The sequence below is a fragment of the uncultured Helicobacter sp. genome (assembly GCF_937893305.1).
Classification (GTDB): Bacteria; Campylobacterota; Campylobacteria; order Campylobacterales; family Helicobacteraceae; genus Helicobacter_D.
In genome coordinates this window covers 1-57,671 of the sequence record NZ_CALBGN010000018.1, presented here as the reverse complement: position 1 = coordinate 57,671, position 57,671 = coordinate 1, and the positions used below count along the sequence as shown (strand labels likewise).

Genomic DNA, 57,671 nt, shown 5'->3' with positions numbered 1-57,671 from the left:
AATAAAAATTTAAAAATTCTCACAAATCAAGTTTTGGTTATAATGCTAGTTAAAAATTTAGAAAGTTGTAAAAATGGCAAAGACAAAACAACCACAAAAGCTAGAAGCCGCACTTTTTAGTGCTGCTGATAAACTTCGTAAAAACATAGACGCCGCAGAGTATAAACACATCGTGCTTGGACTTGTGTTTTTGAAATACATTAGCGATAGTTTTGAATCTCTACACAAAGAGTTACTTGCACGCAATGAAGATGCAGAAGATAAAGATGAATATATCGCAAAAAATATCTTTTTTGTGCCACAAGATTCTAGATGGAGCTTTCTTTTAAGCAAGGCAAAAAGCCCACAAATAGGCAAAGACCTAGATTATGCCCTAGATTTGATAGAAAAGCAAAATCCACAATTAAAAGGTGTGCTGCCAAAAGTCTATGCCAAAGAAAACCTAGATAGTGCGACTTTGGGCGATTTGATGAATTTAATAGATTCTATTGTATTGAATCAAGCAAACACAAGCGATATTTTAGGGCATATTTTTGAATATTTTTTGGGTGAATTTGCCTTGAGTGAAGGCAAAAAGGGCGGGCAGTTCTACACACCAAAAAGCGTTGTAGAGCTTTTGGTTGCTATGCTAGAGCCTTATAAGGGCAGGGTATTTGATCCTTGCTGTGGAAGTGGAGGAATGTTTGTCCAAAGTGAGCAGTTCGTCAAAGAACATCAAGGTAAAATCAGCGATATTTCAATCTATGGGCAAGAGAGTAATCAAACTACTTGGCGATTAGCAAAGATGAATCTTGCCTTGCGAAAAATAGATTCTAGCTCTGTAAAGTGGAATAGCGAGGGGAGCTTTCTTAATGACGCACACAAGGACTTAAAAGCAGATTTCATTATTGCAAATCCACCTTTTAATGCCACAGATTGGGGCAGCCAAGCCTTAGAAAATGATGTGCGTTGGAACTATGGCACACCCCCTAGCACGAATGCGAATTATGCGTGGATAAGCCACTTTATCCACCATTTAGCCCCAAAGGGTAGGGCGGGATTTGTCCTTGCTAAAGGTTCTCTTACGAGCAACACAAGCACAGAGGGGCAAATCCGCAAAAACTTAATAGAATCTAACCTTATAGAATGTATTGTTAATCTCCCCGCAAAACTCTTTTTAAACACACAAATCCCTGCGTGTCTTTGGTTTATCAAACGCAACAAAGCTCATAACAACACACTTTTTATTGACGCACGAAATCTAGGCGAACTCATCAATCGCAAAAACAGGATTCTAACTCAAAGCGATATTGCTACAATCGCACAGACTTATCATAAATGGCAAAAAGCACAAGAGCAACAAGGCACAGATTACAGCGACATTCTAGGCTTTTGTAAAAGTGTAGATAAAGATGAGATAGCAAAGCTTGATTATGTCTTAACACCGGGTCGCTATGTGGGCTTGGCAGAAGATGAAGAAGACTTTGACTTTGAAAGGGAATTTACACGCCTAAAAGCCGAGCTAGAATCTCAAATCAAAGAAGAGAAAGATTTAAGCCAAAAGATTCTAAAACATTTAGAGCTTATAGGCGGGAAATGATTGTGAATCTAAAAGAACAGCATTGTGAGAATTTCCTACAATCTCTCCATAAAGAACAATGGCAGAAAGTAAGGCTTGGGGAAGTGGCGGAGATAAATCCAAAAGAGTCTCTAAAAAAACATTGTTTGTATAAAAAGGTTTCTATGGATAGTTTAGAGCCATACACTAAGAAAATTTATTCTTTCAGCATAGAATCTTTTAGTGGTGGGGCTAAATTTAGAAACGGCGATACTTTGCTTGCAAGAATTACACCTTGTTTGGAAAATGGAAAAACAGCGTTTGTGGATTTTTTACAAGATGATGAAATAGCTTTTGGTTCTACTGAATTTATAGTTTTAAGAAAAAAGACAGGAACAAGCAATCAAGATTTTTTGTATTATTTGGCACGAAGCAAACATCTTAGAGAAGTTGCTATTCAGTCTATGACAGGTAGTTCTGGTAGAGAAAGGGTGCAAATAGAAGTTTTGCGTGATTTTACTTTTCAACTCCCACCACTTGCAATACAACAAAAAATCGCAGAGATTCTAAGTAGCTTTGATGATAAGATAGACTTACTCCATAGACAAAACAAAACTTTAGAATCTCTAGCCCTTACTCTTTTTCGCCATTATTTTATAGACAATCCAAAGCGTGATGAATGGGAGCTAGGCAAACTTGGCGATTATGTAAAAATAGTTTATGGTAAAAACTTGCCAACTAAAAATTTACTACCACAAGGCTATGCCGTGTTTGGCGGAAATGGAAAAATAGGGTATTTTGACCAATATCTTTATGATGAACCGCAGGTGTTGATTTCTTGCAGGGGTGAAGCTTCTGGCAAGGTGAATATTTCGGAAAGAAAATCATTTATAACTAACAATTCCTTAGTGTTAGAAAGAACAAAAGATAAAGAGATAACATTTGAATATTTGAAATATTATTGCTTGTCATATAATTTTGATACATTTGTTTCAGGTTCAGCTCAACCGCAAATTACTATCGATGGATTGCATAATGCTGAATTTATAAAGGCAAATCAAAATGACATACTTAAATTTAGCGGAATTATTTCAAATTTTGAAAATAAGATTGAAAATAATTCAAAACAGATTCAGAATCTCCGAGCAATGCGTGATGTGCTATTAAAGGCAATATTTGCTTAAGTGTTTTTGTGGGCTAAGGTAAAATAAAATAAATCAACAAAAAGGGAATAAATGCAGAGGCTAAAGCAAAGATTTTCGCATTTTCAAAAGGCATTTTTAAATCTTAAAGAGATTAAAGACAATCAAAACAGAATCTTTTCAACTTTAGAGAAAGAGGGAATTATACAAAGATTTGAAGTGTTAATTGAACTTAGCTGGAAAATTATAAAAGACTTCTTAGAAACAGAGGGTTTTATGATAAAAAGTCCCAAAGATAGCATAAGAAAGGCATTTGAATATGGGCTTTTAAATGAATGTGAAAAGTGGCTTCAAGCCTTAGAAATCCGCAATATTACAAGGCATACATACACAGACCAAGGGCTAGATGATAATCTCGCATATATTCTCAATGATTTTTATCCCTTGGTATGCGGAGTGTATGAGAAATTGGAGAATCTTATATGTGCGGATTAAGTGATAATCAAATCTCTATCATACAAGCAATACTATAAGAAAGGACTAAACAATGTCAAAATTTAACGAAGAAAGCATAGAGAAGCTATTTTTAGAGACTTTGGGGAATCTTGGCTATGAATGCAAAAATGCAAAAGAAGTCGCAAGGAAAAAAGATGAATGGATTTTAAAAGAGATATTTTTAGATTCTATTACGCGTATAAACTTTGAATCTAAAAGTAATTATGACTTTTTAAGTGCGGAGCAAAAAGAGTATTTAGCCCTTGAAGCGTATAAGAAGATTCTAGCTTTAAGTGATGAAGAAGATTTGATGAGTGCTAATGCTAAAATGCACGCATATTTAATAGGTGGTATTACCCTAGAAGCCTTAGTCAATAACGAGCAAAGGGGTATTAATCTAGAGTTATTAGACTTTGACAATGTAGAAAATAATGCCCTTTTAGCACTCAATCAATTTGTCTTTAGCACACAAGATTCTGTGCGATGCGATATTATGGTATTTGTTAATGGGTTACCTTTGGTGCTATGTGAGCTAAAAAACCCACTTGGTGTAAATGCAGATTTGCATAAGGCGTATTTGCAGATAGAAACCTATAAAGAGATAGCAAAAGAGCTTTTTATCCCTAATGCGTTGTGTATTATAAGCGATGGGGTAGATTCTAAACTTGGCAGTTTGAATGCTGATTTTACACGCTTTTTAAAATGGCAAGGACAAGAAAGTGCGTCAAACAAAGATATGCTTGTTTTAGAGATTTGCGAAGTATTAAAGCCTTGCGTTTTGCTTGATTTTTTACGCTATTTTATCATTTACGAGCAAAGCTATATACAAGACGCACAAGGCTATAAAGAATCTAAACTCAATAAAAAAATCGCCGCATATCATCAATACTATGCTGTTAATAAAGCAATGCAGAGTGTCAAAAAGGCTATGCAAAGTAATGAAACAAACAAAAAAGGCGGTGTAGTATGGCACACTCAAGGCAGCGGTAAAAGTCTATCAATGGTATTTTTCTGTGCTAAAGCCTTAAAAGAACTCAATAACCCTACGCTACTATTACTCACAGATAGGACGGATTTGGACAATCAGTTGTTTAATACCTTTATAAAGTCAAGCGCGCTTTTGCAAACCACGCCCTTGCAATGTGAAAGCACAAAGGATTTAAAAGAAATCTTTAAGCAAAGAAAAGGTGGCATAATCTTTAGCACAATGCAAAAATTTAGAGATGAAAATGAACGCTTTGAGCTTTTAAGTCAAAGGGAAGATATTATTGTCATTGCTGATGAAGCCCACCGCACACAATATGGCTTTAGTGCAAGGCTACGCGGCGAAGATCTTGCCTATGGTTATGCACAAAATGTGCGTGATGCTCTGCCTAATGCTACTTATGTGGGCTTTAGTGGCACACCCATAGAAAAAGATAATGCAAATACGCGAAATGTATTTGGAGATTATATTGATATTTATGATTTTCAAAAAGCCGTAGATGATGGTGCAACCTTGCCTTTATACTATGAAAGCCGTTTAGCAAAACTGCATCTAAGCGAAGAGGGCAAAAAGCTTATAGAATCTGTTGATAAAGACAACACGCAAGGCGATCTTTTAAAACTGCAAGGCATTATCGGTGCAAAAGAGCGATTAAAAAACATTGCCAAAGACATTTTAGAACATTTCAACGCTAGAAAAGAAAAGCTTAAAGGCAAGGCGATGATAGCGTGTTCTAGTAGAGAAATTGCCGTGGATTTGTATAATGAGCTAGTAGAGCTTGATCCAAGTTTGCATAGTGATGATTACACAACAGGCAGGGCAAAAGTTATCATCGCTTCAGGTGCAAGTGATGGTGCAAAGCTTACTAGATTCCACACAAGCAAAGAAGAGCAAAGATATATCGCAAATCGGGCAAATGATATTAATGATTGCTTAGAGTTTATTATCGTGTGTGATAAGTGGCTAACAGGCTTTGACGCACCGCCCTTGCATACACTCTACATTGACAAACCTATGAAAGGACATACTCTTATGCAAGCAATCGCAAGGGTAAATCGCGTATATAAAGATAAGCCTTCCGGTTTAATTGTAGATTATATAGGTATTATGGCTGAACTCCAAAAAGCCCTGCAGTTTTACACACAGGGTAAATCTCAAAACTTCCTTGTAGATAAACAAAAGCTAGTAGAAGTCGTCTATGAGAAGCACGAAGTATTAAAGCAAATGTTACACGGCTTTGAGTATATGGAGTATTTTCAAGCAGACACAAGGGGCAAGCTTGAATTGCTTTCACAAATCACAGACAAGATTCTAAGTGATGAAGAGTTAAAAAAGCGATTTTTAGATGAGGTAGCACGGCTTGTTAAAGCCTATATTATGGTGCTGCCAAATGATGAGATACAAAAACTCTCAAAAGAAATCGCCTTTTTTGAATTGCTTAAAAACCGCATTAAAAAGAGTGAATACTCCAAAGCCCAAGCTGATAATGCGCTCAAACAAAGCCTTATTAAACAAATCATTGATAAAGAGCTAGTAAGTGAGGGTATGATAGATATCCTAGACAAAAGCCAAATCAAAGCAGAAAATATCTCTATCCTTTCAAATGAGTTTTTGGAGGGTATGAGACATTATAAATATCCACATATTGCACTAGAGACTTTACGCAAACTCTTAAATGATGAATTGCAAATGCGACTCCCAAAAGAGCTAAAAATCAAGGGCTTGTATGAAAAGCTCCGCCAGATTCTAATACAATATCAAAATAGACTCATAGACGCTGCACAGGTGATTGAAGAGCTTATAGAATTAAGCCAAGAACTCATCGCAAGTGATAAGAAGAGGCTAGATTTAGATTTGAGTGATTATGAATATGCCTTTTATGAAGCATTGAGCGAGTTTAAAGAAGTAGAAGAGATTATGGGTGTAGAGAAGCTGCGTGAGCTAAGCAAAGCAGTGTTTTTTACGATTAAAGAGAATGCCACACTTGACTGGACTTTGCGTGAGAGTGTGAGAGCAGAGCTTAGACTTGCGGTGAAAAAGGTGCTAAAGAAATACGGCTATCCGCCAAATAGCATACAACTAGGCGTGGATAATGCCATCAAACAAGCCGAGCTTATCGCACAAGAGATTAGTCAAGCAAAGGATAAGTTATAATTACTTACAACAATAAAGGACATAAAAGACGCTATTTAAGGGCTTTTTTTGAAGTTATTTGAAGTTTTAAAAAGTCGTTAATGGTGGAGCTGTGGGGAATCAAACCCCAGTCCAAAACTCAAATCCACAATAACCGATTTACATGCTTGCTTGGGTTTTAAATCTTTCTTCGTTTAAAAAACTCCCAAAAACTCTAAACAAAGGCAACCGAAATCTTAACTCTATGCTTGGTAACACAAAGCGCATCTAGCTTTGATGATGCTCTTAGAAAATAGCTAGAATCTTAACTAAGAACAGCTCCAAAAGGAGATAAACCTACGCAGCTTTAGCGTAAGCTGGAGCGTAATTCGCGTTGTTTGCGTTTATATTTAAGAGCCAGTTTTGCGACTTAGCACAAGTCGGCATGCAGTTAGAGCTATTTAAATCTTGTCGAAATTCTAATCAGCCCCAAAAGTAAGAGCGAAATTATACCGCAAAAAATGAAAATGTAGTAAAATTAGCCAAAAAATTTTATGGAAGCAAAAATGAGCATGCAAATTCAGAAAAAATCCATTACAACAACAGAGATTTTACGCAAAAAAAACAAAGAAAAAATCACAATGTTAACGGCTTATGACGCTCTTTTCTCAAAGATTTTTGATGGAGAAGTGGATATGATTTTAGTGGGTGATAGCCTAAATATGAGCTTTTTTGGTGAGAGTGATACGCTAAGTGCGACGCTAGATCAAATGATTTATCACACAAAAGCGGTTTGCAATGGAGCAAAAACAAGTCTTGTAGTATGTGATATGCCATTTGGTAGCACGATTTCGCCACAAATTACTCTAGATTCTGCAATGCGTGTTTTTAAAGAGACTAAAGCACAGGCAGTTAAAATTGAAGGCGGAGCAGAAATTAAAGACACAATTAAGCTTTTAGTGCAAAATGGAATCGCAGTTGTGGGGCATATTGGTTTAAAGCCACAATTAGTGCGTTTAGAGGGCGGTTATAAGGTAAAGGGCAAGCAAGAAAGTGAGTTAGAATCGCTTTTAAAAGATGCAAAAGCATTAGAAGATGCGGGGGTGTTTTGCTTTGTGTTAGAAGGGGTTTGCGCAGAAGTGGCAGAGCAAATCACGCAAAGTGTTCAAATCCCTGTTATTGGGATTGGCAGTGGTGCAAGTGTTGATGGACAAGTGCTTGTATGGAGTGATGCCTTTGGATTTTTTGAAGAGTTTAAGCCAAAGTTTGTGCGTCAGTATTTGCAAGGAGCAAAGATTATAAGAGAAACAATGCAAAAATATATTAAAGATGTGAAAAATGGGGATTTTCCAAGTGTAAATGAAAGTTATTAAGGGGTGTTATGGAACGCATTGTAGAGATTGAAAAAATGTCGCTTGATGGAGAAGAAGAAATCAAGCTTCGCCCATCGTGTTGGGACGATTATATTGGACAAGAGAAACTAAAAAAGAATTTACAAGTTTTCATTGAAGCGGCAAAAAAGCGTGCAGATGTATTGGATCATTTGCTGCTTTTTGGACCTCCGGGGCTTGGTAAGACAACATTAGCGCATATTATCAGCGCAGAAATGCAAACTTCTATTAAAGTAACTGCTGCACCGATGATTGAAAAAGCTGGAGATTTAGCGGCGATTTTGACAAATTTAAATGAAGGAGAGATTTTATTTATTGATGAAATCCATCGCTTAAGCCCTGCTATTGAAGAGATTTTATATCCTGCAATGGAAGATTTTAGGTTAGATATTATTATTGGAAGTGGTCCTGCTGCACAAAGTGTAAAGATTGATTTACCGCGCTTTACGCTAATTGGAGCAACAACAAGAGCTGGAATGATTAGCAATCCCTTGCGCGATCGCTTTGGGATGCAGTTTAGAATGCAGTTTTATGAAAACGATGAGCTTGCGCGAATTGTAACTCTAGCTTCTATTAAATTACAAAAAGAATGTAAAAAAGAAGGTGCATTAGAGATTGCTAAACGATCACGAGGCACGCCACGCATTGCATTGCGTTTGCTAAAGCGCGTTAGAGATTTTGCAGAAGTTGCAGAAGAAGCGATGATCACAAAGGAACGCACACAATATGCACTCAATGAACTAGGAGTAAATGAACACGGCTTTGATGAACTGGATTTGCGCTTTTTAAAGATTATTTGTGAGAGCAGGGGGCGACCTATTGGACTTAGCACGCTTGCTGCTGCAATGAGCGAAGATGAAGGAACGATTGAAGATGTGATTGAACCTTATTTGCTAGTGAATGGATTTTTAGAGCGCACAGCAAGGGGGAGAATCGCTACGCAAAAAACTTATGAACTTTTTTCTTTTAGAGATTCTGGGAGTTTATTTTAATGGAATCTCTCCCTTTACAATCCTTTCTACAATCTCTCCATAAAGAGCAATGGCAGGAAGTAAGGCTTGGGGAAATAGTTGATGTTAAACACGGATACGCTTTTGCAGGAAAAAATATAACCACAGAGCATACACCAAATGTTTTGGTTACACCGGGAAATTTTCACATAGGGGGTGGTTTTAAAAGTCAAAAATTCAAATATTTTAACGGAGAAATTCCAAAAAGTTTTATCTTTAGCACAGGCGATATAATTGTAACTATGACAGATTTAAGCAAAGATGGAGATACGCTGGGATATTCCGCAAAAATCCCTAAGGATTCAGAACATATTTATTTGCATAACCAAAGAATTGGATTACTTCTATTTTTGAGAAGTGATATTTGTAAAGATTTTATTTATTGGTTGCTAAGAACTAAAAATTATCAAGCTTTCATAGTCAATTCTGCAACAGGAACTTCCGTAAAGCATACCTCTCCAAAATTAATTGGAGAATACAGATTTCCGCTCCCACCACTTACAATACAACAAAAAATAGCAGAGATTCTAAGTAGCTTTGATGATAAGATAGATTTACTCCATAGACAAAACAAAACTTTAGAATCTCTAGCCCTTACCCTTTTTCGCCATTATTTTATAGACAATCCAAGAAACCCAAAAAGCGTTGTCGGGGTGGGGGAGAGTTTGAGAGGGGGAGGGAGCGACTTCGCAATTCAAGCCCCTCCATCCTCTCATCAAAAAAGTGGAAAATGGGAAATGGGAAAATTGGGGGATTATGTGAGGATAGAACTAGGTGGCACCCCAAATACTGCAAAAAGTGAATATTGGGGAGGCGATATTGCTTGGATTAATTCTGGAGAAATCAATAAATTTAGAATCGTTAAGCCAACAAAAACTATTACAAAATTAGGATTTGAAAAATCAAGCACAAAGCTTTTACCTAAAGGGAGCGTTGTGATAGCAATAACAGGTGCTACATTGGGACAAGTAAGTTTGCTAGAAATTGATTCTTGTGCAAATCAATCTGTTGTGGGTGTTATACCAAATGATGATTTTTCTAGTGAATTTTTGTATTTATGGATAAAGTTTAATATTGATGAAATTATTTTAAATCAAACAGGTGGAGCACAGCAACATATTAATAAAAACGATATAGCTAATTACCATATAATCAAACCTGATAAAGAATCTTTAGCAAGTGTAAATCTAAAAACATATTTTGAGAAAATATCTCACAACACAAAGCAGATTCAGAATCTCCAAGCAATGCGTGATATGCTATTTAAAGCGATATTTGCTTAACACAGCATTTGTGCAAGTTTTCGCGCTTGCCCACGCAAATGCAAGGTTGTAGCCCCCGCGATTACCTACAATATCTAGCATTTCACCGATGATGTAAAGGTTTTTGTGCTTTTTAGATTCCATTGTGTTTGGGTTGATTTCCTTTCCACTTACGCCCCCACCACAGACTTCTGCACTTTCAAAGTCCTTTAACTTTGGATTTTTACAAGGGAAATTTTTAAGGGTAAATAGGAATTGTTTAAGTTGCTTTGTGTTATTCGGGTTAAAGTTAAAATGTGTGGCAAAGGCTTTGGCAATTTTTGGGTGTAAGAAGCCATTAAGCAAGGTTTCTAATGGGATTTTAGGGTTATTTTTCAGCGTGTTTTGTAGGGAGTTTTCTAGTGTTTTTGGCGTGAGATTTGGCAAAAAATCAAGCATTAAGGTGAGATTTTGGCGTGTTTGAAAAAAGCTTGAGAGATCAAGCACGCCAAAGCCTGAAATTCCATAGTTTGTAAAAAGCACATCATCTAGTGTTTGGGCTAGGATTTGTTCATTGTTTTTTAAAGTAAGTTTGGCTTGGATTTTAACGCCACTTAGGGAGCTAAGAAAGGTGGAATCCAAATTTAATGGCACAAGGGCGGGATAGGCTTGGTGATATTTTAAGTTAAGTTGCTTTGCTAGAATTTCGCCCTTGTTGCTACCGCCTAGTTTTGGGGCAGCTTGGCTACCACAAGCTAGAATTAATGTGCTAAAACTTTCGGTGTGGTTGTGGCTATGGAGTAAAAAGTTAGAATCGCTTTTTGTAATAGTGGTAATCTCGGTGTTTAAGTGGATTTGTAAGTTTGGATTCTTGTTTAAAGCGTGGGTAAAAACTTCTAAAACGGATTTCGCGGAGTTTGATAGGGGATAGACTTTACCATTTTCTTGTGTGTGAAGATGAAGTCCTAGAGATTGACAGGTCTTTACAAAGGCGTTAAATGGGTAGTTTTGCAAAATATGTTGCAAGTCTTTTTGTAAAAAACTTGTGCTTTGAAAAGAACTAGAATCTGTGCTTGTGTTATGGATATTGCAACGACCATTACCTGTGGCTAGGAGTTTTTTGCCTAGAATTTTGTTTTTTTCAAACAAAACAATAGGGATATTATGTAAAGAAAGCAAAACTGCACAAAAGATTCCGCTTGCGCCTCCGCCGATGATTGCGACTTCTTGCATTGTGTTTGGATCTTTAATTTATGCTTGAAAACTTCCGTAATTCATCAGTTTATTAAAGCGTTTGTCTAAATAATCGGGATCTTGGCGGATAGAATCTAGGGATTCTAAAAAGTATGTTTTAATTGCTTGTGCTGCGCCTTCTTTGTCTCTATGCGCGCCAATTCCGGGTTCTTTAATAATTGCGTCAATTAAATTTGCTTCTTTTAAATCTTCTGGTGTGATTTTTAAGGCTTGTGTTGCGTTCTCAATCTTTGCAGGATCATTCCATAAAATCGCCGCACAACCCTCTGGGGAGATGACACTAAAAACAGAATATTCCATCATTGCAAGTTTGTCTGCTACACCAATAGCAAGTGCGCCACCACTTCCACCCTCGCCAATTACAATAGAGATAGTTGGAATCTTAAGTGTGCTAAATTCTTGCAAGTTTTTAGCAATCGCTTCACTCTGTCCGCGTTCTTCTGCACCAATTCCGGGATATGCACCCGGGGTGTCAATAAACATTAAAAGTGGGATTCCAAATTTTTCTGCCATTTTTGCTACACGCAATGCCTTGCGATAACCTTCTGGATTTGGCATTCCAAAGTTGCGATATAGCTTGTTTTTTGTCCCTCTGCCTTTTTCTTCGCCAATAACTATTACCTTTTCGCCTGCGATTTTGCCAAGGTAACATACAATGGCGCGATCATCACTAAAATGTCTATCTCCGTGAATTTCTAAAGGCTCTTCTAAAAGCAGAGTGATGTAATCTAACGCATAAGGACGATCAGGATGTCTTGCAAGCTGTAATTTTTGATAATCAGAGAGATTGGAATAGACTTTTGTAACTTCTTTGTCTAAATCTTTTTGTAAAATCTCAATGGCGTGCGCATCGTTTTTTAATCTTGCTGTTGCGATATTTTCTTGGAGTGTTTTAATCTTTATTTCAAAGTCTAAATAAGTTGCCACGATTTACACTTTTTTAAAGATTACAACGCCATTAGTTCCCCCAAAACCAAAGGAATTGCTCATTACTGCATTAATCTTTGCTTCTCTTGGAGTGTTTGGTATGTAGTCTAAATCACATTCTGGATCTTTTTGGATTTGATTGATTGTTGGTGGCAAGATTCCTTTTTGCATAGATAGGATAGAAATTACTGCTTCAATTCCACCTGCTGCGCCCAAGCAATGTCCAATTTGTCCTTTGGTGGAGCTAACAGGAGGGACATTACCATTAAAGACTTTTTTAAGAGCAAGTGTTTCATAAAGATCGTTGTATTTCGTGCTAGTTCCGTGTGCATTGACATAATCAATTTGTATATTTGCCATAGTTAGTGCTGCTTTCATTGCACGATATGCGCCTTCTCCTTCTGGTGCTGGTGTAGTAATGTGATTTGCATCGCCACTTTCTCCAAAACCTACTAATTCTGCATAAATTGTCGCTCCCCTTGCTTTTGCCGCTTCATATTCTTCAAGCACTAAAGCTGCTGCACCTTCTCCCATTACAAAGCCATTGCGCTCATTATCAAAAGGACGACTTGCGTGTTGCGGATCATCATTTCTATCAGATAGTGCTTTCATTGCAGCAAAGCCACCGATTCCTACGCCACAAATTGCAGATTCAGCAGCAACAACAAGCATTCTATCAGCGCAGTTTAGCATTATGGTTTTCCCTGCTTCACTAATGCCGTGTGTCCCTGCAGCACAAGCTGTAACGCTTGCTAGGTTTGGTCCTTTAATAGAATAATCAATAGAGATAAATCCACCAAGCATATTCACAAGTGCTGATGGGATAAAAAAAGGTGAAATGCGCTTTGGTCCGCGTTCAAAATTCACCACAGAGTTTTTTTCAATATTTCCTAAACCACCAATCCCAGAAGCAGAGCTAATACCAAAGCGTTCAGGATTAATAGAATCTTGCAATTTACCATCAGCATTTAATAAACCGCTATCTTCCATAGCTTCTTTTGCAGCTTTGATTCCTAATTGAATAAAGCGGTCGGCTTTTTTAATTTCTTTTGCGTCCATTACGCTATTTGGGTCAAAATCTGTAATTTCAGCGGCAATTTTCACAGGAAATTCTGAAATGTCAAAAGAGGAGATTGTTTTAACTCCACATCTTCCTTCTATAATAGCTTTAAAAGAATCCTCTCTGTTTAATCCAAGAGCATTAATCATTCCTAGTCCAGTTACCACTACGCGTCTCATATTTCTCCCTTGATTATAAAAATATAAAGTATGCCCTATAAGGCATACTAAAAAGAGTATAAATTAAGCTTTTGCCTTTTCAATATAAGCAACAACATCTCCAACGGTTTGAATTTTTTCCGCTTCTTCATCTGGGATTTCAATTTCAAATTTTTCTTCTAATGCCATTACAAGCTCAACAACATCTAAAGAATCTGCACCTAAATCATCTACAAATTTAGATTCTGGCTTCACTTCACCTTCATTTACATTAAGCTGTTCTACAACAACTGCCTTTACATCATCAAATATTGCCATTGCAACTTCTCCTTAAAAAATTTCAATAAGGCTGTATTGTAGCTAAGTTTTTCTTAAAAAACTTTATTTGCTACATATAAAGCCCGCCATTTACCTTTAAGACTTCCCCGGTTATGTAATTTGCGCCATTTGAAAGCAAAAACGCAACAGCTTCAGCAACTTCTTCTCCACTTCCAAAGCGACCTAGAGGGATATTTTTTGCATATTCTGCTTTAATTTCATCTTTTAAGCTTTTTGTCATATCGCTTTCAATAAAGCCCGGTGTTATGCAGTTAAATCGGATTCCTTTACTTCCACCTTCTTTGGCAAAAGATTTTGTCATCGCAATCATTCCGCCTTTGCTTGCTGCATAATTACATTGTCCAAGGTTTCCAATTTCTCCAATGATTGAGGCGATATTAACTACCGCACCATAGCCTTGTTTGCGCATAATCTTTAAGGCTTCGCGACAACCAATAAAGCTTGAAGTTAAATTTGCATTAAGCACAGAAGTAAAATCTTGTGTTTGCATACGCATTGAAAGTTTATCGTTTGTAATGCCTGCATTATTTACTAAAAATGCTAAAGCACCATCACTGCTTGTAATTGCATTAAGTCCTGCAATAAACGCTTCTTCATCTGTTGCATCAAAACATACAACTGCTGCACTTCCGCCATTTGCTTCAATCTCTGCTTTTAAAGAGTCTGCAAGCTCTGGCTTTGAGCGGTAGTTGATCCATACTTTTAAGCCCTTTTTTGCTAAAACTTTAGCAATCTCAGCACCAATACCTTTAGATGCACCTGTAATTAAAACATTGTTACCGCAAAAATTCATAATATCCCTTTGTTATAACCTTAAAATCAAAGCGCAATTATACTAAAAATTTAAGAAATCGTGTAAGTTAGGAGTGTTTGAGTGATATTTGCTTGGTGCGTGGTGCTTGTGTTTGTTAGGGTGAGTCCTGCAATGTCTGTTTTAAGGAGCGTTTCTAAGTCTAACACCTTGTATTTTGCGCAAGTTTGCAAAAGGATTCCACGATAGAATTTTGCATAATGGCTTAAGGTTTTGCCATTTTTTAGAAAGTTTGGCGTTAAAATGTGAAGATTTTTTGCTTTTAAAGAAGTTGGGATCTTGTTAAAAGAAAAACATTTTTGATAGAAACCTGCACGCAAATCCAAAAATTCTAAAGTCTTTGTGGAATCCAAAAAATCCCAAATTTTTGCGTGATGATTTGCATAGAGGTTTTTTGTAGAAAATGTGGTGTTTTCATAGCAAAAACCCTCGCCTTGTTTTAAGTCGTAATAAGGGATCTTATCTGTTGTTCTAAGCACTCCAAAAAGGTTTGAAAAAATTAAAAGATGTTTCTTTAGATAATTCTTAGCGTTGTTGTCCAAGCTTTCATAATTTAGTGCATTAAAAGCTACTCCATCATAGCGTTTAATGGAATCTATAAGAGGTGCTGTAAGAAGATTTTGTGCTAAGGAGAGTTCATTAAGATTAAGCGTTTTTACTCCAAAAAGTTTTTGAAGCTGTGTATCGCTAGCGTGTTGTAGGTATTGTGTGTAGGCGTGTAGGATTTCTTGTAAGTTTTCACAGACGAAGTTTTGATAAAATGTTGGATTGCCTTTTGTGGCGTCTTTATGTGTTAGATGTTTTTTCTCGCTAGGTGAAAATAAAATCCACATTTTTATCCTTTAAAATAAGAAATTATAGCCTAGATAAAAGCCTAAACTAGAAGTTTCGCTAAGATCTAAGTTTGCAGAACTTGGGTTATTATTTAGTGTTAAACTTCCGCTTTCTTCGCCAAAATCTAAGCGTCTTGCTTGCAGACCAAACTCTAGCTCTCCGCTGTGAAATGTGCGGATAAATCCGCCTTTGACACCATAGGTTAATCCTGTGTAGGAGAGTTTATCTAAAGCACTATCATTGATGACAAAACTGCCACTTTCAAATTTTCCTAGCGCAAGTCCAGCATTTACGCCTAAGATTAAACGCCATTGTGTGCTGTTTGGGAGTTTTGGGGTGAAAGCATAACCTAGAGTTAGAAGTTGATAAGAAAAGCCATTTTGTTTAAAGTGATGTTCAAAGCTTGCTAAGAGTCTATTATTAGAATCAAGCAAATATCCAAATACGATTCCAATTCCAAATTGTTTTTCACTAAGATTATGATTTTGCGTTTCAAAGCCGCTAATGCTAAGTTTAGCATCAGATTTTGCTTTATTATAAGTGCTATAAACACCTAATAAACGATTTTTACGCTCTGTGTAAAGGGGATGTTCATCACTTTGTGAGTGGTATGGGTTTGGCTGCCACGCAAAGGTTAGAGTGGAGAGAAACACAAACCCAGCAAATATCCTTAAAAAAGCCTGCATAAGCTATCCTTTTCTTGTTTTGAAAGCAGATAGCAAAAAGGATTCCAACTTTACACAGAGATGTTTAAATGTGTGATTGTGCCATTTTCGTTTGTTTGTATAGAATCATCTTGTTTGGCGGATTCTTGCTTAGATTCTTGCTTAGATTCTTGCTTAGATTCTTGCTTAGATTCTTCCTCATCTTTTTCTTGTTTGCCATTACCTTCTCTTTCGTCTTTAACTTCAAGTGTTTCTTCTGTGGGACGCACTTCTTGGATTTCGTCTTGTTGGTCTTGCATATTTTGGAGATTTACCATTGCTTGAAAATCAAGTTTAACTTGCGTGTTTGCTTGTTGAACAGAACCTACTTGAGCGTTTTGATTAATGTAAGTCATATTGCCAACAGGAGTTACAGCCATTTTTAATCCTTTTTTAGTTGGAGCGTTTGCTCTTTTGCATACACGACATTTGCGCCTTGTGTGATTTTGACAAATTTACGCTTTGTATAATCTATATCATAATTTCCACCAAAACTTTTTGTAAATCCAATTAAAATCTTTGCGGCTTTGTATAAGATTATATCGGAAACTTTTGATTTTCCGCAATGGATAATACAATGAGAACTTGGGAGATTGCGGATATGCATCCAAAGATCTTCTGCGCGTGCTTCTTTTAAGAGCGCAATGTTTTCACGCCCACTTTTGCCAATAGAAACCTTAATGCCTTCAATAAAAAAGCTTTCAAATTGCTTGTTTTCTTTCTTGCGTTTGGAGTCTTTTGGCGTAGAGTCTTTTTGGAAATTAGAATTTAAAATTTGTAAATCGTTAATGTTTGTTACATTTTGTATCATTTCAAGTAGATTTTCATAAAAATTTAGTTTTTCTTGTAGGATTTGTGCTTGGAGATGAATATTTTTTGCTTTTTTGGCAAGTTTTTTTGAGTTTTCAAAGAATATCTGTGCTGCGTGGCTTAGAGAATGGGCTTTAGTAGGGAGTGTGATTTGTGTAGCATTAAGAGTGATAGAAGTGCCTTTAAAGTTCGGATATAAATAGAGATTTTCTACAAGAAGTTGTCCAAAATGTGCTTCTTTTTTTGCGTTAGATTCTAGGAGATTTTTATCTTCTAGTGCGTTGATAAAATGCTTGATTTGGGAGATTTTTTGTAGAAGTGTGTTTGTGGATTTTTGGATTTTTTGTTCAAGTTCTTTTTTTTGTAGGGTTTTAAAATTATGTCTTAAAACACTAAAAAGTTCTCCTTCATCGTGTATTTTTGGTGGAGTTGTGGGCTGGGGTAGTGGTAAGAGTTGTTTTTGGATTCTAACTTCTCTAAAAGATTGTTCTTTTGTGATGTGGCGCAAGGCATCTAAGATGATATTGTTAGAATCTAAAAGGATAAGGTTTGTATTGCGTCCTGTAAATTCAATTTGTAGAGTGGTTTGCAAGGTTTTATAGCTATTTTGTGTTTGTAAAAAGATCTGTAAGATTCTATTGTTGCCATCAAGTTTTGCCTTTAAAATCCTAGCATTAAAGCAATGTTTTTCTAGGCTTTTATCAAAAGGTGCTTGGTAGATTTTTGGTGCGATTAAGGATTCATCTGTGATAAAAATTGTGGATTTTTGACGGGTTAAATCTATAAAAAAAAGTGAGCCATCAATATCAAGCTTAAAGAGATTGTCCCCGATTCTTCTTATTAATCGGAGTTTTAAAGGTGGAGTTTTTGTAAGATAATCTGCAAATTTTTGAAGTGTATTTAGGTTCATTGATATGTGCTTAATTGTTTGGTGGCAAATTCTAGGGCTTCTTTTGTGATAGAATCGCCACTTATCATTCTTGCTATTTCTTGGATTCTGCCTTGTTTGTCAAGCTCTGTAATGCTTGAAGTTTGAGATTGTTTTTGGATGAGAAAATGTGTATTTGCAAGGCTTGGTATGTGCGGTTGATGAGAGATTGCAAAGACTTGATGTGTTTGAGAGAGTGTTTTTAGCACATTTGCGACACTTTGAGATTCTTGTCCGCTTAAATTGGCGTCTAATTCATCAAGAAGAATTAGGGAACTTTCTTTGCTTTTTTGTGTGAGCAATAAGGCAAGACGGAAGCGATTAAATTCACCAGAACTTAGGTTTTTTAGTGTAGTGTTTAGTGTGATTTCAAGATTTTGCGCACCTAAGATTGTGTAGGATTCTACTTCTAAAATAGGTTTTAGAATAACTTTTGAGTTTTGCATTTTTAGGGAAGTTAATGCAGAATTTAGTGTATTTTCAAAATCACTTAAATGTTTTTCTCTTACTTGTGTTAGAGCTTTTGCACTTGTTTGCAATGTGGTTTTGGCTAATTGATAAGAGTTTTGTGCGTCTTTTAAGATGGAATCTAAATTTTCATATTTGTGCAATTCTTGCTTTTTGTTTTCCAAATATTCTAAAGCCTCATCAACTCCGCCATAGCGGTGCTTAAGAGAGCTTAAGGCTTCAATGCGGTTTAAAATCTCTTCTGGATTGCTCATTTCTAGGGCTTCTAAGTGTTCATTTGCTTGATCACATAAGCTTTCAAGAGTGTTTAATGCGCTTAAGATAGAATCGCTTTCATCGCTATTTATTAGGTTTAAAAACTGCGTAACCTTGTGGCTTTGACTTAAAAACTCACGCACGCCTTGTAAGCTTTGGCTGATTTTTTCTTTTTTAGAAATTTCTTTTTTAAGTTCTAACAATTCTTCATATTCGCCTTTTTTTGGGTTTAGCGTTTCTAGTTTTTGGATTTCAAAACGCACAAACTCTTTAAGCTCGGCAACTTTTAGTGCTTCATCTTGTAGGGTTTTTAGTGTATTTTTAGCTGCATTAAATTGCAAAAAGGATTCTTTATAATCTTGTAAGATTTGCTGATATTCTTTATTTTTGGATTCTATAAAACCATCAAGCACAAAAAACAGATTTTGCTCACTTGTGGCATCATAGGATTTGGTGCTAAGATGCTTTAAAAAGGGTGTGAAAAGCTCTTGGATTTTCTTTTTTGGGATATTTTGGGCGTTTATAAAATAGCGGACTTTGTCTTTTTTGCTAAGTGTTAGCACAACTTCTCCCTCATCAATTAAGCCCTCAAAGTCTTTTGAAATCCCCTGAAGTTCAAGTGTGGCTTCAAGGAGTATAGCGTTTGTTTCTCTTAAACCAAAAAGGGCTAAAATGGATTCCATAAGCACAGACTTTCCAGCTCCGCTTGCGCCACTAAAGACATTAAAATATGGGCTTGGAGAAAAGCTAGCTTGCTTAAAAGTTGGAGAATCTTTAATTGTGATTTTATGGATACAAAGTTTTTGCATTATTCAAAATCTCCCCAGTGAAATTTCTCTTTTAAAATCTTAAAATAATCCCAGTGTGGGCTATGGATTAGACGCACACCTTCTTTTTTGGCACAAATTGTGATACTTTCACCAAATTTTAATGGCTTACTCTCTTGTCCATCAATAACAATATTACAACGCCCAGTTTCGCCTAATTGAATTGTGATTTCAAAGAAATCTGGTAAGATTAGTGGGCGTTGCGTAAGAGAATGCGCACAAATAGGAGTCAAAAGAATATTTTTAGAAAAAGGATAGACCACTGCACCACCTGCACTAATATTATAAGCAGTAGAGCCTGTGGGTGTGGCTATAATTAAGCCATCACCATAATAAGCATTAAAATACTCTCCATCAATATAGGCTTTTAAATGAATCATTCCTGCATCATTTAAGCGTGTTAAAATAATATCATTTAGAGCAAAAAAACTTGTGTTGTTTTGGATTTTGCCTTCTAGCATTATGTGGTGAGCTATGGTGTAGTTGCCACTTTTTAATTTAGGCAAAAAGTCTTCTACTTCGTGTTTTTGTAAATCTGTAAGAAATCCTAAACGCCCCATATTAATTCCTAAAATCGGCTTTTTATAGGCAAAAGAACGCCTAGCAGTGGAGATTAGCGTGCCATCGCCCCCAATAGAGATTAGCACATCGCTTTCTAAGCAGAGTTCTTCAAAATTTAAGCCACGCATTCCTATCATTCCAGCACTAATAGAATCTAAAATTACACGGAATCCTAATTGTGTAGCCTTAGCTTGAAATTCTAAAAAATAATCTTTAAGTTCCGGTGTAGATGGACGCAAAAAAACACCTAGAGTTTGTATGTCTTGTGTTGTATTATCTTGGGCTGTTTTGGAGTTATTGTTCATAACAAGCGGCATAAATTTCCTTAAAAATTGTAAAAGTCTTTAATTTTAAACTATTATTGCTCAAAAATAAATTATTTAGAGAATTTGTAATTTTATTTTTAAAAAATTTTATATTATAATGATTCACATTTTAAATTTAAGGATTGACAATGAAAAACATCATTTTGGCTATATTTGGCACTTTAGCGTTATCAAGTGCGCTTTTTGGGGCTGGACTTGATAAAACAAGTCTTCAAATTGGATTTGAAGGATATAAAACTTCTACAATGGCAGGAACAAAAGGAGTTTTTAGCACAGCGAAATTTAATTTCAAAAAGGACGATTCTACACTTTCTAAGCAGCTTGTTGGGGCAAGTGTGATTCTTTCTCCAAAAGATATTGATATGGGTGGTGAAGAAAACCAAGTTATCACAGATAATGTGATTAATGCGTTTTTTGGCACATTAAATAATAAAAATGATATTAAAGTAGAAATTGTTAATGTGATTGAAGGAGAATACAAAGGGACAATTAGCGCAAAAGTTATCATTAATCGTCAAAGCACAATTGTGCCATTAAATTATGAGATTTTAGGTAATAAAGACTTCCAAGCACAAGGAAGATTGGATCTTTTCGCTTTTTCCAATGCTCCAAAAGCTTTAAAGGCTCTTAGTGATGTAGCGGCAGGGCATTTAGGATTAAGCTGGAATATTGTAGATATTACAGTTAAAGGAAAGCTTCAATAATTTTAGATTCCTTTGTGGAATCTAAAGCATTTACATTTTCTACAAACTTAATTTGAAATCAATCGTATTTTTGCTTACGGATTAATTTTTTGTTTCTTTGGGAGAGATGAATGACTTTAAAGACAAAAGTAACTTTAGTTGTTAGTTTAGTGAGTATTGTTGGATTTTCTATTTTTGGGGTTTGGCAATATTTAAATATTAAAGAAGCTGAGCTTGCAACAAGCTATAAAAATTATCAGCGCAAAGTAGATTCCGCATTATTAGTGTTAGATTCTTATTTGCTAGAGAAACAACATATTGTAAATATGTTAGGCAAGCAAATCACTAAGTATTTGCACGATGAAGAAAGAATTACAAATGCATTAGAGTTAAGTGAAGCTGTGGGTGGATTTAATCTAATGTATTTTGGAGTGGAATCTAATGGAAGAATGCTAAGAAGCAATCGTAATAATGTTTATCCAAGCTCTGGTTATGATCCAAGAAAGCGCAGTTGGTTTTCTATTGCTAAAGAAAAACAACAAAATATTATTTTAAGTGATGCATGGATGCAAGCTAGTAAAAAGATTCCTGTTTTTGGATTTAGTGCTCCGATTTTTGTGGATAATGTTTTTTATGGTGTTGTCAGTGGTGATATTGCATTAAAGCCACTTAATGCTTATATTAAAAAATTATTTGAAAACGAAACTGCTCTTGCCTATGCGATGGATAGTAAGCAAAATATTGTTGTTTCACCAAATGAAAATGAAGTTTTTTCTCAAAATGAAATTTCAAAATTTCTCATTGAACAAAAAGATTCTAATCAATTTTTTACATTTCGAGATAAATTAGGTGTTTGTAAGATTGATACACAAACAAATTGGAAATTTTGTCTTTTAGAAGATGAAGAAGTAATCTATCAACCTATTAATGCAATGATTTTTTCTTTAATTATTAAAATGTTGATTTTTGCCGTATTTTTAATTTTTGTGATTAATGTTGTAATGTCAAAACTTTTAAGAGGAGTGCAACCAATTAAAAATTCTATTTTAGAATTTTTTGATTATCTTAATGGGAAAACACAAACCATTAATTCTTGTGAAATCAAAACAAATGATGAGCTAGGAACGCTTGCAAAGGCACTTAATGAAAATATTTTAACAACTAAGAAGAATTTAGAGTTTGAGCGTGCTTGTGTAGAAGGCTCTATTGTGGTCTTAGAGAATATGCAAAGTGGAGATTTTTCAAGTATCAATGAAAAGGAAACAAACAACGCACAGCTTAATACATTAAAAAACTATACAAACTCTACAATGCTAGCCATTAAAGAATCTTTAGAGACAATTACAAAAACCTTAGAGATTTTTCAAGAAAATGATTTTACACACAAGGCAGATTTGCAAAACAAGCAAGGTGCGTTTTTGCAAACACTTAATGGGATCAATAATCTAGGCTCTTATATCCAAGAAATGTTAAAAGAGCAGAGCATTACTGCAGAAAAACTCAATATTTCTTATCAATCTTTACAAAATATTGTTACACAAATCAAAGAAAGCTCACAATCACAATCCCTATCCGCAAAACAATCTGCTGAAGCAATTTCTATAATGACAGATTCTATCCAAAATACTGCTTCTAGATCTGAAGAAATTGCACAACAAGCTAATAATATTCGTGGAGTTGTTGGGACAATTAAAGATATTGCTGATCAAACAAACTTATTAGCATTAAATGCAGCTATTGAAGCAGCAAGAGCAGGAGAACACGGAAGAGGCTTTGCTGTTGTTGCAGATGAAGTTAGAAAACTAGCTGAAAGCACGCAAAAAAGTCTAGGGGAAATTGAAGCAAATATTAACTTATTGGCACAATCAATGAATGAGATTTCTTCTGCAATCCAAGAGCAAAATGACGGAATCACAAAAATTAATGATTCTATCCAGCTCTTAGAAGATAAGATTCAAGAGAGTAATTACATTATTGATTCTTGTGAGCAAATCTCATTAGAAGTTGGGAGCTTTGCAGATCATATTAAAACGCAACTTCAAAGCAAAAAATTTTAAAATGCAGTTAGACTTTAGCGATTGCATAGAGTTGCACAATGCCTATGCAATCTGTGTTGTGCATCACAGCTAATTCTTTAATATTGTGTTTTAGCATTAAGGATTCCGCTTCTGTTGCCATTGCATTTGAATCAATGGTTTTTGGATTGCTTGTCATAATTTCATAGGCTTTAGCGTTAAATTTATCTGCATTCAAAGCGCGGCGCAAATCACCATCTGTAATAATCCCTAAGAGTTTTGTATCTTCACACACTAGGCACATTCCAAGTTTTTTGGAAGTCATTTCAGCAATTAAGGATTTAAAGTTTAAATCTGGTGTTACAATGGGCAGATTTTCTTTTATCATTATATCTTTAACACGCGTTAAAAGCTTGCGTCCCAAACTCCCTCCCGGATGAAAAAGTGCAAAATCTTCTAGCTTAAAGTTTTTTGCGCGCATTAGTGCAACAGCAATGGCATCTCCCATTGCTAGAGTTGCTGTTGTAGAACTTGTGGGGGCAAGTTGTAAAGGGCAAGCCTCTTTTTCTACCTTGATGCTTAAAAAATAATCACTTTGTTTGGCTAATGTGGAATCACTTTTGCCACTTAATCCAATTAATGGGATTTTGCGTGCTTTAATAGATGGGATTAAGCGCAAAATTTCTTCACTCTCACCAGAATTTGAGATAGCAAGCAGAGCATCTTCTTCTCTTAGCATTCCTAAATCCCCGTGTAATGCTTCAGCTGGGTGCATAAAAAAGCTAGGTGTGCCTGTGCTAGCTAAAGTTGCGGCAATTTTTGCTCCAATATGTCCAGATTTTCCCATGCCGCTTATAATTAATCTCCCCTTTAGTCCCAAAATACAAGTAATGACTGCATTAAAATTAGAATTGATTTGTTCTTTTAAATCTAAAATTGATTGTGCTTCTAGGTCAAAAACTTCTTTAGCAATCCCTATAAAATCACGCATAAAAATTCCTTATAATAAAATTGCACCCATTGTGCCACCGATGATTAGTGGGATATTATACATTAAAAATGTTGGCACGCAAGTATCCCAAATATGATTATGTTGTTTATCTGCGTTTAATCCTGCTGTTGGTCCAAGTGTGCTATCGCTTGCTGGACTTCCTGCATCTCCTAATGCTCCAGCAATTCCAACAAGCAAAATAATTGCTGCTGGTGAGAATCCTAAGGCTAGTGCTAGTGGGCAATAAATTGCTGCAATAATAGGGATTGTCCCAAAAGAAGTTCCAATTCCAAGCGTGATAAAAAGTCCAACAAGTAGCATCATAAATGCACTTAGCATTTTTCCATTTGAAAATGTTGCAACATAATCCACAAGCGTAGTAATTGCCCCTGTTTCTTTAAGCACTGCACCAAAACCTGCCGCTACAAGCATTACAAAAGCAATAAATGCCATCATTTTGAAGCCTTCTTCCATTACGCTATCAATTTCACTCCATTTAATTCCACCAAGCGCAATCATTACAATAAGCCCACATAGCCCACCAAGTGGCAAGGACTTTAGCCATAGTTGCACCACAAATGCGACTATGGCTCCAAGAAGCACTGCAATATCTTTTTGGCGCATTTTTGGTTTATCTAAAGATTCCATTATTTCTTGTGAAAGATAAGTGTTTTGATATTCTCTAGGCTTCCTATAAAATACAAAAATCCCAAAGAACAAACCTACAAGCATACAAGCTCCGCCTATCCACATTACGCTTGCAATATCATCTAAGCTTACTTGCACGCCATTTTGACTAAGTTGATCGCGCAAAATTGTGTGAAAAATAAGCCCAAATCCTGCTCCAAAACTCACATAAGGGGCTTTTAGTCCAAAAGTAAGCGCACAAGCAACAGCGCGTCTATCAATCTTTAAACGATTCATTAAAGGCAGTAAAGGTGGGATTAAAATAGGGATAAAGGCAATATGCACAGGGATTAGATTCTGCGAGAAACAGGCAAAAAAAGCAAGAGATAAACAAAACATTAAGCGGCGATTTTGCACAAATTTTGCAATGTAGTGGATTAAAATTGTTGTGAGATTTGTCTGTGCGATCGCACTTGCAAGAGCGCCTAGTAAAATATAGCTAAGAGCGGTTTCTAAGTTTCCAGCCATTCCAGAGATTAGCAAACTAATGCTTTTTTCAACTCCAAGTCCTCCCAAAGCTCCAGCAACAAGCGCTGAAATTAAAATTGCTAGTAAAACATTTAGGCGCGCTAGACACAAAGCTCCCATTACTAAAATTGATACAATAACTGGATTTGTAAGCATCTTTTGCCTTTTTTATAAAATGAAGCTATGATTGTATCTTAAGTTTGCTTTTATGGGAATAAGAAATCCGCCAAAAAGGCGTGATTTGTAAATTTTATTTGAGAGAATTAAAGATAATTTACTAATGAGAGTTGAGTGATTTTTCCAACACTAGAAAGCATTGCTTGATAACCCATAGAAAGTGTAGAAAATTGCAAATATGCTTCTGCAAAATCTGTATCAATAGTATCAGAACGCAATGTTTTTGCTTGCACAATTAGCACTTCTGTGCGCTCAATGGAGTATTCAAATGCGTTACCTTGAGAACCATTTTTTGTATGCACTTTATTGACATGATCTGCTAAATGATCAAATGCTAAAATTGCATTTTGCACACCCGGATTACGCATTATATCTCCATAAGTGCTTGTGCCACCGGGTCTATAAGAACCTGCTTCTAGAGCTTCTATCATTTTGTCAATTTGCTGAAAGAAATTAACATGTGGATCATCAGCAATCACTGCACTATTTGCTTGAAAAGTTAAAGCAGGCTTGCTGCCATCAATTCTCCCTTCTGCATTTAATGTGTAATTATCACTCGTGCTATCATAGAGTGAAAATTCCATTCTCGTGGGAGTTCTGTGCAAGTCTTTAATTTGTAATGCTCCATTGACATCAAGCGTTACATTGACATTATGCTTTGCATTACCTAACATTGCTTCATAGGCTGCTTTGTTTGCAGGATCGTTAAAGTCAGCATTAGGGTCAAAGACATTTGTTAAATCTCCCGGATTAGAATTGCTTAGGTTTAAGACCATTCCTAATGTATCTGCTAATTGTTGATAGGTAACATCATTTGCTCCTGTTGGATCTCCAGAGACTTGTGGAGGATTTCCATTTGCTTGTAAAATCGGCACTTCAACCCCTGCAATATTTACACCATTGATTTGCGCTGGAGAGTCAATAACCATAACACTCCCAGCATCTCTAAACTCAATGCGTCCTTTAATAGGCGTCCCATTGACATCTTTAACTTCAAAGTTGTAAGTATGCCCATCTAGGCTTGTGCCTGCAACTTCAGAAAGTTTTGTTTCAAGCTTGGCATATTCGTTGCTTCCGCGGATCACTTGTGAGATATTAGAGCTTAGTGTTGCGCCATTGCGTGAAAAATCTACCCGATCATATTCTACGCTATAATCATTGCGGAATCCATTTGTGGGCTGCCCCCCAGCTTGTGCTGTTAGCGTGATTGATAAAGAGCTTTCTCCTGTGAAAGGTAGAGTATTTGGATCTTGATCTGGTGGAGTTTTTTTAGAAACATTATTATCTACAACAATAATCTTGCCATCAGAGAATTGCACATCTACATCACCACCACCTGCGCTATAAGTGTTTTTGATTTGATCCATTAAATCTTGGATAGTTGTATTTGGACCAATCGGAAAATTCACAGGACCTACTGCACCACCTGCAACATCAGGCGCAGTATTTGCTGCTGTCCCTCCTAAACTAATAGAATCTACACCTTCTGGGAAAATATCACTAAGAAGTGTCGTAGTTTTTGCAATTTCATTGGTATGTGTTCTAAAGGTTGTTGGGATTGTATGAATTCTGTGATCGTTATAGTCTTCTACTGAAGTGATTGCATTACTTGAGAAGGAGCCTAAAAATGGGCTTTGCACATAGCTATTAACCTTTGCTCCGCTATTTAAAAGTTCATCAATGTCTAAAACTCCAATCCCATCTGTTGGCGGATTTGCATTTGGATTTGCATTTTGGTTATTTGGGGATTTATAAGAGCTTGAAACCATAGAAAATTCTATGTTTGAACGCCCACCTGTTAAGTCTTTAATCTCAATTTGTCCCCACTCATTGAGTGTAACATCTACAACTTTGCTTGTTTCTGTGTTTCCAAACTCACGTCCGATTTTATCTAGCAAATCTTGCACTTTTGGGGCTTGTCCTTTATCCGTGTAAGAAACTTCCATTTCAAACTTAGATTTAAATGCTGTCCCATCAGGTTTTCTACCTGTGATATAAAAGACTTCTGGATCATTATTGTTAGTATCTGAATCATTATCTCCTACTAAATCTCTTAAAGGATCATCAGCTTTAATATAAACTTCCTGCCCTTGTCCTGTTGGATGTAAGGGATCCATAATTTCTGGGTGTAATTTGCTTTGATTAAACTTTGGTACATTTGTGGAAATGACACGGTTTGTATCTCTATCTGATCCAAAAAACAACTCTGAACCTGTAATGTTATAAGGAAGAGAATTATTAGATCCAAGAAGTGCGCTTAAAACATCCCCATTTCCATTATAGCTCCCATTTGCATTAAAAGGAGGCTTTGTTGTGGCAGTCCCTCCAAAAATATATTCTCCACCAATAGAAGTATTTGCAATGGATAAAAAGTGATCTCTAATTGCTCTTAAATCCTTTGCAATAGCGAGCCTTGAAGTTTCATTGTGGATATCATTTGCGCCTTGCACAAGTTTGGTTTTAAAATTATCCATACTTTTTGCAAGCTCACTTAGTGCAGTGTCTGTGTGCTTTGTAAAAGTTAAAGCATTATTGGCAAGCTCTTTGCTTTGAGTTAGAGTGTTGATATTAAAATCAAGGGATAGTGTTTTATTGAAAATTGAAGAATTTTGATAGCCATATTGGATTTTTAAACCATTCATTTGCGCTAAAACACTATTTAAGCCATTCATTGTTTTGTTTTGATGATATTGCATCATTGTGTATCTAGAGTGAGTCCCTATACGCATTTTTTATCCTTAAGAAAAATTCTTTCACAGGTAAAAGCAATTTTTATTCCAAAATTATGGAATTTAAAAGCATTTTGGATTCCAACTTAAACTTTACAAAAACTTTACATTTCGCACTTTTTGTCTTTACAATCTTTTCTTATACTTTCACATCTTTAAAATTTTTAGGAGAATCGTATGAAGAAATACGCATTAGGTTTATTGGCAGGATTATTATTAGGCACAAGTGCAATGGCGGAAAATATTTTTCCAATTTCTAGAGAAATGGGTTCTGGAACGCGTGGAGCATTTGTAGAAATTTTTGAAATCCAAAAGAAAATCAACAACAAAAAAGTTGATGCAACAACACAAAAAGCAGAAGTTACAAACTCAACAGGAGTTATGCTAACAACCGTTGCAAACTCTAAAAGTGCCATTGGTTATATCTCTCTTGGTTCTTTAAATGATAGTGTAAAGGCATTAAAAATTGATGGTGTTGCACCAAGTGTAGAAAACATCAATAATAAAAGTTATAAAATTTCTCGTCCTTTCAATGTTGTTACAAAAACAACAAATCCACTTATTGAAGATTTCTTAAAATATAGCACTTCAACAGAAGCAAAAGGAATCGTAGAAAAAGCTGGTTATATCGCAACTGCAAGGGCAAGTTTTAAAAGCAAACAACCTAAAGGAAAACTTGTTGTAGCAGGTTCAAGCTCCGTAACGCCTTTAATGGAAAAACTTGCAGAATCTTATAAATCTGTTAATCCAAATGCAACAATTGAAATTCAACAAAGTGATTCTACAACAGGTGTAAATAGTGTAGTTGAGGGTATTGCTGATATTGGTATGGTAAGTCGCGAAGTTAAAGATAGCGAGATTAAAAAGGGTGTAACACCGCTTGTATTAGCTATTGATGGATTAGCAGTTATCGTTAATAAAGAAAATGGTGTAGAAAATCTTAAAAAAGATTCCGTAAAGAAAATCTTTATGGGTGAAATTACACAATGGCAGGATGCTAAATAAATTAAAATTTTAAAAGAAAGCTTGACTTATGCAAGAAAAAATTTTTAAGGGCATTTTTGCCCTTTGCGCACTTCTCTCAATTTTCGCTGTTTTAATGATTTGTTTCTTTTTATTTGTTAATGCGATTCCAACAATCACTCAAATAGGTTTTTTTGATTTTATTTTTGGAATGGATTGGTATCCTACTGAAGAAATCTTTGGAATCTTTCCTATGATTGTAGGCAGTATTTATGTAACTGCTCTTGCGATTTTTATAGGTGTTCCACTTGGTGTTTTAAGTGCAATCTATCTCTCTCGTTTTGCTAGCAAACAAGAAAAAAAGTATATTCTGCCAGCAATTGAACTTTTAGGAGCGATTCCATCTGTTGTGTATGGGTTTTTTGGACTTGTTGTGATTGTCCCATTGCTTGCAACAACTTTTAGTGGAATCCCGGGAAAAAGCGTGTTGGCAGCTGCACTGATTTTGAGTATTATGATTTTGCCTACAATTATTTTAGTTTCAAAAGCATCTATTGATGCCTTGCCAGAGAGTTATTATGAAGGTGCATTAGCACTTGGAGCAAGCAAGGAAAGAAGCGTATTTTTTGCGTTAATCCCTGCTGCAAAAAGTGGAATCTTGGCTTCTATAATACTTGGTGTTGGGCGTGCTATTGGTGAGGCAATGGCGGTAATTATGGTTGCGGGCAATCAAGTCTTAATCCCAACAAGTGTTTTAGAAGGGGTTAGAACACTAACAACAAATATTGTCCTTGAAATGGGATATGCACAAGATTTACACAGAGAAGTGTTGATTGCAAATGCAGTTGTGCTATTTGTCTTTATTTTGTTCATTAACACCTGTTTTAATGCACTTAAAAAGGAGGCAAAATGAAACGCGTAAAAACAGATAACTTAACTCTTAGTTTAGCCTTTTTAATGCGTGCTTCTATGGTTTGTGTGCTGCTTGTTTTTTTGATTTTGATTGGATTTATTTTTATAAAAGGAATTGCACATTTAAATTTGGAAATGTTTGCTTGGGAATATAATAGTCAAAATATTTCTATGACACCAGCTATCATAAATACCTTAAATATGGTTCTTTTTGCGCTTGTACTTGCAATGCCACTTGGGATTTTTGGGGCAATTTATTTAAGTGAGTATGGGAGCAAAAAAAGTCAAATTTTAAACGCAGTAAGAATCGCATCTGAAACATTGGTTGGTATCCCAAGTATTGTTTATGGCTTGTTTGGATATTTAGCTTTTGTGATTTATTTTGGATTTAAGACTAGCTTTGTTGCTGGAGGTTTAACTCTAGCTGTTATGGTTTTGCCTTTAGTTTTAAGAAGTGCCGAAGAAGCCTTAAAATCCGTCCCGCTTAGTTTTAGGGAAGCAAGTTTTGCGCTTGGTGCTGGGAAATTACGCACGATTTTTGTCATCATCTTGCCTTCTGCAATACCCGGGATTTTAGCAGGAGTAATTTTAAGTATTGGTAGAATTGTTGGAGAATCTGCGGCTTTGCTTTATACTTCAGGGAGTGTGGCAAAAGTTGCTGGACTTATGGATTCAGGGAGAACTTTAAGTGTGCATATGTATGCAATTTCAAGTGAAGGACAGCATATTAATGAAGCATATAGCACAGCGACGATTCTTATTGTAATTGTCTTTTTAATTAACCTTGGTTCAAATTATATTGCGAAAAAATTTGTTAAAGCATAGGAAATCAAATGAAAAATTGTTTTGAAATTAAAAAAATGTCTTTAAACTATGGAGAATTTCTTGCTCTAAAAGATATTAATATGGATATTAAAAAGGGCAAGGTTACAGCGTTTATTGGACCTAGCGGTTGTGGAAAATCCACTTTTATTAAGAGTTTAAATCGTATGAATGATTTAGTGGAAAATTGCAAGATTAAGGGCAAGATTCTCTTTGATGGCAAAAACATTTATAAAGATTATGATGTCAATGTTTTGCGTAAGAAAGTTGGAATGGTGTTTCAAAAGCCAAATCCTTTTCCTATGAGTATTTATGATAATATTACTTTTGGACCAAAGACGCACGGCATTAAGAAAAAATCTAAATTAGATGAAATTGTGGAATCCTCCTTAAAAGATGCAGCTTTATGGGACGATTTAAAAGATAGACTTGATAAATCTGCGCTTGGATTAAGTGGGGGGCAGCAACAAAGGCTATGTATTGCAAGAACGCTTGCAGTCAATCCTGAAGTGATTTTGATGGATGAACCTACAAGTGCGCTTGATCCGATTTCTACACTTAAGATTGAAGAGCTTATTTTGCGTCTTAAAAAAGAATATACCATTGTAATTGTTACACATAATATGCAGCAAGCGGCTAGAATTTCTGATCAAACCGCCTTTTTCTTGCTTGGAGAAGTGATTGAGTTTGATGATACAGAAAAAATCTTTAACAATCCAAAAGACAAAAAAACACAAGATTATGTTAATGGGAGATTTGGTTAAAATATCCTTTTCATTTGTAAAGGAATCTTATGGTTTTTGTCTTAGAAGATGATCCAAACATATTAGAGCTTGTGCTGTATGCTTTAAAAAGTCAAAATATACAAGCACAAGGTTTTTTGGAAATTAAAACTTTTAAAGAGGCGTTAAAAACTACACTCCCACAAATCTTAGTTCTTGATGTGATGCTGCCAAATGCTAGTGGATTTGAGATTTTAAAAGACATTAAAACAAATTCTTCTACGCAAGAACTTCCTGTTTTAATGCTTACTGCTTTAAATAATGAGTTTGATAAAGTTAAAGGGCTAGATTTAGGTGCTGATGATTATATTACAAAGCCTTTTAGTGTTATGGAGTTTTTAGCAAGAGTGCGTGCAATTTTAAGGCGTAATAAGGAATCTGATACAATTTGTTATGGGATTTTGGAGCTTTCTTATACCACGCGTAATGTGAAAGTTTCTGAAAAATCTGTTGCATTAACTTTAAAAGAGTTTGAACTTTTAGGATTTTTATTAAAAAACCAAAATAGGGCTTTTAGTCGTGATGAACTCTTAGAGATTCTTTGGGGGTATAGTTATAGTAGTGAGAGTCGCACAATTGATATTCATATTAAAACTTTGCGTAAAAAACTAGGAGTTGCTGGAAAATATATTAAAACAATTCGTGGTGTTGGCTATAAAATTTCTAAAGACTTTTAAATGCAAAAAAATTTTTTTTTAACAATTTTCAGTGTGATTGTAGGTTTGGTGGCTTTAATTAGCGCGCCTTTGTTTTTAAAGTTGGAATCCTTTTTTAAAGAGCAGGCAACTTTTTGGATTTTTTCTTATGGAGCAATTTGTCTTTGTTTGATTGCATTGTGTAGCATTTTGCTAGCAAAACTCCTAACACAGATTTTTTTAAAGCCGCTTCAAAAAATAAACTTTGAGAGTTTAGACAACTTCCCATACCCTGAACTTGGAGAATTTATTGAAAGAATAAAATCCCAAAACAAAGCCGTGAAAACCCAATTTAAACATTTAAAGAAAAAGAAGCAAGAATTGCAGTCTTTAACGCAAAATATGAGTGATGGATTAATCTTCATCAATCGCACGGGAAAAATTTTGAGTGAGAATACAAGTGCGGAGAAATATTTTTCTAATCTTAAAAGTATTAATAATATTTTAGAACTTGATAATGCGCAGTTTTTAAAGTTACTTTTGCAATATCTTAAGGATTTTAAAAAAGAAAAGCTAAAAAGTGATGTTAGGGAAAATTTCACCTTTCATTACCCTAATAACTTAGAATGTGAAGTGGTATTTTCTCCGATTTTTTCACAAAAATCTAAGTTTAAAGGAATGTTAATTGTGCTTTGTGATATTACAGAGCTAAAAAAGACGCAAAATTTACGCAAAGAGTTTAGTGCAAATGTAACACATGAGCTAAAAACTCCTTTAACTTCTATAATGGCAAGTTCTGAAATGATTAAAAATGGGCTTGTCGCACAAGAAGATTTACCAAATTTTGTGGATAAAATTTTTTTAGAATCCAAACGACTTTTGGAAATGATTAATGAAATTTTAAAAATTTCTTTTTTAGACGAAACGCAGGTTCTCCCACTTAATACTCTTAATCTAAAAGAGATTGTGCAACGCGTTTATCGGCGTTTAGAAATGTTTGCAAATAAGCATTCTGTAACTTTTGAACTAGATTTAGAAGATGCCTATATTTTAGGAGTAGATGAACTTTTAGAAAATTTAGTTTTTAATCTTTGTGATAATGCGATTAAATATAATTATAAGGGAGGTTTTGTAAAAATCAAGCTAAAAACAAACAGTGAGTTTGTAGAGCTTTCCATAAAAGATAGCGGTATTGGAATTCCAAAAGAGTTGCAAGAGAGAGTGTTTGAACGCTTTTTTTGTGTAGATAAAAGTCGCAGCAAAAAAATTGGTGGTAGCGGTCTTGGACTTTCCATTGTTAAATCCGCTTTAAAACTCCATAACGCCACCATAAATCTAAAAAGTGATTTAGGTAGGGGCAGCGAATTTAATGTGCGCTTTGCCTTGGCGAAAACCAAACGCAAAGTTATTAAGGATTAATTAGCATTGCATCGCGAATAGGAGGATTGAGTAAAAACAAAACATCTAAATCTACAGAAAAAAGACTATCCACATCGCAAGGGCGGATTCCAATACCCCTACCTCTAGGGAGCTGGGGGTTGTTAAACACGGTCATACACTCATTTTTATCTAGCACAAAGGAGCGGATCTGTACAGCAGGCGTGGTTGTAGGGATAATGGTATAAAGCGTTTCATATTTTTTAGAATCTAAATCTTCATTGCAATTCTTGCGTGTGAAAAGCCCATCTTCACCCAAAGCTAGGCAAACATCTTGCGTGCCTAGCTGCACAAACTGCACCGCCCCTAGACCAAAGCTCTTAAAAGGATCATTTTTAAGCATATCTTCAGTTAGAGGAATATCGCGTATCGTCCAATTTCTATCCTTACCAAATCCCACAATATCTCCAGAAAATGCACTTCGTATAGAAACAGGCGTAGTAAAATCTACAAAATCTGGTAATTCTGGATCATCGGCATACACATTAATCCCAAGCAGTAAAATCATCAATAATTTTTTCATACTCTTCCTTTCTACTTAAAGTTTCCAAAACGCACAGGAACATGATCGGATGATAGGTGAGATCGCACACTAGCGGCTATTAAAAGTGCTGTGATAGCAGGCAAGGCTAATGTTCTTCTCTCACTAGAGCTTCGCCCCACCACCGCATAATCTAAAATCCTATTTGCAGCCCCCCTGCTAAAATGCGTGGCAGAATTTTGCGTAACAATGCGTATGTGATTAGTAATCCTTGTATCAAGCCCGGATTGCAGGCTTGCAGGATCGCGATTAAAGTCCCCAGCAATGATCCAGCTTAGATCTGTGCGTGTGAGAAATGTATCATGCACGGCTGTAACTAAAGCTGCTGCATCTCCACCCCCACTTGCTAAAGCGTGAATATTGAAAAACACATCATCACCAATTCTAATGCCAATTGCAGGACGAGAAATTTGAGGAGCAATTGTCATTTGACGGACTACAAAGACTTCATCGGCTTGTCTGGCACTTACAATGGCAAGATTCACTCTTCTAGCTCCTACATCAATATTTGCATAGTAGATAAATACAGAATTTGGTCGTGATCGTGTGCCTAGATCCCATGTGTATTCTTCAATGGGCGTGCCACCGGGTTGGATTACTCTGCCAGTGGGTCTAGCAGTAGCAGGTACACGTCCTGCTTCTTGCACCATTAGGATATTTACAGGATTATCCCCAGTGATTAGCTGCCTAACGCTGACATTCCATTTGTTTTCCGTGCTTGCTGAAGATCCTTGTAGATTCCAAGTTCCCACAACATAATCTTCAATTTTTCCAAAAAGTAAACCAAAGCTTATGAGTGTTAATAAAAGAATTTTCATTGCTATTCCTTACTTAAATTTGTGCTAAAAACTACACCTGCATTTAAAGGTGGAGCAGTGATAAACCACTGCTGATCGCTATTTGGCTTGCCCCCCTGCACACAATCTGTTAGAAAAATGCTAAAAAATCTCGTGGCTTGATTGCTTGGGGTTTGCAAGCACTGCTTTGTAGCGACATTTTGGATCTGCACAGCTTGATTGTCAAAGAGATTAAATCGCCATAGCTGCGTGGGATCTTCCATATTGCAGTAAGTGTGAATCGCACCATTTCTATACGCGCTTAGGCAGGTGCCTTCTTTGGCGTTTTGAATCGCTGAGGTGCCATCAGCCTTGGTAAAAATCCGCCAAATCCTAGCTCCACCAAAATCTTTACTATCAATGAGCGAATATCCCCATACCCAATTTCCAACATTTAATGCCCAAAGTGTTAAAACACCCCCTTCAGGACTCATAATGGATAGTAAATCAGATACATTATCTTTAGAAGCTCCAACGTTTGTTGCTAGCAAAAGCAATTCAGTGTGTTTTGTGGGGGTGTGATGTCCTTTTGTGTTTGTGTTAGGGCGCACAAGCTTTTGAGATAAATTGGGTCCTTCCACTAATGTAACTTGTTTCTTAGAGTCAGCAGGAGGAGTTGGGAATTTTCCAATTCCTAATTCATCGCTCTTAGAAGCACAACCCATAATAAATAAAAATGGTATTAAGAAAGTAAAAATTCTACGCATAATAACTCCAAAGTTTTAGCTTAAAAGTAGAATTTTAAAAAAAATTAAATTAATTAAAAGTAAAAATAATTTTTACTTGATAATTTAAAACATTTTTAACTTTTTTGTCTTAAAATAGCGCATCGCGAACTCAAGGACTCTCTGTTTGAAAAGCTACACTCTGCTTGTTGTTATGTTAAGTGCAATTGTTACAATTTCTAGTATTTATGTTACTCAACCTATTCATCCGCTTTTTGTAGAGATTTTTGAGATTTCAATTTCTCAAGTGACGCTTTTTACTTCTGTTACACTTTTGGCACTTGCATTTTCGCCAATTGTGTATGGATATTTATTGGAAAAATTTGATGTGCGTATTATTTTGATATTTGCACTAACTTGCATTGGAATCCTTCAATGTCTGCTTTGCTTAAGCCAAGATTATAACACTTTTTTAATATTGCGTATTTTAGAATCCTTAATGATTCCAGCGTCCTTAACAGCGTCTCTTACGATACTTACACGCTTAGATTCTAAAAATATTCAAAAATATGTTAGCATTTATGTTGCATCTACTGTTTTTGGTGGAGCTATTTCACGCATTGGAAGTGGAGTAATCACCTCTTTATTTTCTTGGCAGGTTACCTTTATGCTTTTAGGAATTACAACTTTAAGTGTTGCATTAATGTCTTATCGTATTCCCAAAAGCAATAAGATTAATAGTTCAAAAATTACACCAAAAATATTTTTAGATTTTCTTGGAGATAAACGTTATGCTCTTTTATATATAGGTGCATTTTTGGTATTATTTTGCTTTCAGGGCGCGCTAAATTTAATGCCTTTTGAAATCAAAGCTATTTATCCAAATATTTCTAGTGCTGAAATTGGATTTTTATATACGGGTTATGTTATTGGAATTATTACCGCACTTCTTGCAAATTTTATTATAAAAATTTCCAAAGGTGCATTAAATGCAATTATTTTTGGTTTCATAATTTTTGGAATAGCACCACTTTTAATGTTGATTCGGGATTTTTGGTGGATGTTTTTTTCTGTATTTGTTATTTGTATTGGTATGTTTATTGTGCATTCCGTCCTTTCAGGCTTCATCAATAGTTTGCAAAAAGATAAAAAAGGCATTACAAATGGGCTGTATTTGACATTTTATTATGCAGGAGGAACTTGTGGAACGACTTTGCCTAGTTATTTTTATAATGCTTTTGGATGGGAAGTTTTATGTTTTGTGTTAAGTGGAGTTTTATTTGGCAGTGCGTGGCTATTTTATATGTATCGTAAAATTTTTAAAGGAATTTAATGGAGCAAAATCTTTTGCAAAATCAACTACAAGAGTTTTTTCAAAAAAATTTTCAAGAATACTTTAAGGAAGTTGTTTCATTGGGGAATTTGCATCTCTTAGACCATAGCAATGCAAGCGAAATTTTAGCAATTTTTTTTAGTCTTGATGCGCAAGGTTTTAATGCATTTTGGCAGAGTGAAACGCTTCAGAAGCTATGTAAAATATATTGTAAAACTCTAAGTTTTAAGGGTATTATGCAAGTGCAATATACTTTGCTTTTAAACTTGCAAAATGCTTTTTTAGATGATCCTAAAGCTACACAAGAACTCCTAAAAAACACACTTTTAAATCTTGAGATTTTAAAGCGTGAGAATTTAACCAAAAGCGTGCTTTTAGATTCTATTTTTTCTTATTTTAATTTACTTATTCATACTAAAATTACTTCTAATTCTATACAAAAAACACAAAAAAATGATTCTAATTTTATAGCTTCCAAAGCACTTTTAGAGGATTTTTTAGAAGAGGGTCTAAAGCTTTTAAAAGCACAACAGATAGCCATAAAAGAACGCATTGAACAGCATTTTACACATCTGCTCTCAAATCTTGAACCTTTAGAGTTGCTTTTGCAAAAAGCGCAAAATCAGCATTTTTCAATCGGAGTTACAGGGGTTTTAAGTTCAGGGAAAAGCACACTTTTAAATGCACTTTTAGGGCAACAAATTTTAGGAACTTCTACAATACCAGAAACAGCAAGCCTAACACTCCTTGAATATGCAAAAACTCCAAGTGCGCGCGTAAGTTTTTGGAACACAAAAGAGTGGCAGGATTTAAAGTCTATTATAGAAGAAACTTCACTTAATGCCCTTTTTAGCAATGCAGAGTTTAGTAAGAGTTTTGAAGCTTTTGTAAAAGATTCCACACAAAGCCTTGATGTTAGTATTGAAGAACTTCCTAAATACACTTCAGCAAATCATTCTAGCAAGATTTGCAATCTCACTAAAGAAACAACACTTTTTACTCCGCTAGAATTTTTACAAAATCATGTAGAAATTGTAGATACTCCTGGGCTTGATGATCCTATAATTCAGCGTGAAGAAATTACTAAAGATTATTTAGCAAAATGCGATTTGCTAATTCACGCAATGAATGCTTTACAAAGTGCTACACAAATTGATAGGGATTTTATTGTAGAAGCATTGCAAAGTGCGAATTTATGCAGAATCCTAATTGTGCTAACTCACGCAGATTTATTAGAAAAAAGTGAATTAGAAGCTGCGCTTGCTTACACAAAAGAGAGTATAAAAGAAAGCATAAAATCTTCTTTGCAAAATACACAAAACAAAGAGATAGAGCTACTTTTTGAACGCCTTGATTTTATTGCTATTGCAAGCTATCCTGCCTTAATTTGTCAAATTAATCCTAGTCAAGCAGAGGAGTTAGGTTATAACCTAAAAGATTCTAATTTTGAAGCGTTAATAGAGTATCTTAACCAAACACTTTTAGGAAACAATAGCACTAAGGCAAAGGATATCGTTTATCTTTGCGCACAAGGCTTTAAGCGTGTGCATCAAAGTATTTTGGATTCCATTATGCTAGAGCAAAGATTGTTGTTTGCTAAAGAAGATGAAATTAAAATGCAAATTACAAAAGCCAAAGAAAAGAGAGAAAGCAGTCAAAGTGCGTTAGAATCTGCAAAAAATGCGCTAAATTCTGTCATAATGCAACTCAAAGACTTTTCTACTACATTACAAAACCAACTCCATCAAAAGCTTTTAAATGCACAAAATATTTTAAGTGAGCGTATATTTGCAGATATTATTTATGATTATGAAAAGGGTAAAACTCCTAGCAAGCAACGCTTAGAATACCTACTAGATTTAGGGTTAAAGGATTTATTAAGTGAGATTCTACGCTTTAGTAAGCAGAGTTTAGAGAAAAAAATCTCTCAACTCTCTTTGCAATTCCAAACATATTTAGAAGATATTGCATTAAATAATGAAGGTGCAGCCTTGCAGAATCAAAACCCAAATCTTTGCTTTAATCCGACTTTATTACAAAAAACTAAACTTAAGATTCTAACTAGAGTGTTAAAAAGTGCTAAAACTTTCAGTAAAAACAAAAAAGATTCCTTAAAAACTTCTCTTGAAGAAGATTTTAAAGAGGGATTTTTGGAGTTTATTAGTGCATTAATTGATCAAAGTAATGCTATTGAGGACCAACATATTGCATATTTTACAGATCTTTTGGATTCTATTAAAACGCAATTAGAGCTAGATTTACAATCTAAAGAAAATATTTTACAAAATGCTTTAAAAAATCTTCATGCAAATGCAAGTCAAAAAGAGCAAAAGGAGAATACTTTAAGGGAGATTTTAGAACTTTTAAAAGCACAAATTAAAGAATGTGAAATGTTACAATACTATGCAACAAGGGGAGATAATGCTTAAATCCTATATCCAAGATTGTCTTGCATTACAAGAAAAATTTAACCAAAGAACTCCCACGCAAAAGCTTATAACACATTGTCAAAATATGCTAAATCCAAGCGATTATTCACTAAGCTTTTTTGAGCATCTTGAACAAAAAAGTGCTGAACCTATGCAAGTTGCAATTATTGGGCAATTTTCAAGCGGTAAAAGTACCTTTTTAAACGCACTTTTAGGACAAGATATTTTGCCAACAGGTGTTACGCCGATTACTTCAAGGGTGTGTAAGATTTGCTATGGAGAGGATTATATTTTAGAGATTCTGTATAAAGATGGGAGCAAAGTGCTACAAAATGTGGAGTTTCTCCATAAACTAACGCGTGAAAACTCCAAAAATATTGATCATTTTTGTTTGTATGCTCCTATCTTATTGTTAAAAGAAATTAATTTTTTAGATACGCCCGGTTTTAACTCTCAAAACTCTGATGACACACACGCTACGCTAAAGGTACTAGAGCAAATAGATGGGATTATATGGCTAACTCTTATTGATAATGCAGGGAAAAACAGTGAAAAAACACTTTTAAGAGAGTTTAGCACTCATTTTGCTCAAAAAAGTTTATGTGTGTTAAATCAAAAAGATCGTCTAAAAGATGAAAAAGAAATCCAAACAAGCGTAGAATATGCAAAAACAGCATTTGAAGGGATTTTTGCAGATGTGATTCCAATCTCTGCAAGACTTGCTTTAAAAGCAAGATTAAATACCACAGAAAAATTCTTAGAAAACACGCTTTTGAGTCTAGCGCATAATATTCAAGATATCGCTTTAAAACGCAATAAATCTTATTCAGATTCTAACTTTGAAGAAGATTATTCTAAAGAATATATTCAAAAACTCAATGAACTTTTTATAAAAACTAAAGATAAAATCAACTCAAAAAATGCCAATCAAAACAATTTTAAGGATCTAATGCAAGAATCTAATATGCCTTTGATTTTTGATTTTTTAAACCAAACTATTAAACCAAAAGCAAATCTTGCAAAATCTCACAGCACGCTAAAACGCTTAAAAGAAATGCATATCCGCCTACACTTACAATATCATAAAATTGACCAAAGTTATAAAAAACTCCAAATGATTTTAAATCAAAGTCGCATAGATTTTTCAAAAAATTGTTCTATTTCTAAAGAAAAAGAACAAAAGATTTTTAATGCACTTTATTTGAGCTTAGATGTGTTGCTTGATAGTCTGGCGCAAAAAATTTTTAATTCCCTAGAAAAGCAACACATTGTCTTTCATACAAATACAAAAACTTTTTTGGGAATGAAGTCTAAAATGCAAGAAAAGGAAGTTACGATTCTGCCTTTAGAAAAAATCAAAATTGCCTTGCAAAACCAAGATTCCCAGCTTGTTAAAGATTATAAAGTAATGAGCGTAAAGATTAAAAATTTTTTAGATTTATTTGTGGAATCCATTTTTCAAAACACCAATGCGCTTGCGCAAAAAATCTTTTTATGGCAGGACTCTGTGCCAAAGTTCTTAGAGATTTATCTTTGCGCTCCGCAAAGTCAAGCTTTGCAGGATTTACATCATTTTGTTCAACATTGTTATGAGAATATTTTGTCAGATTTTAACAAAAACGCTCTTGTTGCTACTTCTTTTTTGCAAAGTGAGCTAAATGTTCTTAGTAATTTTTTGTCGTTAAATTATAATAATGCTATTGATTTAACACTTGCACGCCTTGATTTAAAAATTAAAAACGCAATCGCAAAACACAAAGAAGATCAAGAGGAGTTTGCACTTTTTAATCCAACACTTGAAAATGTGCGTGAAGCTTTAAATGAAGCCTTTTGTTTTGAACAGTTTCAAGCACGACTTTTTGGACCAATGAACTCTTTAAATAAAGCATATTCTCAATTTTTAGAATGCACAGAACAAACCATAGAATCTAAAACCAAATTAATAATAGAAACTTCTTTTGCGCTTAAGAAAGAAATGGATAAAATTACACAAAATTTACAGCAAATCCGCACACAAATCCTAGCACTTTAAAAAATGGAACTAAAATTGCTTTAAAGTCTTTTTAGAAAGCACCAAAGTGCGAAAGATAGGATTTTAGAATAAAGGAAAGCAATGCAAAGGAAGGCAAGATGAAAGTAGAGCTCCTAGAGCCATACATTCAAATTAGCATTGAAAGAGAATCGCAGTTTTTAAAGCGTGCTGTGGATTTTGCTTATAAACATTTTTCTAAGGCTTATCGTCTTTCAAGTTCTGTGCTTATTTTAGACGATGGCGAACGCTACAAAAAGGATTATTTTCTAAATTGGGCATATCATGTTGCAATGCAAGATGAAGCAAAAAGGGGAAACCCAGATTTTCAAAGCATTATTGATAGCAGCTATCTCCCCATTCGTATAAAAATGGTAGAAAATCGTGCAATGTTAGAACATATCATTGTTTCTTTGCAGATTATTCAAAGTTCTTTTGGAAATGCGCAAGTTTGCTTAAAATTAAATCGTCCGAATCGACTTGCTAGACGCTATTTAAGCTCTCTTTTTCAGGAATTTTTGTTAAGTTATACTAAACAAGAAATCTTTTTGGATTCTTCTAGCCCTTATTTTTGGGAGAAATTAATTAGTATGTTGTCGCAAAAAATTATCCATAATATTGTCTTAGATTTTGATTATGAAACCTTTAGGACACATAATACTTTTGAATGTTTTGAAGAATATTTGACAAAAGAAGAAAAATTGCTTAAAAAAAGCTACAAGATTTTAGGTTGTGGATATAATGACGATTTTGAATGTGTTAAAAATCGTTACATTGAGCTTGCAAAAATTTATCATCCTGATAATGTTTATGGGCAGGATAAAAAGATTATTGATGGCTATGCGGAAAAATTTCGCTTAATTAATGAAGCGTATGAAAATATTAAATCCAACTTTAAACGCGTTGCATAAGGAGTAAAAAATGTCTGAACAAAATCAAATGCCACAAAATATGGAATCCAAAATTACAGATTCTACAGAAATCACATTAGAAGATCCCAAAAGTAGTAGTTTTTTGCCACTTTTAGGACTAATTGTTGTGCTAGTTGTGCTTGTGCTTGGTGGGGGATATTATTTTTTGAGCCAGCCTAGTGGACGGGCTATGCTTTCTAAGGTTCAAACATCTTTAGGGATGACACAAGATTCTGTTCTAGATTCTAATTCTACATCAACTGCATATCCTGCAAGTTATGCAAAAGATGATGAGATTAAACGCCTACAAGATGCACTCTATCAAAAAGAGCGTGAGCTAGAGAATCTTGCGCATTCTCTTAATGGTTTAAATGCTTCCGTTCAAGAAATCCAAACTTCTAAGCAAAATACAATGCAAAAACTTCGCTACACCATTAAGCCCAAACAGCAAATCATCGCTGAATGTTTTGCTATGGACATAGGTCGCTGGGATATTCCTAAAAATTGCCTACTTTCTCTTGCGACAAAAGTAGATAAAGAGTTGCAAAACGATAAGCGTGTAGTGGCTTTTGAAGTGCAAGGGATTGTAGATACAAATCCTTATCGTGGGCTTTCTCCGGAGCTTAAGCAAGAAGGGTTAGCTAGTTTTAGAGCGTGGAATGCAATTCGCGCTATTAACGCAAAGCTTCCAAAAGCCACAATCTTTGAGGGTCCAAGTTTGCAACTTGCAAACAAACGCGGTTATAGCATTAAGGCGTATTTTGTGGATTAATTCCAAGTCTTGCAATGTTGCAAGGCTTGGATTATAAATGTTCTCCTGAAACTAAAGCGCGTGTATCACGTGCAATCATTAATTCTTCATTTGTCGGAATTACACAAACTTTAACTTTGGAATCTTTTGTGGAGATGATTCCTTCTTTTCCTACAGTGTTTAAATTAGCCTTCTCATCAAGTGTAATACCTAAGAATTGCAAGTGTGAAACAATTTTTCCGCGGATAAATTTAGCATTTTCTCCAACACCTGCACAAAATGTAATAGCATCAACACCTGTTAGTGCAGCTGTATAAGAGCCTATATATTTTGCCACACGATAGGCAAAAACTTCTCTCGCAAAACGAGCTTTTAGATTGCCTTCTTCATCAGCAGCTAGCAAGTCTCTAAAATCGCTAGATAATCCAGAGATTCCAAGAACTCCAGATTTTTTATTTAAAATATTTAGAATTTCTTTTGTGCTTAGATTTTCTTTTTGTGCAATATAATCAATGATGGCGGGATCTAAATCACCGCTTCTTGTTCCCATTACAAGTCCTTCAAGTGGGGTTAATCCCATGCTTGTATCAATGCTTTTGCCATTTTCAACCGCACAGATGCTTGATCCATTACCTAAGTGGCAAGTGATGATTTTAGAGTTTTCTAATGGGATTCCTAGAAATTCTGCTGTCCTTTTGGATACATAGCTGTGGCTTGTGCCGTGGAATCCATAGCGGCGAATTTTGTATTTTTCATAATATTCATAAGGTAAGCCATAAATATATGCACGCGGTGGCATTGTTTGATGAAATGCTGTATCAAAGACTGCAACCATAGGTTTATTTGGCATTAAATGCTGACAGGCACGGATTCCAAGTAAATGTGCTGGATTGTGTAGTGGAGCTAAGTCAGAGCATTCTTCAATATGGCGAATTACTTCATCATTGACAAGTGCGGATTGTGTAAAATGTTCTCCGCCATGAACGATTCTGTGTCCTGTTGCTTTGATTTCATCTAGGGATTTTAGAATTCCATCGTTTGGGTCAATAAGTGCATTTAAAACAAGTTTTACTGCAACTTCGTGATCTGGCATATCCACATCTCGTGTAGTTTTCTCTCCATTTTTGGGTTTATAGTTAAATTGTCCCCCTTGGATTCCGATTCTATCACAAAGTCCAGAAGCTAAAACTTCTTCTGTTTGCGTATTGATAAGTTGATATTTAAGGGAAGAGCTTCCGCAATTAATCACTAAAACATCCATAATTTCTCCTTTAATTTTGTTGAGCCTGTAAGGCTGTGATGGCAATTACGCCTACAATATCATCACTGCTACAACCGCGTGATAAATCATTAACTGCCCCATTAATTCCTTGGGTAATGGGTCCATAAGCTTCTGCATTTGCAAGTCTTTGGACAAGCTTGTAACCAATATTTCCCGCGTCTAAATCTGGGAATACAAGCACATTTGCTCTTCCTGCAATCTTGCTATCTGGAGCCTTAGATTTGCCTACACTTGGCACGATTGCAGCATCAAGTTGAAACTCTCCATCAAGAGCAATATTTGGCGCTTGTGCTTTAGCAATTTGTGTCGCTTCGATCACTTTATCTACATCAGGGTGTTTTGCGCTTCCTTTTGTGGAGTGTGAGAGCATTGCTACAACTGCTTCTTTGCCTACAAGGGACTCAAAACTTTTTGCAGAATCAATAGCAATAGATGCTAGTTCTTGTGGATTAGGATTTTGCACCAAGCCACTATCTGAAAAAATAAAGATTCCATTTTCTCCATAGTTACAATTTGGAACAACCATTAAGAAAAATGCAGAAACGAGTTTGGAATCTTTTTTTGTTCCTAAAATTTGTAAAGAGGCGCGCAAGACATCAGCAGTAGAATTTACAGCTCCAGCTACCATTCCATCAGCAACCTTTGCTTTGACAAGTGCGACACCAAAATATAGTGGATTTTCTAGGAGAAGTGCGCGTGCTGAAGATTCACTTAAGCCCTTATGTCCACGAAGCTTTACAAATAATTCTACATAAGAATCTAGTGCATCACAACTTTTAGGATCAATGAAAGTTGCTTGGCTTAAATCAAGTCCAACTCCACGCTCTTTGATTGTTTTTTCATCACCAATTAAAAGAACTTTTGCAATACCTTCTTTAAGTGCGGTGTGTGCAGCTTCTAAGGTGCGCAAATCTTCAGTCTCTGGGAGAACGATGGTTTGTAGGTTTGTTTTTGCCTTTTCTTTAATGCTTTGAATAAAACCCATAAGTTACCCTTTGTTTTAGATTTGTATGAATTGTAAGATTTTTTATGATAAGTAGAGTAGAAAATTGTAAAAAATAAAGAAAAAAGTTTAAGAGTGTGTAAATTTTTCTCTTAATATCTTTTTCCCAAACTCAACTCCGGGTTGATTATATGTATCTATTTGTAACAAAATCCCCACACAAGAAGTGAGTAATTCATAATAAAAGATGAGTGCGCCGACACTTTGTTCATTTAGAGAATCCAAAACAATGGAATCCACAGGGACATTTTGAGAGATGATGCTTTCTTTTGTGGAAACGCATTGTAGTTTTAGAAGTTGATTAAAAGAAGTTTGATTGACAAAATCTGTATCTTCTAATCCTTCAAGGCTAATGTCTGGGATATATAAGGGCTTTTGAGAGAGATTTTCTACACTTAAAAAAGTTATTGTCTTATTTGCGGGTCCTTGCATAATAAGCTGCAAAAAAGAATGTTGATCAATACTTCCTATTAGCGCAATAGGTGTTAATCCACGTTTTTGCTGATAAGTGTCAAATTTTCCTAAAGATTCTCCCCATAGCTGCACATACCAAGAGTTAAAATGACGAAACACGCTACTATAAGAAAAGAGCACATTAATAGGATATTTGGCTTCATTTTTTGCTAGAAAAAGGGCTTTTTTTAGGATATTGTCTTTGCGGTGTATGAAAAAATCATCGCTGATTTGTTTTGCGCCTTGCAAGATCTTTTGAATATCATAACCCAAAATGGCTAAAGGTAACAACCCAACAGCACTTAACACAGAGAATCTTCCGCCGATATTTGGAGAAATGGTAAGATTTTGGATTCCTTCTTTTTGACACCATTTGTGCAAAGGAGAGTTAGAATCAGTTATGGCAACTAAGTGATTTTTTCTATCTTTTTTAAGCAAAGAGAAGCGCGCTAAAACATATTTGAATAAAGAAGTCGTTTCAATAGTTAGCCCAGATTTTGAAATAAGAATAAAAAGCGTATCCTCGTATTTTATGCGGAGTAAGTCCTTTTGGATCATAATGGGATCTGTGTGCTCTAAAAAGCGCAATTTGATTTTTTTACGATGATTTTGATGAGAAAGCAGAGTATCAATAGCTTTTGTGCCTAGAGAGCTTCCACCAATTCCGATGATGATAATATTAGTAATAGAATCCAAAAATTCTGCATTGCACTTTATGTAGTCAAAAATTTCTTGATTATCCCTAAAGGGTAAATCGTAATAGCCGCTAAATTGACTATTGCGCTCTACCAAGACTTTTTTGAAGAATAAATCTAAATTATCTTTTTCAAAAAGATTAGAATAATCTTGTGAAAATTCTTGATATGTATCTGATAAATTAATCATCTAATGCTTTGTCCTACATAGTTTGTCATATCTACTAAGCGTGTGGAATATCCCCACTCATTATCATACCACGCAACAACTTTAAGTTGATGTTCATTGACGACCACAGTGCAGTCTGGCACAAAAATACTACTATAAGTGCTGCCAATAAAATCCCCAGAAACACGCTTTTCATTATCCACTAAAATTAAATCTTTAAAAGTTGTTTTGCTTGCGTCTTCAAAGACTGCATTAATGGAATCTTTATTGACGGGCTTTTGCGTAACACAAGTGAGATCTACAATGCTCACATCAGGTGTTGGTACACGAATTGCAAAGCCATTTAATTTACCTTTGAGTTCTGGCATTACAAGTCCTATTGCCTTTGCAGCTCCTGTTGAAGTTGGAATCATATTGAGTGCAGCAGCTCTTGCACGACGTAAATCTTTATGTTTGGAATCTAGTAAATTTTGATCATTTGTATAGCTATGAATCGTTGTCATCAAGCCACTTTCAATAATGAAATGATCGTGTAAAATTTTAGCAATTGGCGCTAGAGCATTTGTAGTGCAGCTCGCATTTGAAATCACTTCTTCGCCTTTATATTGCTTGTGATTGACACCATAAACAAAAGTTGGAGTATCTGTTGCAGGAGCAGAGATTACAACGCGTTTAACTCCATCATAGAGATGCGCACTTGCCTTGTTTAAATCGTTGAAAGCACCCGTGCATTCTATGACAACTTCTGCGCCAAATTGACCAAAATGTGTCTCTGTAATATTGCGTGTGCTAATAATGTGGATTTTCTTTTGATTTCCGATTTGAATTGTGTCTTCACTGAGCTTTTGCACTTCACTGCTTTTTTGCACGGAATCGTATTTTAGCAAATGCACAAGTGTATCAATGGGCATTGTTGTGTTAATTGCTACAAGTTCTAAATCATTCCGTTGTCCTAAAATCTTGCTTACACATAAACCAATGCGTCCTGTTCCATTTACTGCAACTTTTAATGCCATATAAATCTCCTTAAATTAATAAACATAAATCTTAGTTGAAAAATCCTTACAAGTCCATAATAATGCTTTTAGTTAAAAGATATGTAAAAAAATCATAAAAATATGATAAATTTAAGAATTTTTTATCTAAAAGCCTTGCAAATCGTAAATAGTATGCTAAAATAGCGCGTTTTTAAATTAAATCCTAATTGGAGGTTCAAAATGAACAAATCAGAATTTGTTGACTTGGTAAAAGAAGTCGGAGAATTTGAAACAAAAAAAGATGCAGAAAAAGCAATTAGTGCTTTCACGGCTGCTGTTGAAAAAGCACTTGCAAAAAAAGAAAGCATCGAACTTGTAGGTTTTGGTAAATTTGAAACAGTTCTTCAAAAAGGTAAAGAAGGAACAGTTCCAGGAACAACTAAAAAATACAAAACTCAAGACAAGTTTGTTCCAAAATTTAAAGCCGGAAAAGGTCTTAAAGATGCAGTTGCCGCTGCTAAAAAAGGCAAAAAATAATTCTCTCTTTGCCTCCTTGCGAGGCATCATCACTTGTTGCTTACCATTGTCCTCGTAGCTCAGCTGGATAGAGCACACGATTCCTAATCGTGAGGTCATGCGTTCAAATCGCGTCGGGGATACCATTTTGACACTCTCAAGTTTAAGTTAGGTTTTTCTAGGTAGAATACACATTCAAAAAGTTGGAATCCATTTTTATAAAGGACAATGATGGATAAAATTAGTGCGATATTTTTAGGATTAGCTTTGGTTATAAGTAGTGTTGTTCTAGGTTTTAGTGTAGATAGAGCAATTAAGAATTTTAAGGCTGGAGAACGGAGCGTTGTTGTTAAGGGTCTAAGCCAAAAGGAAGTGCAAGCTGATGTGATGATACTCCCTATTAAATTTACGCGTGCAAATAATGATTTAAATGCTTTGTATAAAGAACTAGAAAATGATGCGCAAAGTGTTTCTGCGTTTTTGGAGAAAGTTGGTTTGGATAAAAAGGACATTACCTTTGCACCACCTATTGTTAATGATAAGCTTGGGGATTTATATGGAGGCAATCAAAATGTAACCTATCGTTATGCGGGTGTTGGAAGTGTGTTGCTTTATACAAAAGATGTAGCACTTGGTAGAAAGGCGTTAGAAGAGATTGCAGAGCTTGGAATGCGTGGTGTTGTGATTAAGATTGATGATTATGAAGTGGAGTATATTTATACAGGATTAAATGCAATTAAACCACAGATGATTGAAGAAGCAACGCTTAATGCAAGGGAGGCTGCTACAAAGTTTGCTAAGGATTCTAAAAGCCAGCTAGGTAAGATAAAGAAGGCAACACAAGGACAATTTAGCATTACAAATAGAGATAAAAATACACCTTATATTAAAAATGTGCGTGTTGTTTCTACCATAGAGTATTATTTGGAGGATTAAATGGAATTTGCTATTTTTTTTAAGTAGAATAAATCTTTTTAGGTATAAATCCAAGTTTTTATTAAATTTTAGCTTGGAATTTGCCATAATTGTTAAACTTATATAGATTTTTAAGGGTGCGTATGATTATTAAAGGAGCGATGGTTTGTGATGCAAATGGTGAGCAAAGAGGTGATGTGCGTATTGAAGGAAACAAGATTACGCAAGTTAGTAGAAGCATTTTGCCAAAAGATAACGAAGAAATCATAGAAGCAGAAAATCTTGCATTATTACCCGGTGCAATTGATTTAAATACGCGTGTTAGTAATGGAATCTTAAGCAAGGAAAATTTGTTAAAGCTCTCCAGCAAAGCTGCAAAAGGTGGAATTACGCAGGCTCTTTTAATACCAGATTGCAAGCCAACTTTAAGTAGTGAGCTTGGTTTAGAGCTGTTAAACGCGATTAAAGAAGAGTTAAAAGCAGAGATTATTGGGATTTCTGAAGCGGTTAATATGGAATCCAAAACAAGTTTAAATGAGCTTGCATCACTGCATAAAAAAGGTGCAAAAGGGATTTTTGCAAAGTCAAATACAGATGGTAATTTGCTAAGGCGTGCGTGTGAATTTGCTTTGATGTTTAATGTGCCGATGTTTTTTACTTGTGAAGATGAATCGCTAAGTGCAAATGGCGTAATGAATGATGGAGAGCTTTCTTCTCTTTTAGGGTTGCCAGCAATTCCAACTCTAAGTGAAACAAAAGAAGTGGCGCAAATGGCAGAAATGGCGCGTTTTATGGGGGTAGAAGCGGTATTTTTAGCACTTGCGACACATAGAAGTGTGGAGATTATCCAGCAATTAAAGGCTTTAGAAAATAAGACAAAAGAGCAAAAAGCGAAGTTACATTTACAAACTTCTATCCATCATTTACTCCTTACAGAAAATCTTTGTAGTAACTACAACACAGCAGCAAAAATCAAGCCTCCATTGAAATCAGAATCTACACGCAAGGCATTAGTAAAAAGTGTAAAAAAAGGCGAAATTACGCTTTTGACTTCTTTGCAGTCTGAAAAGTCTCTTGCTCAAAAAGATTTGGCTTTTGAAGAAGCGGCATTTGGAGTAGATATGATTGAAAGTTTTATGGGGCTTTGCTATACGCTTTTGGTAAAAAATGAGCATTTAAGCTTAAGTGAATTTAGTAAGATTTTGAGTTTTAATCCTGCAAATGTTTTAGGGCTTCAGACAAAAGGACTTATTGCGGCAGGTTATGATGCGGATTTGGTGTTATTTGATACAAAGGGAACAAGTGTGGTAGATGATATGGAATCGCCTTATTACGATTCTATTATTCAAGGGCAAGTTAAGCGTGTGTTTGTAAGTGGAAAAGAGATTGTGTGGTAAAAAATGGAAGAGAAATTTTTACTAATTTGGGATAGATTTGTTGCTTGGTTTTTTGGGTTTTTACCAAATGTTGTGAGTGCGTTTTTTATTCTTATCATTGGCTATTATGTTGCTAGGATTTTTTCAAGATATATTGCAAAATTGATTGTTAAAACAACGAAAGACGAAACACTTGCTGGTTTTTTAAAAAATGTGGCATTTGTAGGAATATTTGTGTTAGCAATTATCACAGCACTTACAAATCTTGGCGTGAAAACAACTTCTATTATTGCAGTTCTTGGAACAGCAGGTTTAGCTATTGGTCTATCGCTTAAAGATTCTTTGTCAAATTTAGCAAGTGGAATCTTAATTGTTGTGTTAAAGCATTTTAGAAAAGGAGATATTGTTACACTAAATTCTATTACAGGCAGAGTGCAAGAAGTGAATTTGTTTCAAACAAAAATTACGACTTTAGATAATCAACTTGTGATTTTACCAAACTCTATGATTGTTTCAGGTCCTATTATTAATGTTAATGCAAACCCAACGCGTCGCTTGGATTTGATTTTTAGCGTATCTTATACAAGTGATTTGGATAAGGCAAAGTGTATTTTAGAAGAGATTTTTGATGCAGAAGAGATTGTGTTAAAAGATCCTAAGCCACTTATTGGCGTAGATGTGTTAAACGCAAGTAGTGTGGATTTTATGGTGCGTTTTTGGGTAAATAGTAGTGAAGTTATCAGCGCAAAACTTGATTTGTTGCAAAAAGTAAAAGTGCGTTTTGATAAGGAAGGGATTGAAATCCCTTATAATAAACTTGATATTAATCTTAATGCGCCTTTAAAGTGATAAAAATGCAAATTATTGGTGCGGATTTTGTTGTATTGTGTGATGAAGAATTTAGTGTGCTCAAAAAAGGTGGAATCCTTTTTGATGGACAACTCATCTTAGAAGTGGGCGATTATACAAAATTGTGTGCAAAATATAAAGACGCTAAAAAAGAATATTTTGATTCTTGTGTAATAACGCCAGCATTTGCAAATTTGCATTTACATTTAGAGTTTAGTAATAATGAAGGGGTCTTAAAGTTTGGAGAGTTTGGAGAGTGGTTAGATAGCGTTTTATCAAAGAGAGAATCTTTAATGGAAAAAGGTTTAGAAAATGCAATGCAGCAAGGGGTTATGGATTGCTTAAAAAGTGGTGTTGGGTTTGTAGGGGCGATTTCTAGCCACGGAGTGGATTTAGAGGTTTTGGCAAATTCACCTTTACGCGTGCTATATTTTAATGAGATTATTGGTTCAAGTATAGAAGCAATGGACTTTTTGTATCAAAATTTCTTAGCCCGTTTAGAAGATTCTAAGGCAAAAAAGAGTGCGCGTTTTATACCGGCAATTGCGGTGCATTCACCTTATTCTGTGCATCCAAAACTGCTAGAAAAAGTTCTAGAAGTGGCGCAAAAAGAAGATTTGCTTGTAAGTGCGCATTTCTTAGAATCAAAGGCGGAGAGGGAGTGGCTAGAATCAAGTGATGGGTATTTTAAGGGCTTTTATGAGAGATTTTTCAAAAAAACAATGAAATCCTTTTATGATGCAAAGAGTTTTTTAAGGGCTTTTAGTGGGATAGATAATGTGTATTTTACACATTGTTTAGAAGTTAATGCGGAAATTTTAGAGCAAATTCACGCACAAAAAGGCAAGATTATTAGCTGTCCTAAATCTAATCGCTTGTTAAATGGAAAATACCTAGATTTACAGGCGGTTAAAAATGCTAGGATTCCGCTTTGTCTTGGCACAGATGGAAAGAGTTCAAATGACTCTTTATCGCTTTTAGATGAGTTAAGAATTGCACTTTTTGCTTATGAGGATATACCTTTAGAGATGCTAGCAAGGGAATTGCTTCTAAGTGTAACGCGCAATGCTTTTTTGGATTCCAACTTTTTATTAGGAGAATTAAAGGTGGGGAATTTGGCAGATTTTGCTGTGTTTCAGCTTCCAAAGACTGAAGAGTTTTTAGCACAAAATTTGATTTTGTATGCTAAGGTTGCATATAGGCTGTATATTGCAGGTAAAGAAGTGTTAAGCAGCGTTAAAGACAACTTAGAAGGATAGAAATGCTAGTGATTTTTAGAGAATATGATATTCGTGGGATCTATGGAAAAGATTTGGTGAGAGAAAATGTTGTGCGGATTGGCTATTTAGTAGGGTTAGAATTGCATAAGCGCGGTGGAGCTACTTTGGGCGTTGGTTTTGATGCGCGCTTGCACTCTAAGGAAATTTTTGATTGGTTTTGTCAAGGTGTGCTAGCAAGTGGAATAACTCCTTATCATTTAGGGGAGATCCCAACACCTGTTGCGTATTATGCTTTATATTGCGAATTTGAAGGGGGATTGCAACTAGATGGAAGTGTGATGATTACAGGTTCTCATAATCCCCCAGAATATAATGGCTTTAAAATCACACTATTAAAAGAGCCGTTTTTTGGAGAGCAAATTTACGCGCTTCAAAGAGAATTTGATACTCTTAATTGGGAATTTGTAGAAAAAAAGATTCCATTAAATATAGAAATTAAAACATTAAATGCACTAGATTTATATGTGGAGTATTTATGTAAAGAGTTTGCGCATTTAAAGGGATTTAAAATCCCTATTAGTATGGATTGTGGCAATGGGATTGCAGGTGTTGGAATAACAAAAATTTTAGATAGATTAGAAATTGCGTATAATGGGCTGTTTTTAGAGCCTGATGGAAACTTTCCAAATCATCATCCAGATCCAAGCGAAGAGAAAAATCTAAGCTTTCTGCATGAAGAGGTTTGCCAAAAAGGTGGAATCGGATTTGCCTTTGATGGCGATGGGGATAGATTGGCAGTGATTAAATATACTCCAAGTGGAAATAAAGTCTATAAAGGTGATGAATTAGCAATTATTTTTGCAAACACGATTCCAAATCCTGTGGTGATTGGTGAAGTGAAATGTTCATTAAATATGTATGAAAGCATTGACAAAATCGGCAAGGCGATAATGTATAAAACAGGGCATAGCAATCTTAAAGTGAAACTAAAAGAAAGTAATGCTCAAATGGCGTTTGAAGTGAGTGGGCATATTTTCTTTAATGATCGTTATTTTGGATTTGATGATGCCACTTATGCAGCGTTGCGTGTGCTTGAGCTAGTGCATTTTAAAGGTTTGGAGTTTGATAGGGTTTTAGAGAGTTTGCCAAAGCTTTATTCTACAGATGAAATTAAGATAAAAACTACAGAAGAAGAGAAATTTGCAAGTGTTGAGCGTTTAAAGAAAATCTTAAAAGATTCTAGTGCATTGCCGGTAAATTTTCCAAAAATCGTGGATATTATTACAATTGATGGCGTGCGTGTGGTGTTTGAAGAAGGTTGGGGGCTAATCCGCGCTAGCAATACAACCCCAGTGCTTGTAACGCGCTTTGAAGCAAAAAGCGATTCTTTATGCAAGGTGTATCAAAAAGCTTTGTTAGAATTATTAGAGCAAATAAAGGAATCTTAAATGATACAATTACAATCCCCCTATGATATGCACTTACATTTGCGTGATGGAACAATGTTGCAAAGCGTGGCAAAATATACGGCAAAGTTTTTTAGTGGCGCACTTGTAATGCCAAATTTAACTCCGCCTATTACTAATGTAGAGCTTGCTTTAGAGTATAAAGAGAGAATCCAAAATGCTTGTGGGGATTCCACCTTTAATCCCTTGATGTCGTTGTATCTCACAGAAGAGCTTAATAAAAGCGTGTTGGAGAAGGCAAAAGAAGCTGGAATTAGGTTTTTAAAACTCTATCCAAAGGGTGCAACAACAGGCAGTGAAAGTGGTGTAAGCAGTGTTTTAGATGATAAGATTTTAAAGATTTTAGAAATTGCACAAGATCTTGAAATGTTTTTAAGTATTCACGGAGAGAGTAATGGGTTTTCACTAGATAGAGAAATGGAGTTTCACCCTGTATTTAAAGAGCTTGCGGAATCTTTTCCGCGTTTAAAAATTATTTTTGAACATTTAAGTGATCATCGCTCTATTGCACTTGTTGAGAAATATAATAATCTTTTTGCAACACTCACCTTACATCATATTGCTTTAAGTTTAGATGATGTGATAGGCGGTGGATTAAATCCGCATTATTTTTGCAAACCGATTCTAAAAACTCCAAAAGATAGAGACGTTCTGTTGCAGGTGGCGTTAGATGCGCATTGTAAATTCTCTTTTGGAAGTGATTCTGCACCACATTTAAAAGCAAACAAAGAAAGTGCTAAAGGAGCAGCTGGAATCTTTAGCGCACCTATTGTGTTGCTTGGGCTTGCGGAGTTGTTTGAAAAGTATAATAAACTAGAAAATCTCCAAAGTTTTATAAGTGATAATGCACAAAAGATTTATAATTTACCAAAGACTAATAAGATTATAACGCTTACAAAATTGCCTTTTGATATCCCACAAGAAATTGATGGAATCGTGCCGCTTTTTGCTAAAAAAACACTCACTTGGAGTTATGTATAATGCCAAAAATTGCCATTTATCCGGGAACTTTTGATCCGATTACAAATGGGCATTTAGATGTGATTGAACGCGCTTGTAAGCTTTTTGATGGGCTGATTATTGCTGTGGCAGAATCTAAGGGAAAAAATCCTTTATTTAGTCTTAATGAACGCGTAAAAATGGTAAATCTAGCAATTATGGAATCCAAAAACATTGCTTCAAAAGTTTGTGTGCATTTTTTTGATCACTTAATTGCGGAGTTTGCTAGAGAGCAAGGAGCTAAAATTTTAGTGCGTGGGCTTAGGGCGGTAAGTGATTTTGAATATGAATTACAAATGGGATATGCAAATGCATCGTTAAATAAGGAGCTAGAAACAATTTATTTAATGCCTTCTTTGCAGAATGCTTTTATTAGTTCTACTGTGGTGCGTTCAATCCTTACACACGGCGGAGAGATTACGCATCTTGTGCCAAAGAGTGTGAAAGATTATATTATAAGTTTGAGTTTGAAATAGGGAATTGTTTTGTATATTGTATTAGAAGGAATTGATACAGCGGGTAAAAGCACGCAGATTACAAATTTAAAAGAAGTATTTAAGGAGGCAATTTTTACCTTTGAACCCGGAGCTACACCGCTTGGAGTGAAGATTAGAGAGATTTTGTTAAAGACAGATATTGCAAGTCCAAAGGCTGAAATGTTACTTTTTTTAGCTGATAGAGCAGAGCATTTTGCAAGCGTGATTGCGCCAAATTTAGATAAGCTGATTATTAGTGATAGAAGTTTAATTTCTGGGATTGCGTATGCTAGGGATTTTGACTTTGAGATTTTAAGGACTTATAATGCTTTTGCTTTAGAAAATCTCTTACCAAACAAAGCAGTTTTGCTTGAACTTGATAGACAAACGCTAGAGTTTCGCCTAAATCAAAAGAGCAAGGATAAGATTGAAAAAAGAGGGGTGTCTTATCTTTTAGAGTTACAAGAGAGATTAAAAAAGACAATGGAGAGATTAAGCATACAATCACTTGTGCTAAATGCAAGCTTACCACAAGATGTTATAACAACTAAAATTATAGATTTTATAAAAACCTAATGCGCTGTTTATTATGTGGGAAATTCTCTTTTAAGGATTTATGTAAAGATTGTTTGGGGCTTATTGTTGTAAAGAGAACTTGTAGGAAATTGCAAGATTTTAAAGTGTATGGGTTTTTTGATTATGATTCAATTTCTTTTTTGCTTCACGCAAAATATTCTGTTTTAGGAAGCAAAGTTTATAGGGAATTATCTAAACTTGCACTAAAACATTTGCAAGCACAAAAAAAGACTTATGATTGTTTTGGTGTAGGTGTTGATGATAGGATAAGTAAGCAAGGCTATGCACATAATGCGATTTTTTTAAACCATTTAAAACAAGTGGGTCTAAAGCCGATGTATCGCACGATTTATGCAAGCAATGATGTGCGTTATGCAGGAAAGAGCTTGAAATTTAGAGAGCAAAATCCTAGAAAATTTATTTTACAGCGTGAAGTAATAGGAAAAGAAATTGTGCTTGTAGATGATATTATAACAAGTGGCTTAACCTTGCTTGAAGCAAAGGAGTTTTTAGAAAAACACGGCGCGAAAGTTTTGTGTGCATTTGTGCTAGCAGATGCTAACACAAATTTATAAAATTTTGCAGTTTTTTCTTGACTTTTCAGGGGGGGGGTAAAATTTCTCTTTTTATTTTATTTAACAAGGAGAAAAAATGCTAAAAATTTCAATTAGCGCAAGTCGAGCTTTATTGGGCTTAGGAGTGATTACAGCACTAGCAGCAAATGCTACTGAAGTAACACCTGATAATTTTCAACAAAATTTTGAAGAAAAAGACGGTGTTTGGATTAATAAAAATCAAAGTGGAGATTTTGAATCGGTAGAAAGTGTTCAAGATTTAGCAGATGAATTTGAAAAAAAAGGAAAGATAGACTTTGACAAATATAAAGAGGATCTGCTTGTGCTTTATACACTTAAAGTCAATGGAGATAAATTAGGTGCTGAAGGAAGGCTACAAGTTAATGCTAGAACTCTTCTTTATGCAAAACTTCAAATGATTAAAAGTATGAAAGACAATTTAGAGGAAACAAAAGAATAAATAGAAGCTTATGATCCTAATACATTTAAAGATGAATTAGAAGACGCTAATAAAAAGCTTGACGAAGCTAAAAAGGAACTAGAAGAGCTAGAAGCAAAGCCTTAATAAAGAATATGAAGCAATCAAAAAGGATCCTAATGCAAATGCTTCTTTGGGTATAGAAAAACCACAAGGATTGGAAGCGCATTTAGAGAATGTTATAAAAGCACTAGATAAAATTGACACAACAAAGCTAGATGAGAGAACAAAAGCTGTGCTTGTAGATTTAGCATTGGATGCCAAAAAACTTGTTGCTTTCACGCATTCAATAGAATCCTCCGCAAATTCTCAAACAGATTCTATGGGTGCAAACTCTAGTGCTAATACTGCTATGAATATTTCTAATGAAACTTCAATCACTGCAAGAAATGTTCAATACTCTAACCCTTATGCACTTGCAAAACTTCTAAAAGACTCTAAACTTGCTGCTTTAGGTTCTGATACAAAATTTGATTATTATGGAATTAATAATTCTGTTAATAGTGTTTGGGCTAATGCTTTTGGAGGTGCAAATATCATTGATAGAGATAATGGTTCTTTATGTGGGATTAGCATTGGTTATGATAGACAAGTTACAGATGCTTTGTTATTAGGGGTTTATGGGACTTATTCTGATTCTAAAATCAAAGATGGCGGCTCTACAAGCAAATCTGA

Annotated in this window: 53 protein-coding genes, 1 tRNA gene and 1 other RNA gene; 33 read left to right on the top strand and 22 right to left on the bottom strand. The window is 35.1% G+C overall.

The annotated features are described in order from the left end of the window. The first annotated feature begins 73 nt into the window (after positions 1–73). The 4 genes from Q0358_RS06780 to Q0358_RS06765 are packed head-to-tail and all read left to right on the top strand — an operon-like array spanning position 74 to position 6,313. Complete coding sequence (locus Q0358_RS06780) at positions 74–1,579, top strand: class I SAM-dependent DNA methyltransferase (RefSeq protein WP_299549240.1); 1,506 nt, start codon at positions 74–76, stop codon at positions 1,577–1,579. Beyond that, positions 1,576–2,721 carry a restriction endonuclease subunit S gene (locus tag Q0358_RS06775; RefSeq protein ID WP_299549237.1) on the top strand — a complete coding sequence of 382 codons (1,146 nt, stop codon included), beginning with the start codon at positions 1,576–1,578 and terminating at the stop codon, positions 2,719–2,721. Before Q0358_RS06780 ends, Q0358_RS06775 begins: the two co-directional genes overlap by 4 nt. Before the next feature lie 51 nt (positions 2,722–2,772). Continuing rightward, complete coding sequence (locus Q0358_RS06770; protein ID WP_299549234.1) at positions 2,773–3,174, top strand: HI0074 family nucleotidyltransferase substrate-binding subunit; 402 nt, start codon at positions 2,773–2,775, stop codon at positions 3,172–3,174. A gap of 52 nt (positions 3,175–3,226) precedes the next feature. Continuing rightward, complete coding sequence (locus Q0358_RS06765) at positions 3,227–6,313, top strand: type I restriction endonuclease subunit R (RefSeq protein WP_299549231.1); 3,087 nt, start codon at positions 3,227–3,229, stop codon at positions 6,311–6,313. A gap of 81 nt (positions 6,314–6,394) precedes the next feature. Here the strand turns inward: Q0358_RS06765 and ssrA are convergent. Next, positions 6,395–6,762, bottom strand: a transfer-messenger RNA (tmRNA) gene (gene ssrA / locus Q0358_RS06760). A 75-nt stretch (positions 6,763–6,837) separates the two neighbouring features. Between ssrA and panB the strand changes: the two genes are divergently transcribed. From panB to Q0358_RS06745, 3 genes are read left to right on the top strand one after another with little or no spacing between them, the layout of a single operon-like run. Beyond that, positions 6,838–7,644 (top strand): 3-methyl-2-oxobutanoate hydroxymethyltransferase, encoded by an 807-nt coding sequence (gene panB, locus Q0358_RS06755; RefSeq protein WP_299549228.1) that lies wholly within the window; start codon positions 6,838–6,840, stop codon positions 7,642–7,644. Between the two features lie 8 nt (positions 7,645–7,652). Then, positions 7,653–8,654 (top strand): Holliday junction branch migration DNA helicase RuvB, encoded by a 1,002-nt coding sequence (gene ruvB, locus Q0358_RS06750; protein ID WP_299549225.1) that lies wholly within the window; start codon positions 7,653–7,655, stop codon positions 8,652–8,654. Then, entirely contained in the window at positions 8,654–9,955 is a 1,302-nt protein-coding gene (locus Q0358_RS06745) for a restriction endonuclease subunit S (protein WP_299549222.1), read from the top strand. Before ruvB ends, Q0358_RS06745 begins: the two co-directional genes overlap by 1 nt. Here Q0358_RS06745 and Q0358_RS06740 read toward each other — a convergent pair. From Q0358_RS06740 to Q0358_RS06690, 11 genes are all read right to left on the bottom strand, one after another. Next, complete coding sequence (locus Q0358_RS06740; RefSeq protein WP_299549219.1) at positions 9,932–11,146, bottom strand: aminoacetone oxidase family FAD-binding enzyme; 1,215 nt, start codon at positions 11,144–11,146, stop codon at positions 9,932–9,934. The genes Q0358_RS06745 and Q0358_RS06740 overlap by 24 nt on opposite strands. Before the next feature lie 18 nt (positions 11,147–11,164). Next, on the bottom strand, positions 11,165–12,094 hold the full coding sequence (gene accA, locus Q0358_RS06735) for an acetyl-CoA carboxylase carboxyl transferase subunit alpha (protein WP_299549216.1): 930 nt from the start codon (positions 12,092–12,094) through the stop codon (positions 11,165–11,167). A 3-nt stretch (positions 12,095–12,097) separates the two neighbouring features. Continuing rightward, positions 12,098–13,333: a beta-ketoacyl-ACP synthase II gene (locus Q0358_RS06730; protein ID WP_299549213.1), complete on the bottom strand. Its 1,236-nt coding sequence runs from the start codon at positions 13,331–13,333 to the stop codon at positions 12,098–12,100. A gap of 63 nt (positions 13,334–13,396) precedes the next feature. After that, positions 13,397–13,630, bottom strand: a complete 234-nt coding sequence (gene acpP / locus Q0358_RS06725) for an acyl carrier protein (protein ID WP_006802832.1) — start codon at positions 13,628–13,630, stop codon at positions 13,397–13,399. A gap of 70 nt (positions 13,631–13,700) precedes the next feature. Further along, entirely contained in the window at positions 13,701–14,444 is a 744-nt protein-coding gene (gene fabG / locus Q0358_RS06720) for a 3-oxoacyl-ACP reductase FabG (protein ID WP_299549205.1), read from the bottom strand. 50 nt (positions 14,445–14,494) lie between these two features. Further along, the gene (locus tag Q0358_RS06715; RefSeq protein WP_299549201.1) at positions 14,495–15,295 is read right to left on the bottom strand and encodes a YaaA family protein; all 801 of its coding nucleotides are present in this window, start codon (positions 15,293–15,295) and stop codon (positions 14,495–14,497) included. Between the two features lie 9 nt (positions 15,296–15,304). Beyond that, entirely contained in the window at positions 15,305–15,982 is a 678-nt protein-coding gene (locus Q0358_RS06710) for a hypothetical protein (RefSeq protein ID WP_299549198.1), read from the bottom strand. A 50-nt stretch (positions 15,983–16,032) separates the two neighbouring features. Then, positions 16,033–16,380, bottom strand: a complete 348-nt coding sequence (locus Q0358_RS06705) for a hypothetical protein (RefSeq protein WP_299549195.1) — start codon at positions 16,378–16,380, stop codon at positions 16,033–16,035. Between the two features lie 2 nt (positions 16,381–16,382). Beyond that, positions 16,383–17,720: an NFACT family protein gene (locus Q0358_RS06700; protein ID WP_299549192.1), complete on the bottom strand. Its 1,338-nt coding sequence runs from the start codon at positions 17,718–17,720 to the stop codon at positions 16,383–16,385. Further along, the gene (locus tag Q0358_RS06695) at positions 17,717–19,270 is read right to left on the bottom strand and encodes a DNA repair protein (RefSeq protein ID WP_299549189.1); all 1,554 of its coding nucleotides are present in this window, start codon (positions 19,268–19,270) and stop codon (positions 17,717–17,719) included. The genes Q0358_RS06700 and Q0358_RS06695 overlap by 4 nt, the downstream gene beginning before the upstream one ends. After that, the gene (locus tag Q0358_RS06690) at positions 19,270–20,166 is read right to left on the bottom strand and encodes an NAD(+)/NADH kinase (RefSeq protein ID WP_299549184.1); all 897 of its coding nucleotides are present in this window, start codon (positions 20,164–20,166) and stop codon (positions 19,270–19,272) included. Before Q0358_RS06690 ends, Q0358_RS06695 begins: the two co-directional genes overlap by 1 nt. A 137-nt stretch (positions 20,167–20,303) precedes the next feature. Here Q0358_RS06690 and Q0358_RS06685 point away from each other — a divergent pair, with 137 nt between their 5' ends. Together Q0358_RS06685 and Q0358_RS06680 are read left to right on the top strand one after the other, a co-directional pair. Continuing rightward, positions 20,304–20,879, top strand: coding sequence for a hypothetical protein (locus Q0358_RS06685; protein WP_299549181.1), 576 nt, complete (start codon positions 20,304–20,306; stop codon positions 20,877–20,879). A 110-nt stretch (positions 20,880–20,989) separates the two neighbouring features. Then, entirely contained in the window at positions 20,990–22,915 is a 1,926-nt protein-coding gene (locus Q0358_RS06680) for a methyl-accepting chemotaxis protein (RefSeq protein ID WP_299549178.1), read from the top strand. 7 nt (positions 22,916–22,922) lie between these two features. Here Q0358_RS06680 and Q0358_RS06675 read toward each other — a convergent pair whose 3' ends face one another. The 3 genes from Q0358_RS06675 to flgL form a co-directional block, all read right to left on the bottom strand. Then, positions 22,923–23,864, bottom strand: a complete 942-nt coding sequence (locus Q0358_RS06675; protein WP_299549175.1) for a KpsF/GutQ family sugar-phosphate isomerase — start codon at positions 23,862–23,864, stop codon at positions 22,923–22,925. 9 nt (positions 23,865–23,873) lie between these two features. After that, complete coding sequence (locus tag Q0358_RS06670) at positions 23,874–25,175, bottom strand: SLC13 family permease (protein WP_299549173.1); 1,302 nt, start codon at positions 25,173–25,175, stop codon at positions 23,874–23,876. A 107-nt stretch (positions 25,176–25,282) separates the two neighbouring features. Continuing rightward, positions 25,283–27,925 carry a flagellar hook-associated protein FlgL gene (flgL, locus tag Q0358_RS06665; protein ID WP_299549171.1) on the bottom strand — a complete coding sequence of 881 codons (2,643 nt, stop codon included), beginning with the start codon at positions 27,923–27,925 and terminating at the stop codon, positions 25,283–25,285. Positions 27,926–28,102: 177 nt separating this feature from the next. Between flgL and Q0358_RS06660 the strand changes: the two genes are divergently transcribed. Genes Q0358_RS06660 through Q0358_RS06635 form a run of 6 tightly spaced genes read left to right on the top strand, consistent with a single transcriptional unit; the run spans position 28,103 to position 33,458 of the window. Then, on the top strand, positions 28,103–28,930 hold the full coding sequence (locus tag Q0358_RS06660) for a substrate-binding domain-containing protein (protein WP_299549169.1): 828 nt from the start codon (positions 28,103–28,105) through the stop codon (positions 28,928–28,930). Between the two features lie 28 nt (positions 28,931–28,958). Beyond that, complete coding sequence (gene pstC, locus Q0358_RS06655) at positions 28,959–29,801, top strand: phosphate ABC transporter permease subunit PstC (protein WP_299549167.1); 843 nt, start codon at positions 28,959–28,961, stop codon at positions 29,799–29,801. Then, complete coding sequence (pstA, locus tag Q0358_RS06650; RefSeq protein WP_317381192.1) at positions 29,798–30,625, top strand: phosphate ABC transporter permease PstA; 828 nt, start codon at positions 29,798–29,800, stop codon at positions 30,623–30,625. Before pstC ends, pstA begins: the two co-directional genes overlap by 4 nt. A gap of 8 nt (positions 30,626–30,633) precedes the next feature. Then, positions 30,634–31,386 (top strand): phosphate ABC transporter ATP-binding protein PstB, encoded by a 753-nt coding sequence (pstB, locus tag Q0358_RS06645; protein ID WP_299549165.1) that lies wholly within the window; start codon positions 30,634–30,636, stop codon positions 31,384–31,386. 29 nt (positions 31,387–31,415) lie between these two features. Continuing rightward, a complete protein-coding gene (locus tag Q0358_RS06640) occupies positions 31,416–32,081 on the top strand; it encodes a response regulator transcription factor (RefSeq protein WP_299549163.1) in 666 nt (221 codons plus the stop codon). Further along, on the top strand, positions 32,082–33,458 hold the full coding sequence (locus Q0358_RS06635; RefSeq protein WP_299549161.1) for an ATP-binding protein: 1,377 nt from the start codon (positions 32,082–32,084) through the stop codon (positions 33,456–33,458). It begins immediately after the preceding gene. Here the strand turns inward: Q0358_RS06635 and Q0358_RS06630 are convergent. Genes Q0358_RS06630 through Q0358_RS06620 form a run of 3 tightly spaced genes read right to left on the bottom strand, consistent with a single transcriptional unit; the run spans position 33,448 to position 35,560 of the window. Beyond that, a complete protein-coding gene (locus Q0358_RS06630) occupies positions 33,448–33,999 on the bottom strand; it encodes a toxin (RefSeq protein ID WP_299549159.1) in 552 nt (183 codons plus the stop codon). The genes Q0358_RS06635 and Q0358_RS06630 overlap by 11 nt on opposite strands. An 11-nt stretch (positions 34,000–34,010) precedes the next feature. Further along, positions 34,011–34,835 (bottom strand): cytolethal distending toxin subunit B family protein, encoded by an 825-nt coding sequence (locus tag Q0358_RS06625; RefSeq protein ID WP_299549157.1) that lies wholly within the window; start codon positions 34,833–34,835, stop codon positions 34,011–34,013. Between the two features lie 2 nt (positions 34,836–34,837). After that, entirely contained in the window at positions 34,838–35,560 is a 723-nt protein-coding gene (locus tag Q0358_RS06620) for an RICIN domain-containing protein (RefSeq protein WP_299549155.1), read from the bottom strand. A 145-nt stretch (positions 35,561–35,705) separates the two neighbouring features. Between Q0358_RS06620 and Q0358_RS06615 the strand changes: the two genes are divergently transcribed. The 5 genes from Q0358_RS06615 to Q0358_RS06595 all read left to right on the top strand — a co-directional run bounded on the left by Q0358_RS06615 (position 35,706) and on the right by Q0358_RS06595 (position 42,992). Then, complete coding sequence (locus tag Q0358_RS06615; RefSeq protein ID WP_299549153.1) at positions 35,706–36,851, top strand: MFS transporter; 1,146 nt, start codon at positions 35,706–35,708, stop codon at positions 36,849–36,851. After that, a complete protein-coding gene (locus tag Q0358_RS06610) occupies positions 36,851–39,280 on the top strand; it encodes a dynamin family protein (RefSeq protein ID WP_299549151.1) in 2,430 nt (809 codons plus the stop codon). The genes Q0358_RS06615 and Q0358_RS06610 overlap by 1 nt, the downstream gene beginning before the upstream one ends. Beyond that, on the top strand, positions 39,273–41,312 hold the full coding sequence (locus Q0358_RS06605; RefSeq protein ID WP_299549149.1) for a dynamin family protein: 2,040 nt from the start codon (positions 39,273–39,275) through the stop codon (positions 41,310–41,312). The genes Q0358_RS06610 and Q0358_RS06605 overlap by 8 nt, the downstream gene beginning before the upstream one ends. A 98-nt stretch (positions 41,313–41,410) precedes the next feature. Next, positions 41,411–42,220 (top strand): J domain-containing protein, encoded by an 810-nt coding sequence (locus Q0358_RS06600; protein ID WP_299549147.1) that lies wholly within the window; start codon positions 41,411–41,413, stop codon positions 42,218–42,220. A 10-nt stretch (positions 42,221–42,230) separates the two neighbouring features. Then, entirely contained in the window at positions 42,231–42,992 is a 762-nt protein-coding gene (locus tag Q0358_RS06595) for a hypothetical protein (protein WP_299549145.1), read from the top strand. A 31-nt stretch (positions 42,993–43,023) separates the two neighbouring features. Here the strand turns inward: Q0358_RS06595 and Q0358_RS06590 are convergent, their stop codons facing one another. From Q0358_RS06590 to gap, 4 genes are all read right to left on the bottom strand, one after another. Continuing rightward, complete coding sequence (locus Q0358_RS06590) at positions 43,024–44,232, bottom strand: acetate kinase (protein WP_299549143.1); 1,209 nt, start codon at positions 44,230–44,232, stop codon at positions 43,024–43,026. Between the two features lie 10 nt (positions 44,233–44,242). Beyond that, the gene (gene pta / locus Q0358_RS06585; protein ID WP_299549141.1) at positions 44,243–45,238 is read right to left on the bottom strand and encodes a phosphate acetyltransferase; all 996 of its coding nucleotides are present in this window, start codon (positions 45,236–45,238) and stop codon (positions 44,243–44,245) included. A gap of 87 nt (positions 45,239–45,325) precedes the next feature. Further along, positions 45,326–46,594 (bottom strand): glucose-6-phosphate isomerase, encoded by a 1,269-nt coding sequence (locus Q0358_RS06580; RefSeq protein ID WP_299549138.1) that lies wholly within the window; start codon positions 46,592–46,594, stop codon positions 45,326–45,328. Beyond that, positions 46,591–47,589, bottom strand: coding sequence for a type I glyceraldehyde-3-phosphate dehydrogenase (gene gap / locus Q0358_RS06575; RefSeq protein ID WP_299549136.1), 999 nt, complete (start codon positions 47,587–47,589; stop codon positions 46,591–46,593). Before gap ends, Q0358_RS06580 begins: the two co-directional genes overlap by 4 nt. 201 nt (positions 47,590–47,790) lie before the next feature. Between gap and Q0358_RS06570 the strand changes: the two genes are divergently transcribed. The 13 genes from Q0358_RS06570 to Q0358_RS06510 form a co-directional block, all read left to right on the top strand. Then, positions 47,791–48,087, top strand: a complete 297-nt coding sequence (locus tag Q0358_RS06570; protein ID WP_299549134.1) for an HU family DNA-binding protein — start codon at positions 47,791–47,793, stop codon at positions 48,085–48,087. A gap of 48 nt (positions 48,088–48,135) precedes the next feature. Then, a tRNA-Arg gene (locus Q0358_RS06565) sits at positions 48,136–48,212 on the top strand. Between the two features lie 85 nt (positions 48,213–48,297). Then, on the top strand, positions 48,298–49,002 hold the full coding sequence (locus Q0358_RS06560) for an SIMPL domain-containing protein (RefSeq protein ID WP_299549131.1): 705 nt from the start codon (positions 48,298–48,300) through the stop codon (positions 49,000–49,002). Positions 49,003–49,124: 122 nt separating this feature from the next. After that, positions 49,125–50,378, top strand: a complete 1,254-nt coding sequence (locus tag Q0358_RS06555; protein ID WP_299549128.1) for an amidohydrolase family protein — start codon at positions 49,125–49,127, stop codon at positions 50,376–50,378. A 3-nt stretch (positions 50,379–50,381) separates the two neighbouring features. Further along, positions 50,382–51,206, top strand: a complete 825-nt coding sequence (locus Q0358_RS06550; RefSeq protein ID WP_299549125.1) for a mechanosensitive ion channel domain-containing protein — start codon at positions 50,382–50,384, stop codon at positions 51,204–51,206. Positions 51,207–51,211: 5 nt separating this feature from the next. Then, positions 51,212–52,465, top strand: a complete 1,254-nt coding sequence (locus Q0358_RS06545; protein WP_299549122.1) for an aminofutalosine deaminase family hydrolase — start codon at positions 51,212–51,214, stop codon at positions 52,463–52,465. Positions 52,466–52,467: 2 nt separating this feature from the next. Next, positions 52,468–53,874: a phosphomannomutase/phosphoglucomutase gene (locus Q0358_RS06540; protein WP_299549119.1), complete on the top strand. Its 1,407-nt coding sequence runs from the start codon at positions 52,468–52,470 to the stop codon at positions 53,872–53,874. Beyond that, a complete protein-coding gene (gene pyrC / locus Q0358_RS06535) occupies positions 53,875–54,873 on the top strand; it encodes a dihydroorotase (protein WP_299549116.1) in 999 nt (332 codons plus the stop codon). Beyond that, positions 54,873–55,367, top strand: coding sequence for a pantetheine-phosphate adenylyltransferase (gene coaD, locus Q0358_RS06530; RefSeq protein ID WP_299549113.1), 495 nt, complete (start codon positions 54,873–54,875; stop codon positions 55,365–55,367). Before pyrC ends, coaD begins: the two co-directional genes overlap by 1 nt. A 9-nt stretch (positions 55,368–55,376) precedes the next feature. Further along, on the top strand, positions 55,377–55,943 hold the full coding sequence (tmk, locus tag Q0358_RS06525; RefSeq protein ID WP_299549110.1) for a dTMP kinase: 567 nt from the start codon (positions 55,377–55,379) through the stop codon (positions 55,941–55,943). A gap of 89 nt (positions 55,944–56,032) precedes the next feature. Next, the gene (locus Q0358_RS06520; RefSeq protein WP_299549107.1) at positions 56,033–56,518 is read left to right on the top strand and encodes a phosphoribosyltransferase family protein; all 486 of its coding nucleotides are present in this window, start codon (positions 56,033–56,035) and stop codon (positions 56,516–56,518) included. Between the two features lie 76 nt (positions 56,519–56,594). Beyond that, positions 56,595–56,978, top strand: a complete 384-nt coding sequence (locus tag Q0358_RS06515) for a hypothetical protein (protein ID WP_299549104.1) — start codon at positions 56,595–56,597, stop codon at positions 56,976–56,978. A gap of 151 nt (positions 56,979–57,129) precedes the next feature. Beyond that, the coding region (locus tag Q0358_RS06510) for an autotransporter domain-containing protein (protein ID WP_299549101.1) at positions 57,130–57,671 on the top strand (542 nt) is incomplete at its 3' end.

Coding starts and splice junctions, on each gene's coding strand:
- Q0358_RS06555 (WP_299549128.1), top strand. CDS start 49,125: ATGATTATTAAAGGAGCGATGGTTTGTGATGCAAATGGTGAGCAAAGA.
- Q0358_RS06765 (WP_299549231.1), top strand. CDS start 3,227: ATGTCAAAATTTAACGAAGAAAGCATAGAGAAGCTATTTTTAGAGACT.
- panB (WP_299549228.1), top strand. CDS start 6,838: ATGAGCATGCAAATTCAGAAAAAATCCATTACAACAACAGAGATTTTA.
- acpP (WP_006802832.1), bottom strand. CDS start 13,630: ATGGCAATATTTGATGATGTAAAGGCAGTTGTTGTAGAACAGCTTAAT.
- Q0358_RS06580 (WP_299549138.1), bottom strand. CDS start 46,594: ATGATTAATTTATCAGATACATATCAAGAATTTTCACAAGATTATTCT.
- pyrC (WP_299549116.1), top strand. CDS start 53,875: ATGATACAATTACAATCCCCCTATGATATGCACTTACATTTGCGTGAT.
- Q0358_RS06700 (WP_299549192.1), bottom strand. CDS start 17,720: ATGAACCTAAATACACTTCAAAAATTTGCAGATTATCTTACAAAAACT.
- Q0358_RS06620 (WP_299549155.1), bottom strand. CDS start 35,560: ATGCGTAGAATTTTTACTTTCTTAATACCATTTTTATTTATTATGGGT.
- pstC (WP_299549167.1), top strand. CDS start 28,959: ATGCAAGAAAAAATTTTTAAGGGCATTTTTGCCCTTTGCGCACTTCTC.
- Q0358_RS06695 (WP_299549189.1), bottom strand. CDS start 19,270: ATGCAAAAACTTTGTATCCATAAAATCACAATTAAAGATTCTCCAACT.
- coaD (WP_299549113.1), top strand. CDS start 54,873: ATGCCAAAAATTGCCATTTATCCGGGAACTTTTGATCCGATTACAAAT.
- Q0358_RS06670 (WP_299549173.1), bottom strand. CDS start 25,175: ATGCTTACAAATCCAGTTATTGTATCAATTTTAGTAATGGGAGCTTTG.
- Q0358_RS06730 (WP_299549213.1), bottom strand. CDS start 13,333: ATGAGACGCGTAGTGGTAACTGGACTAGGAATGATTAATGCTCTTGGA.
- Q0358_RS06660 (WP_299549169.1), top strand. CDS start 28,103: ATGAAGAAATACGCATTAGGTTTATTGGCAGGATTATTATTAGGCACA.
- flgL (WP_299549171.1), bottom strand. CDS start 27,925: ATGCGTATAGGGACTCACTCTAGATACACAATGATGCAATATCATCAA.
- Q0358_RS06540 (WP_299549119.1), top strand. CDS start 52,468: ATGCTAGTGATTTTTAGAGAATATGATATTCGTGGGATCTATGGAAAA.
- Q0358_RS06710 (WP_299549198.1), bottom strand. CDS start 15,982: ATGCAGGCTTTTTTAAGGATATTTGCTGGGTTTGTGTTTCTCTCCACT.
- Q0358_RS06550 (WP_299549125.1), top strand. CDS start 50,382: ATGGAAGAGAAATTTTTACTAATTTGGGATAGATTTGTTGCTTGGTTT.
- Q0358_RS06715 (WP_299549201.1), bottom strand. CDS start 15,295: ATGTGGATTTTATTTTCACCTAGCGAGAAAAAACATCTAACACATAAA.
- Q0358_RS06640 (WP_299549163.1), top strand. CDS start 31,416: ATGGTTTTTGTCTTAGAAGATGATCCAAACATATTAGAGCTTGTGCTG.
- pstA (WP_317381192.1), top strand. CDS start 29,798: ATGAAACGCGTAAAAACAGATAACTTAACTCTTAGTTTAGCCTTTTTA.
- Q0358_RS06610 (WP_299549151.1), top strand. CDS start 36,851: ATGGAGCAAAATCTTTTGCAAAATCAACTACAAGAGTTTTTTCAAAAA.
- Q0358_RS06780 (WP_299549240.1), top strand. CDS start 74: ATGGCAAAGACAAAACAACCACAAAAGCTAGAAGCCGCACTTTTTAGT.
- Q0358_RS06590 (WP_299549143.1), bottom strand. CDS start 44,232: ATGGATGTTTTAGTGATTAATTGCGGAAGCTCTTCCCTTAAATATCAA.
- fabG (WP_299549205.1), bottom strand. CDS start 14,444: ATGAATTTTTGCGGTAACAATGTTTTAATTACAGGTGCATCTAAAGGT.
- Q0358_RS06675 (WP_299549175.1), bottom strand. CDS start 23,864: ATGCGTGATTTTATAGGGATTGCTAAAGAAGTTTTTGACCTAGAAGCA.
- Q0358_RS06705 (WP_299549195.1), bottom strand. CDS start 16,380: ATGGCTGTAACTCCTGTTGGCAATATGACTTACATTAATCAAAACGCT.
- pstB (WP_299549165.1), top strand. CDS start 30,634: ATGAAAAATTGTTTTGAAATTAAAAAAATGTCTTTAAACTATGGAGAA.
- ruvB (WP_299549225.1), top strand. CDS start 7,653: ATGGAACGCATTGTAGAGATTGAAAAAATGTCGCTTGATGGAGAAGAA.
- Q0358_RS06600 (WP_299549147.1), top strand. CDS start 41,411: ATGAAAGTAGAGCTCCTAGAGCCATACATTCAAATTAGCATTGAAAGA.
- pta (WP_299549141.1), bottom strand. CDS start 45,238: ATGGGTTTTATTCAAAGCATTAAAGAAAAGGCAAAAACAAACCTACAA.
- Q0358_RS06560 (WP_299549131.1), top strand. CDS start 48,298: ATGGATAAAATTAGTGCGATATTTTTAGGATTAGCTTTGGTTATAAGT.
- Q0358_RS06680 (WP_299549178.1), top strand. CDS start 20,990: ATGACTTTAAAGACAAAAGTAACTTTAGTTGTTAGTTTAGTGAGTATT.
- Q0358_RS06635 (WP_299549161.1), top strand. CDS start 32,082: ATGCAAAAAAATTTTTTTTTAACAATTTTCAGTGTGATTGTAGGTTTG.
- Q0358_RS06775 (WP_299549237.1), top strand. CDS start 1,576: ATGATTGTGAATCTAAAAGAACAGCATTGTGAGAATTTCCTACAATCT.
- Q0358_RS06625 (WP_299549157.1), bottom strand. CDS start 34,835: ATGAAAATTCTTTTATTAACACTCATAAGCTTTGGTTTACTTTTTGGA.
- Q0358_RS06605 (WP_299549149.1), top strand. CDS start 39,273: ATGCTTAAATCCTATATCCAAGATTGTCTTGCATTACAAGAAAAATTT.
- Q0358_RS06740 (WP_299549219.1), bottom strand. CDS start 11,146: ATGCAAGAAGTCGCAATCATCGGCGGAGGCGCAAGCGGAATCTTTTGT.
- Q0358_RS06745 (WP_299549222.1), top strand. CDS start 8,654: ATGGAATCTCTCCCTTTACAATCCTTTCTACAATCTCTCCATAAAGAG.
- Q0358_RS06685 (WP_299549181.1), top strand. CDS start 20,304: ATGAAAAACATCATTTTGGCTATATTTGGCACTTTAGCGTTATCAAGT.
- Q0358_RS06595 (WP_299549145.1), top strand. CDS start 42,231: ATGTCTGAACAAAATCAAATGCCACAAAATATGGAATCCAAAATTACA.
- Q0358_RS06770 (WP_299549234.1), top strand. CDS start 2,773: ATGCAGAGGCTAAAGCAAAGATTTTCGCATTTTCAAAAGGCATTTTTA.
- gap (WP_299549136.1), bottom strand. CDS start 47,589: ATGGCATTAAAAGTTGCAGTAAATGGAACAGGACGCATTGGTTTATGT.
- Q0358_RS06630 (WP_299549159.1), bottom strand. CDS start 33,999: ATGAAAAAATTATTGATGATTTTACTGCTTGGGATTAATGTGTATGCC.
- Q0358_RS06545 (WP_299549122.1), top strand. CDS start 51,212: ATGCAAATTATTGGTGCGGATTTTGTTGTATTGTGTGATGAAGAATTT.
- Q0358_RS06570 (WP_299549134.1), top strand. CDS start 47,791: ATGAACAAATCAGAATTTGTTGACTTGGTAAAAGAAGTCGGAGAATTT.
- Q0358_RS06515 (WP_299549104.1), top strand. CDS start 56,595: ATGCTAAAAATTTCAATTAGCGCAAGTCGAGCTTTATTGGGCTTAGGA.
- Q0358_RS06690 (WP_299549184.1), bottom strand. CDS start 20,166: ATGCCGCTTGTTATGAACAATAACTCCAAAACAGCCCAAGATAATACA.